A 55,319-nucleotide genomic window follows, 5' to 3' on the forward strand; every position below is an offset into this window, starting at 1 on the left:
GAGCGCGACGAGACCAAGCTTTCGGGCACGCTCGCCAAGCTCGCCGAGACCGACCGCGCACTCGCGGTCATGCAGGAGGAAGGCAGCGGCGCGCAGCTCGTCTGCGTGCAGGGGCCGATGCACCTGCGCGACCTCTGCAAGACGCTCGCCGACGTTTTCCATGTCGGCGTCACCGACCGGCCGCCGAGCCCGACCTATCGCGAGACGGTGCTGAAACCGTCTGATGTGCACTACCGCCACCGCAAGCAGACCGGTGGGGCCGGGCAGTTTGCCGACGTCAAGCTCAGCGTGCACCCGAATGAGCGCGGCGCCGGTTTCTCCTTCGCCGAGACGGTGAAGGGCGGGGCTGTGCCGCGCAACTTCATCCCGGCGATCGAGGCCGGCGCGCGCGAAGCGATGGAGAAGGGTCCGCTCGGCTTTCAGGTGATCGATGTCGGCGTGACCCTGACCGACGGCCAGCACCATGCGGTCGACAGCAACGACTTCGCCTTCCGCGCGGCCGCCAAGATGGGTGTGCGCCAGGCGCTGTCGCAGGCGTCCGCGGTTCTGATGCAGCCGGTCATCCGCGTCGAAATCCACATCCCGTCGATCTATTCCGGCAGCCTGGTGCCGATCGTCTCCACCTACAAGGGCCAGGTGCTCGGCTTCGACCGTGACGAGACCGCCAAGGGCTGGGACATCTTTCGCGCCCTGGTGCCGGGATCAGCCCTCGACGATCTCGCCCGGACGCTAAGGGCAGCGACGCAAGGGATCGGCTATTTCTCCAAGAGCTTCGATCATTTCGAGGAGCTCTACGGCAAGGAGGCGGATGCGGTGATCCACGCCCATGGGGCGCAGCAGGCGGGGTGAGGGGTGGCTCGTCCCAAGTAGCCCTCGGATATACTGGCTGTGACGGCGTGATTTCGCTTGCGCCGTCAACGTGCTGCCAGTCGACGAAGCGATCGTCGTTGTAAAATCCAAACAACATCTCTGCTCAGCGCGAAGCAATTCGTTTTGCGGTGCGTGGTATTCCATGCGCGCCTATGCGAACGCGTTTATCTCTTTACTCATTTTAATGTCCAAGGAAATTGGGTCGTCTCCAAGTATAAGCCCCCTTTGTCTAAGCTCAACAAGTGATGAATCAAATGTAGCTACGTTCTGACAGAAGTGATTCTTCAGGGTTGATATTTTAATAGAATTTTTTCCCCAATACTTTCGTCTTTTCATTGTGAATAGAATTCTTCGTGCTCCAACGTCGAGTTCACTTCGCTTTGCCCATCCTATAATGGACGCCTCCATCGATTCGAGAGCGATGTTGTGGTGCTCGATTCCGAAATAATGGCTATGGGTGTGGGGAACCGTTGTGATGTCGGATGTCCCAATTAATACAACCTCGTACTTGTCTTCTTCTGGAAACTGCGCTTCATATCGAGAGTATGCTGAAATCGCTTCGTCGGCATTTCTGCCGACCGCATCCCAGAGAACGAAATTTCCATCATTCCAATCGAAAATCAGTATCCAGTTGTTTAGTCTCTCTGATCGTTGTGCTTCGCTTTCTGCCATGGTTCTGACGATGTCAGAATTGACGTGTCCTCCCAGGTTCTTTCCGTCACTTGCCTCAGATATATAGTATTCTGCAACCTCTCTTTTTTGTTGCAGCTGTATTTCCTCAAAGCTGTCGATATGCTGATTTGTCTCTATTGAGTGAAGAGCGTTTGAAAATGATTTGAAATATTCTATTATTTCTGCTCTTCCTTCCTTCTCTTTCAGGCGCTTGCCGTAAATTACAGATGTTCTTTCAATGCTTTCTGACCAATAGTGTTGAATTCTACTACGCAACTGTAGCTCTGTTCGACAGCCGGATATTTCCAGTATGATATGATATGCTCTGTAACCGGTATCATCGCGTCCCAATTCTCTGTAATCTGTTTCACGGATTATAGCAGCAAAGCCTGAATCAGCTATTTTTGATCTTATGAATGTTATTAGGGAATCGACATCCGAGTTTTTATCGACAATTATTCTGCATCCACCGATATCTTGTAACTGAGTTAGTCGAACGCTGAGTCGTCGCAATTTTCTAAGTATTTGAGGGCGCCGTTTTAATCTCTGGGCAATATAGTATTTTTGATCGTAAGATTGGAGCCACTCCTGAATTTCTAGTGTAAGCCTCGTTAGGGGTTCCAAGTGTTTCTTTCGATAGTCTTCGAAAATATACTCCAACTCAAGCGAGCGTTCATCGTATTCGCGCGTTGCGTCGCTTAGAATTGTTCCTGCTTTATCAATCTGGGACTTCGATGCCATAGATCACCGATCATTGTGGATGTCGCAATATAGTGGTGAATATTCTAGGTTGTGGCTGTCGTCTAGTACATGAAGGACGAGGAAGAAAAAGTAAGGCGTTAAATTGTGATCAGCTTTGCCCGAACATGGAGGGGGATCTTCAGTCTCATCCAGACATTGGAACTGTCACGCACAAGGGTTCTGGTTCTACCCGATGCGACGAATACGTGAGCGTAACTCAGCTAACCCCTTCTGAGAGGGAGTCGGCCTAGTTGCAGCATCGGGGCTTGTTGTGTCCGCAACCGCAAGCTAGCGTGCACTATTCCATTTGGATGTGAGTGGCTGCCCCCATGACGCTTTCCTCGCCATCGCCTTCCGCGCCCACAATCCTCGTCACCAGCGCCGGCGGGGGGGAGGCGGCATCTTGCCGATTTCATCCATATTTCGCGTGGCCGCGTTCATGTGCTGGGCGATGAGATGCATCGGCTGGCCCTGCAATTCGGTCCGCCGGTCAAGGCCGATTGCCGGTGCGGCGGGCGGCGGTTGCGGCGGGTGCAGAAGGCTGGCCATATCGACATCGTTCTGGCGGGCATCGCGGGTTCCTAGGAGGATGACGCGGACTGCCGGATCCTGAGGATCAGACTCGACCCGGCGTTGATAACGCGTGTCGACGAAGAGCTGGGGCCGGGCTGCCGACAGCTAAGTGATTTCGGCCCCCCGCATCGCCACCACACTGCGCCGCTCGCGCTCCTCGATCTCGGCGATCAGCCAGTTGAGGAAGGCCTTCGTCACCGGTTTGGTGCGCAGGAGGTCTTCGTGGCAGACGAACTGGTAGGTTTCGGGCGGCTCGTAGAAATGATCGTGGGCGAGGCGGATCTGGCCGGATTTGAACTCGTGTTCCGCCATGGTGCGGTCGATCAGCGCCACGCCCTGGCCCTCCTTCACCGCTTCGAGGATGATGTGCTGGTCGTCGAAGATCAGGTCCTGGCGGCTGCGCGGCAGCGCCAGGCCCGAAGAGGCGATCCAGCTTTGCCATTCCTGAAGGCCGCGATAATGCAGCCGGTTGCCGGACAGCAGCGCTTGCCTGTCTTCTTGCCAAAGGTCGCGGCCGCAGACGGGCACCAGGCGTTCGCGCAGCAGCTTGCGGGTGAAGCGTCCGGCCGGCGGCTGCAGGCAGTAGGCGATGGTGACATCGGCCGGGCCGGTGCCGGCGGTGATCGTTTCGAGGTGGGAGAGGTGGATCTGCACGCCGGGATTGGCGGTGAGGAACTCCGAGATGCGCGGCGCGATCACCTTCATCGAAAAGAACGGCCCGACCCGGACCCGCAGGATCTTGTCGCTCGTGCGTGGGCGGATGTGCTGGACGACGCCTTCGAGATCGTCGAAGGCGCGCTGGCAGGAGGCGTAGAGCAGCCCGCCCTCCGGCGTCAGTTCGACACCGTGCTGTTTTCTCACGAAAACCCGAAGGCCGAGATTGAGCTCCAGGTTGCGGATCTGGTGGCTGATCGCGCCCTGGCCGATGCAGAGCTCGTCGGCCGCCGCCGTCAAGCTGCCGTTGCGCGCGGCCGCCTCGAAGGCGCGCAGGGATTTGAGGCTCGGCAGATCACGCATCCGCTTCTCCGGGTCTGGGTCGCCGGCAGCCTAGCATGAATTTTTTCGATGGCTGGAATGATTTCTTTCACATTGCGAAGGGCAGCTTGCTCCCGCATTGTCGAAGCATAATAAAGCAAAACGAAAACTGAAATCGACCGAAAACACAGGCAGTTCCGCGCATAGGGGCATGTCGGGTGCGACCCGAACGCCGCTGCGGCTGAGGCTGCCTGCCCGGTCGAAGGGAAGGACAGAGGGAGCGAGATGATAAAGAAGTTCATGACCATGTCTGCGCTTGCGGCGCTGCTTGCGACCGGCGCAGCCAAGGCCGAGACGCTGGCGATCGGCACCGAGGGCGACTACGCGCCGTTCAACTATGTGACCGCCGCCGGCGAGATCAAAGGCTTCGACTACGATATCGGCCAGGCCGTCTGCGCCGAGATCAAGGCGGATTGCGTCTGGAGCACCAACGAATGGGCGGGCATCATTCCCGCACTTCAGGCCAAGAAGTTCGACGTGATGATCGCCTCGATGGCGATCAATCCGGATCGCAAGACGCAGGTCGACTTCACCAAGCCATATTATTTCAATGCCATGCGCTTCGTCGCCCGCAAGGATCTGGGCCTCAAGGACATCTCGCCCGAGGCGCTGAAGGGCAAGGTGATCGGCACGCAGTCGGGCTCGGTCGCCGTCGAGGCGCTGCAGCAGTTCTTTCCCGAAAGCGAAGTGAAGCTCTATCCGACGATGAGCGAGGTGTTTCTCGACATGGAGAACGGCCGACTCGACCTGATCCTCGAAGGGCAGATGGCCTTTACCGAGTGGCTCGCCAAGGAAGAGAGCGGTTGCTGCGCCTTCATCGGCGACAGCTTCGTGCTCGATACGGCCGAGGGCAACGCCATGGCGGTGCGCAAGGGCGACGAAGCACTGCTCGCCAAGCTCAATGCCGGCCTGAAGACGATCATGGAAAACGGCACCTACGACAAGATCCGCAAGCAGTATTTCGACTTCGACATCATGGCGAAGCCGAAGACGACGAGCGAGTATTTCCGCTGAGGGTGACGCGCGCCCGCTGAGGTTTGCGGTCGCGCTTGCCGAGGTTTGTGGTTCTGCCCCTCATCCGGCCTGCCGGCCACCTTCTCCCCGCGCGCGGGGAGAAGGAACGGTGCGGCGCCCGCTCGCCCGAATCTGACACGTTTGCGGCTTTCTCCAGTGGGGCGTGATTGAGGTGATCGGTGGATGGCTCGCTCTCGTTCCCTCTCCCCGCCTGCGGGGAGAGGGTTAGGGTGAGGGGCAGCCTCCCTCCAAAGATGCGTGAGGGGCAGCCTCCCTCTCGAGATGCGTTGAAGGGCAGTCTCGCTCTCAGGATATGTATGAGGGGCGGTCTCCTCCTCAAGATGAGTAAGGGGCGATGCCGAACCTTAGGGGCAGCCCAGTCACACAGAATTCGCCTGCCGGCGCATCGCGCGGCCGGCGAACAGGCGGGCGCCGGGGTTTCGCGTTTTCCCCGGCGCCCGTCTCCTTCTCCAATCCGAAAATGAAAGTGCATGCGATGAGCTTCAGGGTCGCCGTTCTCGAATTCAACCAGGAAACCAATACGTTTTCGAAGCTCAAGACCGGGTTTCGGGATTTCGAGGCGTGCCACTATTTCGTCGGGGCCGAGATCGAGAGCCATTGCCGCGGCACCAATTCGGAGATCGGCGGCTTCATTGACTGCTGCGATCGCTATGGTTGGCAGCCGGTCTATACGGTGGCGGCGCGGGCCGAGCCCGGCGGCAGGATCGAGGAAGCGATGCGGCAGCGCTTCGTCGCCGATCTGACAAGCGCGCTTGATGGCGAAAAGCTCGACGGCGTGTTCATCGTCTTTCATGGCGCCATGTGCACGCAGACGGCCGACGACGCGCAGGTCCAGCTTCTGGAGGTGGTGCGCGGCCTCGTCGGGGCGGACCTGCCTATTGCCGCGACCTTCGACCTGCACGCCAATTCCGCACCCGAGATGGCAGGGCTGCTCGATATCGCCGTCTCCTTTCGCACCTATCCGCATGTTGACATGGCCGAATGCGCCCACAAGGCAGGCGGGCTCTTGAACCGCGCCATGCGCGGCGAAATCCGCCCGGCGCTTGCCATCCGCCAGCCGCCGATGCTGAACGGCTGCAATGACGGGCGCACGACGCATGCCTGCGCCATGACCGAGCTGCTCGAGATTGCCGACGGGATCGCGGCCCGCGACGGCATGCTCGCGACCTCGATCAATGCCGGCTTCTACGATGCCGATATCTTCAACACCGGCCCTTCGGCCGTCATCTGCTACGACCTCAAGCGGGTGGCGCCCGAAGAGGCGGAAGCGGAGGCCGAGAGGCTTTGCCGCGAGATCTGGGACCGGCGCGAGCATCAGGATGTGCAGCTGCCGCTCGACGCGCTGCCCGGCATCGTCGCCGCGCATTCAGCGAAAGATAGGGCCGGGCCACTGGTGATCGCCGACTTCTCCGACAATCCCGGCTGCGGCGCCTACAGCGATTCCACCTGCGTGCTCGCCCGGCTGCTGGAGATCGGCGTCGGAAACGCGGCTTTCGGCGCGCTCTGCGATCCGGAAGTCGTGGCCGAGCTGATCGCCGCCGGCATCGGCGCGACACGCGAAGTGACGCTTGGCTGCAAGATCGATCCGCAAGTCGGCGGCGGGCCGATCAAGGTCAAGGGCAGGGTGGAGGCGATTTCGGACGGCAGGATCGTCTTCGAGGGGCCGATGTTTCAGGGCCTGCCGGCGACCATGGGGGCGAGCGTGCGCTTTCACGTCGAAGGCATCGACATCCTCATCTGCAGCGAGCGCCAGCAGATGCTCGACCGCAACCTCTTCCGCGCCGTCGGCATCGAACCGTCCGACTACCAGATCGTCGTCGTCAAGTCGCAGCAGCATTTCCGCGCCGCTTTCGGCCCGATCGCAGCCAACATCGTCGAGATCGACGGCACCGGCCTCAGCAGCGCCAATATCGGCGCGCGCAATTTCCAGCGCGTGCGGCGACCGGTCTATCCGTTGGACCGGGGTGAATTCGGCTGAGGCTGTGTTCCTTCGCTCGAGGTGACTGGGCGCACGCGGTAACTGTTACGTACTTCCGCGCACCCGAGGTCCGGGTCTAGCCTCCGGTCAAGAACGGAGCGGAACCTCATGAGCTTCATCGATCTCTTCGCCTGGATCGTGCTGATCGTGCTGATCGTCAGCACGGTCGCGGTCCTGATCTTTCTCGCCATGCTGCCGGGCTCGATCGCGAAAAGGCGCAATCATCCCTGGAGCGAGGCAGTCAATGTCGCGGGCTGGGTGACGCTGTTCCTCGGCTTCGCGCTGTGGCCGATCGCGCTCATCTGGGCCTATGTGGATGTGCCGCGTCCGATCGGGCCGCATCCGGCTGCTGTCCCCGCCGGTGACGTTCATGCGAGCGAGGCCCCCCAGCCATGATCGTCTTTCTCTTCAACGTCTATCTGGCGATCCTCTTCCTCCTGGTGAAGCTCAGGATCGTCACTTTCAATCTCTTCTGGAAGGTATCGCCGGCGATCGTGTTCCTGTTGCTCCTCGTCGGCCTGTTCATTCCGATGAACTGGGGCGCGCCGCAGGGCGAGGCGCTGGTGGTGCGCAATTCGGTCGCGATCGTGCCCGATGTCTCAGGCGAGGTGCTGGAGGTGCCGGTCGTTTCCAACGTTCCGCTCAAGGCCGGCGACGTGCTCTTCCGCATCGATCCCGTGCCCTACCAGGCGAAGGTGGATGCGCTGCAGGCACAGTTGTCGCTGCAGGAGCTCCGGCTTTCGCAGATGACGACGCTGCAGTCGCGCGATGCGGCGACCGAATTCGACGTCCAGCAGCGCCAGGCGGAGGTCGACAATCTGAAGGCGCAGATCAGCAGCGCCGAATGGGACCTCGGCAAGACGACGGTTCGGGCGCCGGCCGATGGCTACGTGACCAACCTTGCACTGCGCAAGGGCGCGCGCGTGACGACGCTGCCGCTGTCGCCGGCCATGGCCTTCATCGACACGTCCGAGACGATCATCGGGGTCGAGATCAACCAGATCGACGCGCGCTACATCAAGCCCGGCCAGATGGTGGAGGCGACCTTCAAGTTCGCGCCCGGCGAGACCTACACCGGCACGGTCGAAAGCGTGCTGCAGGCGATCGCCTCCGGGCAGGCGCGGGTGTCCGGCACGGCGGTGACGCCGGAGGCGCTTTCGGCCGCGCCGTTCATCGTCCGGGTGAAGCTCGACGACCAGGCTTTCGCCGCACGGCTGCCGGCCGGCGCCACGGGCGATGCGGCGATCTTTACCGAGCGGGTGAAGGCGGCGCACGTGATCCGCCGGGTGCTCTTGCGCCAGATCGCGATCACCAACTACGTCAATCCGTTCTGATCCCGTTCCGATCCTTTGTCGTCCGCAGGTTTTTGCGCGTGGTTGTTCGGTGACCGCTTGGGACGTAGCATGGCGTCCGCAAACCCGGATGAGGACGGCGACAGATCATGACACTTTCCGCAATCCAGACGCCGCAGGTTCTGTTCACGAGCGCCGGACGGGCGTGGCGTGGGCTTTCGGCTGATTTCATCCATATTCCGCGTGGGCTGGTGCATGTGCCCGGCGGCGACATGCATCGGCTGGGCATGCATTTCGGCCCGCCGGTCAACGCCGATTGCCGCTGCGGCGGGCGGCGCATGCGACGGGTGCAGAAGCCGGGGGATATCGATATCGTGCCCGCTGGCGTCGACGGTTCATGGGAGGACGATGCGGACTGTCGGATCCTCAGGCTGAGTTTCTCGCGCGCGCTGCTCGATGGCGTGGCGGCGGATCTCGGGCGGGAAAGCGTCGAGCTGCTGCCGCAGATGCAGGTGCGCGATATCAGGCTCGAGGCGATCGGCTGGGCGATCAAGGCGGATCTCGAAGCAGAGACGCCGTCCGATCCGCTCTATGTCGATCTTCTCACCAATGCGCTTGCCGTCCGGCTGATCGAAAGCGCGACCGGCGGCGCGCGGGCGCAAGGGCGCAGCGAACCCAAGCTCTCGGCGCGGCAGTTGCGGGTGCTGACCGAGTACATCGAGACCCATCTAGACCAGCGGCTTCATCTGGCCGATCTCTCCGCGGTCGCGGGCCTGAGTGCCACGCGGCTGAAGATCCTCTTTCGCAACAGCACCGGCATGCCGGTGCATCAATATGTCATCCGTCGCCGTGTGGAATTTGCCCGCGCGCTTATGACCACGACGAGCCTGCCGGCGAGCGAAATCGCGGTCGCTGCGGGCTTTTCCCATCAAAGCCATATGGCCTCGACCATGCGCCGGCTGCTCGGCGAGACGCCGGGCGCAATCATGCGGCGCTCCGGCGAAATCTGACCGAAGCTGCAAAATCCTGGCCGATTCTGTGCGACCGGGTTCCGCGTGATCCCTATGCCTTGCCCGTCTTCAGCAAGGAAAAAAGATCATGTTCGTCATTCTCGGAGCGGCCGGAAAGGTCGGGACATCAACGGCGTCGGCCCTGCGCGCGGAGGGGCTGCCGGTGCGGGCAGTGCTGCGCGATCCGGCAAAGGCCGGTCCATTGCAGGCGATCGGCTGCGACGTCGCCTTTGCCGATTTGCGTGACACGGCAGCGCTCGGCGCGGCTCTGGCGGAAGCCGAGGCCGTGCAGATCATCCTGCCGCCGCCGCTCAGGGCCGAAGATGCCAGAGCGGAAATGCGTGCGCTCACCGAGAGCATGGTCGAGGCGCTGGCGCAGGCGCGGCCGAAACGGGTGCTGGCGATCTCCGACTATGGCGCCCATGTGCCCGAGGATATCGGCATGCCCACCGTCTTCCGTCTCTTCGAGGAGCAGCTTCGCCGGCTCGACATGCCCAAGGTCTTGCTGCGATCGGCCGAGCATATGGATGGCTGGGCGCGCAGCATCCCGGCGGCGATCGCGACCGGTGCCCTTCCGAGCCTGCATCATCCGGTGGAGCGGACCTTTGCCGCCGTTTCGACCGGAGACGTGGGGCGCATGGCTGCGGACCTGCTCCGCCGCCCGGGCGCGGAGACGTCGGAGCAGATCGTGCATGTCGAGGGACCGCGCCGCTATAGCCCCAGCGACGTGGCCGCGGCCCTGGGCCAGTTGCTCGGGCGTACGATCACGGCCCAGGCGGTGCCGCGCGGCGCGTGGCAGGGGGCGCTGGAACGGGCCTTGAGCGCAAGCACCGCCCGACTTCTGGTCGATCTCTACGACGCCCACAACAAGGGCGGTCTGATCGACGTCGAGCCGGGTGGCGAGGTTCGGTACGGAACGACAGGATTGGTCGAGGCTCTGAGGCCCCTCGTGCCGGCCTGATGGGTTTCAAGGTTTCGTACCGACGCAATTCCTGACGGACAACCGCTTTGCACTTTTCCTGGAATTGCTTGGCTAGACGATGCAATTCCTGACGGAAAACCGCTGTGCACTTTTCCTGGAATTGCTTAGCCGGCAATCGGCAGCGGCGCCTCCGGGTTGACGAGGCCGGCTGCGCGCAGGTCCCGCCAGAAGTCGGCCGGAACGGTCTCGTTGAGGGCGGCGCGGTCTTCGGCGATGCGGGAAGGCTGGCTGGCGCCCGGGATGACGGCGGCGACCGCGGGGTTGGCGAGCGAGAACTGCAGGCCGGCCGCCTTCATCGAGATGCCGTGACGGTCGGCGATCGCCTTAATGCGCGCGACTTTGTCGAGGATGGCGGGCGTCGCCGGCGCATATTCGAAGTTCGGGCCGCCGACGAGCGCGCCGGAGCTGTAGGGGCCGCCGACGACGATGCCGAGGCCGCGCTTGGTGACTTCGGGCATGACGCGCTGCAGCGCCCGGTCATGGTCCAGCAGGGTATAGCGGCCGGCAAGCAGGAAGCCGTCGGGGCGGGGGCCTTCGAGCGCCAGCAGCAGTTCGATCGGCTCGACCCGGTTGACGCCGAGCCCCCAAGCCTTGATCACGCCCTCGTCGCGCAACTTGTCGAGTGCCTTGAAGGCGCCCTTGCGTGCGGTCTCGAAGACGTCGAGCCATTCGTCGCCGTAGAAATCCTGAGCGACATCGTGGACGAAGGCGATCTCGATCCGGTCCGTCTTCAGGCGCTTGAGGCTGTCTTCGATCGAGCGCAGCGTCGCGTCATGGGTGTAGTCGTTGACGATCTTGTTGGGGCGGCCGTAGCGGAAGACGTCGCCCTTCTCGCCGAGGTCGCGGGCGCTGACATCCTCGATCTCGTCGAGGATCACGCGGCCGACCTTGGTGCTGATGACGTATTCGTCACGCGGGCGTCCGGCGAGCGCCTCGCCCATGCGGATCTCGGCAAGGCCGGCGCCGTAGAAGGGGGCGTTGTCGAAATAGCGGATGCCGTCGTTCCAGGCGGCCTCGACGGTGCCGAGCGCTTCCTGTTCGGGGATTTCGCGGAACATGTTGCCGAGCGGGGCTGCGCCGAAGCCGAGCTTGCCGGGCAGAATATCCTTGAGTGTCATGTGTCCTGTCCTTTGCTGTTGAATGCCAGGTGTTGATGTGCGGTGCTGCGATCGGTGAGGCATCGCTGTCGGGCAGAGAGATAGGTCGGGCTGTGGATCGGCATTAGGCAGGCGGATTTCGCAGGAATTGAGAAACGAATTCACAGATGGCTGGCTGGAAACCGCATCGGCGGCTATCCATCGCCGGTCGCCGGCTTTCGCCGCGATCGCCGATTTTTGTTGTTTCCGGCTGTCGGCAAACGCCGCCTTCGTTCGTCTTCATGAAGTGTAACAGGGAGCGACGCCGCATGAAGCTTTATTTCAGCCGAAACCCCAATCCGCGTCTGGCCGTTGCAACGGCGCGGTTTCTAAACGCCGAGGTCGCCTTCGAATTTGCCGAGCCGTTGGCGCCGGGGCAGGCGGACCGCTATCGGCCGCTCAATCCCAACCTGCTTCTGCCGATCCTGGAGCGTCCCGGTCGGGCGCTCTGGGAGGCGGATGCGATCGCCTGCTTTCTTTCCCGAGAGTTGGGTTCCAATTTCTGGCGAAGGGATGACGACGAGCCGGAGATGATCCGCTGGATCAGCTGGGGCAAGGAGAACTTCGTGAAGGCTTGCGACATGGTGCATTGGGAGCGCGGCACCAAGCTGCGCTACGGCATCGGCCCTTGCGAAGAGGCGATGGTGGAGGAGGGGTTGAGGGTCTTTCACAGGGCGGCGCGATTGTTGGAGGAAGAGCTTTCCGGCCGTGCCTGGCTGCTGGGCGATAGCATTTCCTATGCCGATTTCCGCATGGCGACGTTCCTGCCCTACAACGACGCGGCGCGGCTGCCGATCGCGGACTATCCGGCGCTTGCGCGCTGGGCCGGGCACCTGGGCGAGATCGAGACCTGGCGCGACCCTTTCCGCGGGCTCGCCGCGCCCGAGATGCCGCCGCTTCCGGCTTGACGGGCGGATCGTCGGGCAGCCTGCGCGGGTCGCCTTCGGCGGCAGTCGTGGGTGGCTTCGAAGGGGCCGCTTCCCAACCTGGCGGCAGGTGTCCGGACGCTGGATTTCGTCAGCGATCCCAGTATGATGGGTCTACAACCTTCCTTCCGGTCGGCCGCCATCCCGCGCGGTCGACCCTGCCGAAAACTCCAGATCATGTCGTTGTCCGTCGTTTCCGCCGCGGCGCTGTCGCCGCCCTATACTGCCGAAGATCTGGTCCGGATGGATCGTTTTCGCGACGGGCTCGATTCCGCTGCGCGCGAACTGCTGGAAACGCATCTCGCCTTGCCGCGGGAAGTGCACTACGTGGCGGATCTGCGGCGCTGGATGCTCAGCCAGATGACGATGGCCATGCATTTCGAGCATCTGCAGGATAGGGCATGCCTGCCGATTTCACCGGGCAATCTCGCCCGCACCATGAGCGCGATCGCAAGCCGTAACACGGTGCATGCCTTTCTCCTGGAAATGCGGAGATACCGTTTTGTCGAACCGCTGGAGCGTGGAGACGGCCGCCAGCGCGCGGTTCGCGCAACGCAGATGAGCGAGGCGCTCATCCGGCGCTACTTCGACATTCATCAGCGCGCGCTCGATCTCATCGATGGCGGCGGCCGATATGCGCTGTCGCGCCAGCAGCCCGGCCTCTTGCATGGTGCGCAGCCTCGTTTCGCGCGCCTGTTGCTGGCGCGTCGCGACTGGCACAAGCCACCACCAAGCATCGCCAAGTTCGTCCGTTCGGATTCCGGAAGCAGCGTGCTGCACGACCTGATCAAGAATGCGCCGGCGCTGCCTGACGAAAGTGCTGCGCCGATCTGGATCGGAAAAGTGTCTCCCAATGCCCTGTCGAGCCGGTACCGCATTTCCAGAACCCATACGGCGCGGCTCTTTGGCCTGGCGCGCGAGGCGGGGCTGATCGGCTGGGCGAAGACGAGCAATCGCGGCGCGTGCTGGATTTCGACGGCGCTGGTGCACGACTACCGCTATTGGCAGGCCATCAAGCTCTCGGCCGTTTCGATCGCCTTTGCCGAAACCTGTCGCGCAAGCGGCGCGTTGGAGGCCGCCTGAAGGCGCATGCGGCGGGGGTCCGCTGAGGCTCCCCGCCGGCGTTCATTACTCGTGGATCGTGTAGGAACCCATTTCGCAGAGGTCCTGCGTATCGGTCGTCGTGTCGAGATCGTCGCCCTGGAACTCGAAGCGCATGTCGTACCGGCAGACGCTGCGACCGTCGGCAATGGTGATTTCCATCTCTTCGCCGGGGCCAAGAGCCTGCCGGCCGAAGATGTCGTCTTCCCAGTTGTCGACGCCGGTCGGAGAGGCGTAGAAATTGTTCAGGACAGAATTGGTCCCGTTCTTCAGCGTGAAGACGAGATCCTCGGCTTTTGCTGTTGTCGATAGGCACATGACAACTGCCGACGCCAGAAGGGCGAAGTTAAACTTTTTCATGTTTTCAACCTGTTGGAATATGTTATTGCGAGAACTCGCGACAAATTCTTTAGCTGAACTCGGTGCCAAGCTGAAGATTGCTGCCGTACCATCTTTGGGTCTATCTGGACCCGCTTAACCGGGCTTTCGGGTGCCGCGGCCCGGTCGGAAGTCGACCTTGGACGCCGCTGCCAACCGGCCCGAATGGGCGTCGGAACGGCCGTTACCTATTCCCGCCCAAAACCCGAAAGGTGTTTCGCCTTTTTTAGGAAGACGAGATTTGTCCTCCTTCGGTTACCTTTTTGCTTGTCCCGCTGGAGACGGGGCAATCGCACAAGGTATGGAGGAGATACCCTTGGCAAGCATTGCAGAGGAAAATGCACTACCGGAAAATCCCGAAGACGAACGGCTGAGTGTCGGCGCCAATCTGGCCTACGGGCTGCAGCACGTCTTGACCATGTATGGCGGCATCGTCGCCGTTCCGTTGATCCTCGGCCAGGCGGCCGGGTTGAATTCCGCCGATGTCGGCCTGCTCGTTACCGCCTCGCTTTTTGCCGGCGGACTTGCGACCATCCTGCAGACGATCGGCGTGCCGTTCTTCGGCAGCCGCCTGCCGTTGGTGCAGGGCGTTTCGTTCTCCGGCGTCGCGACGATGATCGCGATTTCGGGCAATGGCGGCATTCCGGCGGTTCTCGGCGCGGTGATCGTGGCTTCGCTGATCGGTCTTCTGATCACGCCGGTGTTTTCGCGCATCACCCGTTTCTTTCCGCCGCTGGTGACCGGCATCGTGATCACCACCATCGGCCTGACGCTGATGCCGGTGGCGGCCTTCTGGGCCATGGGCGGAAACAAGGCGGCGCCGGACTTCGGCAGCACCGCCAATATCCAGCTTGCAGCGGTGACGCTGATCATCGTGCTGCTCTTGAGCAAGCTCGGCAATGCGTCGATTTCGCGGCTTTCGATCCTGCTTTCGATCGTCATCGGCACCGGGATCGCCTATGTGGCCGGCATGACCGATTTTTCGCAAGTTGCCAACGGACCGGTCTTCGCACTGCCGAAGGTCTTCCATTTCGGCTACCCGACCTTCGAACTTGCCGCAATCATCTCGATGCTGATCGTCATCATGGTGACGCTGGTCGAAACTTCGGCCGACATTCTCGCCGTCGGTGAGATCGTCGAGACCAAGGTGGATTCGCGCCGGCTCGGCGACGGCCTTCGCGCCGACATGCTGTCGAGCATTCTCGCGCCGATCGTTGGTTCCTTCACCCAGAGCGCCTTTGCCCAGAATGTCGGCCTCGTGGCGGTGACGGGCGTAAAGAGCCGTTATGTGGTGGCGACCGGCGGCATGTTCCTGGTGACCCTCGGTCTCTTGCCGGTCATGGGGCGGATCGTTGCCTCCGTTCCGACCTCGGTTCTCGGCGGCGCCGGCATCGTGCTCTTCGGCACGGTTGCAGCCAGCGGCATCCGCACGCTGTCCAAGGTCGAGTACAACAACAACATGAACCTGGTGATCGTTGCGACCTCGATCGGCTTCGGCATGATCCCGATCGCAGCGCCCGGTTTCTACGAGCACTTCCCGACCTGGGTCGCGACGATCTTCCATTCGGGCATCTCGTCGGCGGCGGTCATGGCAATCCTGCTCAACCTCCTGTTCAACCACTTCACCGTGGGCAATTCCGACCAGCAATCGGTGTTCGTGGCGGCGACGGAGCGCACGATCCGCTACCAGGATATCGCCCGCCTGCATGACGGCGACTACTTCCTCAACGGCAAGCTCTACGACGCCAAGGGCGTGGAGGTGCCGCTGATCGAGGCGCACTGAACAGGCGCGATCTCTGAATATGCCCAATCCCGGCGGGAGGTCGCTTCAGACTTCTCCCGGGATTTGTTCTGAAATACGCAATCCTGGGCGGAAAACCGCTTCGCATTTTTCCTAGGATTGCTCTGAATTACGCAATTCCGAACGAAAAACCGCTTCGCACTTTTTCTGGAATTGCTTTGAAATACCGCCATTCCGGGCAGGGGATCGTTTCCTGTTTTTCCTGGCGTTGCTTTGAACCCCAACGAAAGGACACTGGGAATGACACAGCAGACCGACAACTACGCGCTCCTCGATGCGCTGCTCGGCACGATGGAAAAGGGCATCATTCCGGCGACGGAAGCAGGCGTTGCCGCCGGCAACAAGATCTTCGGCGCCGCGCTGATGCGCAAATCCGATCTTTCGACCGTGCTCGTGGAAACCAACAACGAAACGGAAAACCCGCTCTGGCACGGCGAAGTGCACACGCTGAAGCGTTTCTACGAGATCGAGGGAACGGAGCGTCCGGACAGCCGCGACCTCATTTTCCTCTCCACGCACGAGCCGTGCTCGATGTGCCTTTCGGCGATCACCTGGGCGGGCTTCGACAACTTCTTCTACTTCTTCAGCCACGAGGATTCGCGCGACAGTTTCTCCATCCCGCATGACCTGAAGATCCTGAAGGAGGTCTTCACGCTGGAGCCCGGCGGCTACAACCGGACGAATGCGTTCTGGAAGGGCCAGTCGATCCACGCGCTGATCGACGCTCTGCCCGAGCCGCAGCGAAGCGGCCTGAAGGCCCGCGCCGAGGCGATCCGCGCGAAATATGACGAACTCTCCTCCGCCTATCAGGACAGCAAGGACGGCAACGCCATCCCGCTGAACTGAGGCAAAAAAGCCTTCACCTGAACCGGGCCATTTCATTCTCTCGTCAGAGCGTGAAATGGCCTATTTCTTTGAAAGAATATGCATTCCTCCTTATGAATGCAGGTGCTAGGGTCGCCGGCGTACAGTCGCGTTTCGGGGGAATTGCGTGAACTGGTCCAGGCCTCTCAGGGTGCATCTCAGCGTGCTCGTGGTCGCGCTGCTCGTCTTAACGGCAACGCCGATCATCTGGATGGCCTTCAGCCAGGGGCGGCAGGCGGCGATCCTTGCCGGCGAGAAGCACATGCGCGAGATGAGCCTTCGGCTGATCGAGGGCTACAGGAATGCGCTCGAAGGCGGCCACGAGGCGGTGGCGCTTGCGTCCACCGTGCCGCAGTTGGCCGTCGCGCCACCCGGCGACCTGGAGCCGAAGGAGCAATTCTTCCTGGAGGTGCTCAGAAGCGTTTCCAACGCGACGAGCATCTATGCCGGCTATCCCGACGGCTCCTACCTGCAGGTGATCAATACGGAGCGAGACTATGTGCGCCAGGCGCTCGAAGCGCCTGTGGGCACGGCCTTTGCGGTCCGCCTGCTGGCCCTTGGGCAGGACGCGGGCACAGTCTCGACGCTTCGCTTCCTCGACGCAGGCGCCAAGCAGATCGGGGAACGTCCGTTCGAGCGCACGAATTTCGACCCGCGTCAGAGCCCCTGGTATCAGGCGGCCCTTCGAACCGGCGGTCCGGTTTCCGTCGGGCCCTATGTCACGGGCACGCTCAAGGTGCCGACCCTGGCGCTGGCAGCGCCGCTGAAAGGGACCCGCGGCATCGTGGTCGGCACCAACATTCACCTGCAGACCGTCAGCCGCCTGCTCGATGCGCGCGAGATCTCGCCGCGGGCCCGGTCCTATGTCATCGGCAGCGACAACAACCTCGTCGCCCATTCCGATCCCGCGGTCATGAGCATGATCCTCGGGGCCTGGTCGGGCGGTCGCGGGGCCGATATGCACAGCCTCGATCCGAGCCTCGACATTGTTGCCGGGCTGCGCAAGGACCCCGCCTATGCGGGTGGGGGGCTTACCGAGGCCGAGTTTGCCGGCGAGCGCTACCTGGTGCAGATCGCGCCGGTCAGCGTTGCCGGCCTGTTCAAGGGCAGCTCGGTCGCGATCGTCGTGCCGCTGCAGGACCTGGTGGCGCAGGCAAACCGGCTGCTGGTGCGCAACCTGATGATTGCCGGGGGGCTGCTGGTGGCGGGTGTCATCGGCTCGCTGATGCTGTCACGCGTGATCAGCCGCAAGCTCTATCACCTTGCCGACGAGGCGCGGCGGATCGGCGACCTGAACTTTGCCGGCAACGACGCCCCGCATTCCTGGATCACCGAGATCAACACGCTTGGCGGCGCGCTTTCCGCCAGCCGGCGCGCCATCGTCCAGTTTGCGCTTTACGTTCCGCGCGAGGTGGTCCGCCGGATCATCGATCCCGAGGGCGGCGCGGCGGTTCGCGGCAGGCGGCAGGAGGTGACGGCGCTTTTCACCGACGTGCGCGACTTTACCACCATCTCCGAACAGCATTCGCCCGAGGAGGTCGTCGATATTCTTTCGGCCTATTTCGAGATGCTGAACACGGTGGCCGAGCAGTACCACGGAACGGTGATCCAGTATCTCGGCGACAGCATTTTCGTCATCTGGAACGCGCCGGTTGCCGATCCGCAGCATATCGAGAATGGCTGTCATTGCGCGCTGGCGATGAAGGCGGCGGTCGATCGCCTCAACGAGACCAACCGCAAAGGCGGTCGTCCGGAACTGTTCACGCGCTTCGGCGTGCATACAGGCCCGGCGGTCGTCGGCAGCTTCGGTGCGATTGCGCGCCAGCAATACACGGCCATGGGCGACACGATCAACGTCGCTTCGCGGCTCGAAGGGCTGAACAAGGAGTACAACACCTCGATCCTGGTGAGCGGAGCGGTGCATGCAGCCGTCGCCGATCTCTTCGACTTCCGCGCGATGGGCATGGTGCATGTGAAGGGGCGCTCGGGCGGCATCGATCTCTGGGAACTGGCCGGCACGCGCGGATAGTCTGCATCACGGCGGTCGTCGAGACCGGTTCGTTGGCGGATCAGCGATCCGCAAGCAGCCCGGTCGCCATGGCGCGGAAGGCGTCGATCGCTTTCGGCAGAACCATCTTTGGCTCGTCGCTGGCGGCAACCCAGAGGGCGGCGTTGAGCGCAGCCCCGCTGAGCAGCCGCGCGGCCGCTTCCGCATCGACCGGCTTCAACACGCCCTTGTCCAGCAGATGCTCCACCGACCGCTTGGTCGCCAGCAGGCAGCTGTTCTGGCTTGGCCATTTCGAGGGATCGCCGAGCACGGCCGGGCCATCGAGCAGCACGATGCGCTGCACCTCGGGATCGAGCGCCATCTCGATATAGGCGGCCCCTTCGGCAAGCATCGCCTGCCAGTGATCGCCGGCTGCGGCACCGGCGCCGATCTCCTTGGCGCGGGCGGCCATCTCGCCGTCGATCTGGGTGACGACCGCGGCCAGCAGCCCGCGCTTGTCGCCGAAATTGTGATAGAGCGCGCCGCGCGTCAGCCCGACATCGGCGGTCAGTTCATCCATCGAGGCGGCGGCATAGCCCTTTTCCGCGAAGGCCTTTCGGCCCGCCGAAATCAGCTTCGCGCGGTTTTCCTCCATCGTTTCCTGGCGGCTTCTGGCCATCATCGCCCTCAATTTCAGATACGGTACGTATATGGATTTGACATACGCGCCGTATTTCGCTATTTCAGATACGTGCCGTATATCAAATTGGAAGGCATTTGTGAAGGAGGGCCGGCATCCGGCTCGTCCGCCTTCGTGCCGATCCCGTAAACCAGAAAGGCAAGTCCCATGACGTTACGCGACGCAATCTTTCCCGCCGGCCGGCATGCGCTCTACGAGCAGCACCGTTACTCCGCCGCCATCCGCTCCGGTGATCTGCTGTTCGTTTCCGGCCAGGTCGGCAGCCGCGAGGACGGCACGCCGGAGCCGGACTTCGCCCGCCAGGTCGAACGCGCCTTCGACAATCTCGAAGCGACGTTGAAGGCGGCCGGCGCCACCTTCGACGACATCGTCGACGTGACGAGCTTCCACACCGATCCGGAGAACCAGTTCGAAACGATCCTGGCGGTCAAGGACCGCGTCTTTTCCGAAAAGCCCTATCCGAACTGGACCGCCATCGGCGTCAACTGGCTCGCCGGCTTCGATTTCGAGATCAAGGTGATCGCGCGGATACCCGAAGCGGGTGGTGCCGAGCGGGGGCGGGCGGCTTAGCGCCTGTTGGGCATTTGGAGCGTTGGAGGACGTCGTGTTCGATGCGGCGCCCTCCGGCACCGCACGCCTTGTCAAACAGACCGATCGCTCCTTGGGTGCCGATCCGCGGGCCTCTATCGAGGGCCAGCGCTCCGACAATTGAAACGCGCGGCGACAGGTCGCGACAGCTTGCGCCTAATGCAGATGCGCCAGTTTGTCCGGATTGCGCACCACATAGATCGCCGCGACCTTGCCGTCCTTGATCTCCAGCGCGGTCGTCTGCAGCTCGCCGTCGGCCTCGCGGGTGACGAAGCCGGGCAGGCCATTGATGAAGCCGGCGCGTATCAGCGTCGAGCCGTGCTTGGCAAAGAGGGCGGCCAGTTGCTCGTGCACCTTTATCACGGCATCGAAGCCGAGGATCGGCTGCATTGCGGCGGGGCGTTTGCCGCCGCCGTCGGCATGCACGCTGACATCGGCTGCGAGCATCGCGCCGAGCGTCTTCATGTCGCCATGGCGGGAGGCTGCAAAGAAGGCGTTGGCAAGTTCGAGGCCGCGCTGCTGCTCTATCTCAAAGCGGGGGCGTTCCGCGCGCACATGGGTGCGGGCGCGCGCTGCCAGCTGGCGGCAGGCGGCGGCGTCGCGCTCGATCGTCACGGCCACCTCGTCAAAACTCTGGCCGAAGACGTCGTGCAGCAGGAAGGCGGCGCGCTCCAAGGGCGATAGGCGTTCGAGCGCCAGCATCAGGGGCAGGGTGACGTCGTCCTCCGGCTCCTCCTCGACGACAGGTTCGGGAAGCCAGGGGCCGACATAGGTTTCGCGCTTCATCCGCGCGGATTTCAACTGGTCGAGGCAGAGCCGCGTGACCGTGCGGCGCAGGAAGGCTTCCGGCTCGCGCACGGACGTGCGGTCGGCCCCCATCCAGCGGATGAAGGCCTCCTGCACCATGTCCTCCGCATCGGCGACCGAGCCGAGCATGCGGTAGGCGACGCGGACGAGTTTTGGACGCAGCGGATCGAAGACCGCCGCTGCGTCTTCATGGGCGCTCACCGCCATCAGGCGGCAGCCTGCGCGGCGGCCTTGGCGGCTGCCGGGTCGACCCAGAGGCCGAAGCCGACGGCGAGACGGTTCCAGCCGTTGATGACGTTGATCATCAGCGTGAGTTTCACCTGTTCCTCCTCGGTGAAATGGTCCTTCAGCGCCTGATAGGCCGCTTCGTGGCCGTGGCCCTCGGACAGGCGAGTCAGCGCTTCCGTCCAGCCTAGCGCGGCGCGCTCGCGATCGGAATAGCAGGGTGCTTCGCGCCAGGCGGAAAGCAGGTAGATGCGCTGTTCCGTCTCGCCCTTTTCGCGGGCTTCCTGGGTGTGCATGTTGATGCAGTTGGCGCAGCCGTTGATCTGCGAGGCGCGAATTTTCACGAGTTCGATAATGGTGGTGTCAAGGCTCGCGGCAACGGCCATCGAGACGCTGGTCCAGCTCTTCATCAGGGCGGGGGCGGCGGCGAAAAGGTCGAGCTTGGCAGTCATGGTTCCGTTTCCTTTCGTTGGTTCCGATACCATGACGAGCGAGCAACGGCTGGTGTGACATGGCCGCGAATTTTTCTGAAAAAAACTTCGGTGCGCATCGTTTCAGTGAGGCCGGCCTATGCCGCACCGCACTAACCCCTATGGATGACTATGACGCCCTCGGTCGATATGTGAGTGTAGGCTGGGGGGACCACTCTATTTCAGGTGGCGGTGCCGAGTGCTTCGGGAGGTACTCAATGGCAGACGAATTCAATGCCGCACTCGATATTCCGTACGTCTTCGAGATCACCATCAACGACTTTGCGGCGCTGTGGCGGAAGCTGGAGCGGCGAAGCTTTGCGCTGAAGGCGCTTTTGCCCAACTGGTACGGCCAGCTGCAGGGGGAATTCGGAGCGACCTTCGGCGCGCTCGATGCCTATGTCGGCCACGGCACGGCGGTCATTCCCAGAAACGGCATGGAGAAGGCCGCCGTGGAGGCTGTGATCGCGACGATGCTGATGGGCCGGCTCGGCATGGCCATTCGCGAACTGGCCGTCGAGGCGGGGCAGGCTTCCGGCAAAAAGGGTGAGTACATCAAGGGGCGGCTTCACTATGGCGAGGACAACCGGATCACCGGGGTCGACGACGAGTACCTGCGCCGGGTGCTCGATCCGGCCGAGGACTATGAGGCCGACGGATGCGTCTTCGAGGTGCTGGGCTACTCGCCGAGCAGTCCTTTTTCCATGACGTCGCGTATCGCCTCGATGATGCTGTTCTTCAACCGCGGCATGGCGCCGTTGAGCGGGAGGCCTGTCGATTACAACGTCATCCTGAAAACGATGCACGCATTCATCGCTGCGGAAAACCTCGGCTATGTCGTGACCTTCGAGTACCGCAACACCAATGACGATCTGTCGATCTTCACCACCAACGAGTTCAACAAGCTGACCCTCCAGTCGGAGGAGGGCGACCTTCGCCTTATCCAGAAATACCTGAAGGCCATCGGCTTTTATTTCGGCGATGTCGACAATGCGTTCGGACCGGAGTTCGAGGTCGCCGCCCGGAACTTCGCGCGGGTCTACAGGCTGGACGACTATGCGCACTACAGCGACCGCGAGTTTCTCTATACGCTGGCCAATGCCTATGTGCGCCACCGCAGCCAGATGTCGACCGGGCCACGCTAGGTCCGTCGCGTGAATCCGCCGCGCATATTTGCGCGAGACGCATCGGGGATCGCCGACTACGCTTCCCCCGGTTCTGTCATACCCCTGTAAAAGGGTGGCCCTATCCCTCGGCGCCAGTTTCAACACGAGGGTATATCCATGAAATCGTTTGTCTCCGTCCTTGCCGGCGCTGTTGTCGCAGGCCTGCTTTCGACCGCGGCCTATGCCGAAAGCCTGGTGCTCTATACCAGCCAGCCGAACGAGGATGCACAGGCGACGGTCGATGCGTTCCAGGCCGCCAATCCCGGTATCGAGGTGGAATGGGTGCGCGAGGGCACGACCAAGATCATGGCCAAGCTGATGGCCGAGATCGAGGCCGGCAATCCGGTCGCCGACGTGCTGCTCATCGCCGACACCGTGACGATGCAGCGGCTGAAGGAAGCCGGCCATCTCGCCGACTACAAGTCGCCGGAAGCGGCAAACTACGACGCGGCACTCTATGATGCCGACGGCGCCTATTACTCGACCAAGATGATCACGACCGGCATCGTCTACAACACCTCGGCCGCGATCAAACCTGAAGGCTGGCAGGATCTCGCTAAGCCGGAGGCCAAGGGCCTCGTCACCATGCCGAGCCCGCTGACCTCGGGTGCGGCCCTGATCCACGCGCAGACCTTGACCGGCATCGATGGCCTCGGCTGGGACTACTACAAGGCGCTCGCCGCAAACGGCGCCACGGCTGCCGGCGGCAATGGCGGCGTCTTGAAGGCGGTTGCGACCGGTGAGAAGGCCTATGGCATGCTCGTCGATTTCATGGCGATCCGCGAGAAGGCCAAGGGCGCCCCGGTGGAATTCGTCTTCCCGGCCGAGGGCGTGTCTGCCGTGACCGAGCCGGTCGGCATCCTGAAGACCGCTAAGAACGTCGAGGCTTCCAAGAAGTTCGTCGACTTCCTCCTGTCCGAGGAAGGCCAGAAGACGGCGGTGAAGATGGGTTATATCCCGGCTCGCAACGGCGTGGCATTGCCTGCGGGCTACCCGGCGCGCGAGACGATCAAGGTGCTGCCGGTCAATGCGGCCGAGGCCGTGAAGAATTCCGACGCGGACCTCAAAACCTTCTCCGGCATCTTCGGTACGAACTGATCGGTTCAATGCTGAAACGTAACGATGCGCGCAGCCGGCCCCGCTGGCTGCGCTTTCCCATTCAAGGCCGGACGATGGGCGCGACCAAGCTAAGGGCAGGCGCCAGCCCCGCTGCCGAGCCGCGCTGGCTGGCGCCCTTCGTTCTCGCCTGCTTGTTTGTCCTCTGCCTGCTGCCGCTCTTCAGCCTGGCGAAGGCCGGTTTTTCCGGGCTCGTCTCCGGCCGGTCGATCGGCGTGCTCGCGGAGCCCGCGACCTTTGCGGCGATCCGCAACACGCTGATTACGGCGACCGGCGGCATGGTCGTCTCCGTCGTCATCGGCGCGCTCTTTGCGTTCTCGGCGGCGCTGACGGATGTGCGCGGCAAGCTTACGCTCAGCTTCGCCTTCATGCTGCCGATGATGATCCCGCCGCAGGTGACGGCCCTTGCCTGGGTGGAAATGACCGGCCCGGCAAGCCCGCTGTTAAAGACGCTCGGCATCGCGCCGCCGCTCGGCAGCCCGCAGCCGCTCTATTCGCTGGCTGGCATCTCGCTGCTTCTCGGCGTCCAGCACGCGCCGCTCGTCTTCCTGGCGCTGAAAGCGGGCCTATCGGCCGCGCCGCGCGACGGGGTGGAGGCGGCACGGCTTGCCGGCGCCACGCCGTTTCGCGTCTTTCGCGACATCGTCGCGCCGCTGTCGCTGCCGGGGTTGATTGCCGGAGCGGCGATCGCCTTCGTTTCCGGCGTCGGCAATTTCGGCATTCCGGCAATCCTCGGAATTCCCGCAGGGATCGAGGTGCTGCCGACGCTGATCTATACGCGGCTTGCAAGCTTCGGCGCCGGCACCTTCGGCGAGATCGCGTTGCTCTCCAGCCTGATCGCCGTCATTGCCGCGGCCGGCTTGATGCTGCAGCAGAAGGCGCTTGTCGGCCGGGACTACCGCATCATCGGCCTCTCGGGGGCGAATGCCGCCTTTTCGCTCGGTCGCTTCCGCCTGGTCGTCGAACTTGTCCTCGTGGCGATCCTGCTTCTCGTGCTGGTGGCGCCGCTCGCCGCTCTTGTGGCGAGCTCGCTGGTGCCGGCCTATGGCGTGCCGCTCAACCTTCAGACCGTGTCGCTACGCGCTTACGAAGAAATCCTCTTTCGCCAGTCGATGACACTGAAGGCGCTCGGCAATTCCACGTTCCTTGCCATCAGTGCCGCGCTCGGCCTGCTCGCGGTCGCGGTGCCTGCGGCCTATCTCATGACCCGGCGCAAGGGATGGCTGGCGAACACGCTCGGCATCCTGATCGAGATCCCCTATGCGCTGCCGGGCATCGTGCTTGCGGTCGCCTTCATCCTCACCTTTGCCGCACCTCTGCCGATCCTCAAGGTCTCGCTCTACGGCACCATCTGGATCATCCTGATCGCCTATTTCTCCTCGTTCCTCGCCGTCAGCCTCAAGCCGGTGATGAGTGCCTTCCTGCAGATGGATCCGTCGCTGGAGGAGGCGGCGCGTCTCGCAGGTGCCGGTTTCTTCAGGCGGATGCGCGATGTGATCCTGCCCTTGGTGGCGCCGGCGGCGGGGGCTGCGATCATCCTCGTCTTCCTGATTGCCGCCAGCGAGCTGACGGTCTCGGCGCTGCTCTGGTCGGCCGGCACCCAGACGCTCGGCGTTGCCATCTTCAATCTCGACGACAGCGGCTCGTCGGACCTCGCCGCAGCCCTTTCGGTGCTCGTGGTCGTCATGGTCGTGGTGCTGATGGCGGCACTCGAGGCGCTCGCAAACTATCTCCCGGAGGGCGTACTGCCGTGGCGCAACTGATCCTCAATCACCTCACCAAGGATTTCGGCGGCGGCCGGCCGGCGGTGTCAGATGTGTCGCTGACGGTGCGCGAAGGCGGCTTCCTGGCGCTGCTCGGGCCGTCCGGCTGCGGCAAGACGACGGTGCTCAGGATGATCGCCGGTTTCGAGCAGCCGAGTGATGGCTCGATCGATTTCGGCGAAAGGCGGCTCTCGGATGCCGCGCGGGCGCTGCCGCCGGAGCGGCGCAACATGGCGATGGTGTTCCAGTCCTATGCGCTCTGGCCGCATATGACGGTGGCCGAAAATGTCGGCTATCCGCTGAAGGTGCGCGGCATTTCGGGCTCGGCGTGGCAACGGAGCGTCGCCGATGCTCTGGCGCTGGTGAAGCTCACCGACTATGCCGACCGCCGACCCGCAGCCCTTTCCGGCGGTCAGCGCCAGCGCGTGGCGCTTGCCCGCTGCCTGGTGACTTCGCCTGACGTGGTGCTGCTCGACGAACCGCTTGCCAATCTCGACCAGCATCTGCGCAAGTCGATGGAGGAGACCTTCCGTATCTTCCACGAGCGCTCGGGCGCAACGATGATCTATGTGACGCACGATCAGGCGGAAGCGATGGCGCTTGCGACCGATGTCGCCGTGATGTCCGAGGGGCGGCTGATGCAGATGGCGCCGCCGGCCGAGATCTACGCCAGACCCGAAGGCGCCATCGTCGGCGGCCTCATCGGCCGCGGCTCGGTGCTCAAGCTCGCGTTACCGGAGGGCGCGCCGCGCGCGCTCGAATGGTCGCTGCTGCGGACAGCGCTTGCCGGCGTCGGCATGGAAGGTGCTGGCGATGGCGCCGTTCGTGACGTCCTCGTGCGCCCGGAACATGTACGCCACGACGGCGAGGGCATGGCGCTCCGCGTCGTCTCCTGCGTCTTTGAGGGCGAGCGTTTTGCCCTGACCTTGGCTTTGCCGGATGGCCAGTCGTTGAAAGCCTTTGGCGACAGGGCGATCATGCCGGGAGACACGGCGCGCTTCGTGATGAGCCAGGGATGGCGGCTCTAGGCCCGGTTGGCGTCAGTCGCAATCGGGCTTGTCGAGTTCGACCTCGAACTGGCGTGGGCCGACGAAGCCTGGCTTTGCAGGCAGGCCGACGATCCTTGCGATGACCGTGCATTTGCCGGCGACGACGGCATAACGGTCGCGGCCCTGGCTGATAACCTTGTCGATCGGGTGTTTGGGTACGGCGACGGCGACCGCGTTGATGACCGCGTTCAGCTCGCGGGCCCGCTGAAAATTCGGTGCAAGGGCAGCCGTGGCCTGACCGGCAGCAAGGAGGAGGGCGAGGCAGGCGACGGCGGATCGGACAAACATGGCAAGCTCCTGTTTTCAAGTGAAGGAAGCATGACGCCCTGACCGCTTCAAGTGGCTGGGCTCGGTCGCCTGTGACGACTGACGGGATTCCGCCATTTGCCGCGCCTGTCCACAAAATTCATCGCACCTTGAAATAAACCTTTGAGTTAAATGAAACCGGTTGTTATAAACAATCAGTACCCCGCTTAAAACGCGGCTCAGGAGGAACGGGGCGGTCGCCTCATCGACAGGAGGATAAGATGAAGCTTTATCAGGGCATGGGACCGAATTCGTATCGCGTGCGCATCTTCATGGCGGAGAAGGGGATCTCGCTGCCGATGGTGGATGTCGATTTCGCCAAGGGCGAGCACAAGGCGCCGGAGTTTCTCGCGGTCAACTCGCTCGGCCAGATCCCGGTGCTGGAGCTCGACGACGGTACCATCATCACCGAGAGCGTCGCGATCTGCCGCTATCTCGAGGAGACCAAGCGCGAGCCGCAGCTCTTCGGCCATGATGCCGTCAGCCGCGCCAAGATCGAGATGTGGAACCGTCGCGCCGAACTGGTGATCCTCGGCACGGTCGGCAATGTGGCGCTGCACTCGGATGCCTTCTTTGCCGAGCGACTGACGCAGTTTCCGGCCTTTGCCGAGACCGAGCGGGTGGCGGTGCCGAAGAAATGGGGCTGGCTCGACGACGAGCTTTCCGACGGTCGGCCGTATCTGGCCGGCGATCAGTTCTCGATCGCCGACATCACCGCCGGCGTCACCGCCTGGCTCTGCGACGTCTTCGATCTGGAGATCCCGGCCTCGGCGAAAAACGTCCAGGGCTGGCTGGAGCGGGTGCGCTCGCGGCCGAGTTTCGAGGCTTGAGGGTTGGTCAGGTGAGGGGCATTCCTGGCCCGTATTCGGGAGGCAGGATCAGCCCCTCATCCGGCCTGCCGGCCACCTTCTCCCCGTTTTGACGGGGAGAAGGAGACTCGCGGCGGCCGCTCGCCACAAATGTCCGCCCGTGGTCGCTGCGGCTTGCGCTGATGGCGGAACGTCGTGACGCGGCTGTGGTCCTCGTCCCCTCTCCCCGCATGCGGGGAGAGGGTTAGGGTGAGGGGCAGATCCGCACTAAGACTCTGATTGTCTGGTGGATTTGGCCATTCCTTCGACGAAGCGTGAAGGCCGATTTCTCGCCTTTGCGCCCCCGCTAAAATTCATATGTGGATAGGCGCGTCGCCCTTTTTGCTTGCCTTCTCCATGGCTTTTTTCAATTCCTAAAATACAAGCTGCCCGATTCGCCGCTGCCGGGCGCCCGCAAGGCGCTGGCTCTAGGAGACAAGCCATGACCGATTTCAAGAAGCCCACGATCACCGAAATGCGCCCGAAGATCACCGTGATCGGGGTCGGCGGCGGTGGCGGCAACGCCATCAACAACATGATCAACGAAGGGCTTCAGGGCGTCGATTTCGTGGTCGCCAACACCGACGCGCAGGCGCTTGCGATGTCGAAGTCGTCGCGCATCATCCAGCTGGGTGCAGCCGTCACCGAAGGTCTCGGCGCCGGCTCGCTGCCGGATGTCGGCCGGGCGGCGGCGGAAGAATCGATCGACGAGATCATGGATCACCTCGGCGGCACGCATATGTGCTTCGTCACCGCCGGCATGGGCGGCGGCACCGGCACGGGCGCAGCCCCGGTGATTGCGGCAGCCGCCCGCAAGGCGGGCATCCTCACCGTCGGCGTCGTTACCAAGCCCTTCAGCTTCGAGGGCAAGCGCCGCATGGAGACGGCCGAGCAGGGCATCGAGCGGCTGCGCGAGGCGGCCGATACCGTCATCGTCATCCCCAACCAGAACCTCTTCCGCATCGCTGACGCCAAGACCACCTTTGCCGATGCCTTCGTGATCGCCGACCGGGTGCTCTATTCGGGCGTCGGCTGCATCACCGACCTGATCGTCAAGGAAGGCCTGATCAACCTCGACTTCGCCGACGTGAAGTCGGTCATGAAGGGCATGGGCCGGGCGATGATGGGCACCGGCGAGGCGACCGGCGAGGGCCGGGCGCTGAAGGCCGCCGAAGCGGCGATCGCCAACCCGCTGCTCGACGAAGTGTCGATGCGCGGCGCCCGCGGCGTGCTGATCTCGATTTCCGGCGGCATGGACATGACGCTGTTCGAGGTGGACGAAGCCGCGACCCGCATTCGCGAAGAGGTCTATGACGAGGCCGACATCGTCGTCGGCTCGATCTTTGACCGCTCGCTCGACGGCACCTTCCGCGTTTCCGTCGTCGCGACCGGCCTCGATGGCGCACGCTCAGCCGCCAACCCGGCAGGGGCCGCCGTCGGCCAGCCGGCGTCAGAACCTGTTCCGACCCGCACGCTGCAATAGCATACGCATCCATCGCCTGCTTCAAGGACCCTCCCGATGTGATGACGCCATATCGGGAGGGTCCTTGCGTTTGGAGGCTTGAATGAGCGACGAGGGTGTACCCGCCGATGCGGCGGCAAAGCGCGCGCCAGCGGCCGCGGGCCGTGCGGCGAGGGCGATGATGGCGGCCGAGGCAGTGCTTGCGGAACGCTTTCCGCAGGCAATCTTTGCGATCGTTGCGGGCTCGATCCTGCGCGGCGAGGGTACGGAAAGCTCGGACATCGACCTGGTGGTGCTGCACGAGGCCCTGCCGGCCGCCTGGCGGGAAAGCTTTCATTTCGACGGCTTTCCGGTCGAAGCCTTCGTGCACGATTTCGAGACGCTCAACTGGTTTGCCGACCAGGACATGGCGGGCGGCTGCCCGGTGCTTACGGACATGGTGGCGGGCGGCGTTGCGATCGGGCCTGAGCGCGCGCGTGCCGAGGCGCTCCAGGCCGAGGCGCGACAACGCCTGGAACGGGGCCCGGCGCCGTTGACACCGGAAATCCGCAACGGACTGCGCTACCAGATCACCGACCTGGTGGACGACCTGCGCGATCCACGCCCGGCCGCCGAAATCCGCGCCATTGCCGCCGAACTGATGCGGCCGCTCGCCGATCTGATGTTGCTTGGCCGCGGGCGCTGGTCCGGGCGTGGCAAATGGCTGCCGCGGCTGCTGCTGCGGGCCGACGCGGCTCTTGCCGAGCGTTTCGACGCGGCCGTCCGCAACGCCTGTGCAGGACAGGCGGCCGATTTGATCCGGCTGGCCGAAGATGAGCTGGCGCCGCATGGCGGGCCGCTGTTTGCCGGGGATCGGCGGACGGCGCCGGCCGGCGCCCGGCGTCCTGGTCGTCTCGTGGAGTGAATGCGCGTCCGGGACGTTCTCAGGCGAGCGCTGACAGAACTGACCGCGGCGAAGCGCTGGATGAGGCAGCAGCGACGGTGCGTACAGAGGCGAGACCTTTGGCCTTCACTCACTGCGCGAAGGGCGTGGCTCTCGGCGCTCTGCTTCCTCGACCACCGAAAACGGAAGGGGCTCGAACATCGAGCGGTTGAACTCGGAAAAGGTCAGCCTGCCGTCGACGATAACGTCGAAGTAGCGCCGACAGAGGTCCTCCGCCATCTCCTGCCGGCTGGAATAGGGCGTTCCCTCAAGCTGGCTGTCCCTGAATTCGGCCACTGATTGCGGCACGCACTCCTCGACATATTCCTGCCGGGCTGCCGGGCGCTTGCGCAGCGCCGAGATCGCCCACTCATATTGGGAATAGCTCATGGATTGCTCGGTTCGCGGCGCGAACAGGACGATGGCGATTGCGCTCAGGAGGGCGGCAAACATGCCGGCGGCGACGAGACGAAGGTTCATTTATTCAATCGTATAAATTGTTGCCCATGCCTATGTAAGACAACTTTAGCGGTTAGCAAGATGCACGCTTTCGCCTTGGGTGGTTTCACGAAATGTTCCTCCCCCAAATGGGGGAGGAGGCTACGAAAAAACCACTTTCGTGCTCGGACCGTTCTCCGATCGTTCGGCGTCTATTAGAGGTTGCGAAATTGGGCGCTCCCAATTGCACCGCTCGACCGAAGCGGGGTGGGGAGGCAGGGCGCGATGTGGCGGCGGCGTGCCTATGTCGGTCCGCCTGCGGGGCAGCGGCCAAAGACGTTTGGGATGGAAGCGGTGGCGGTTTGCGGGCCATGCCGACAGTGACCGATGTCCTTCGCGCCGACTGGACAAAGACAATCCCTGTGGTGGCACTTCGAGTGCGGGTGCCGCCTTCAGTCAGAGATGGGGGGCGTGGGCGGCACCGGGCCGAAGCATCGTTCCGCTTCCGGCGCGATCAAAGAGCGAAACCTTCGATCAAAGGGGGAAACCTTAAAGGGCGGCCAGCTGTTCGGCTGTTGCAACGATCTGCGTGTTGCCGAGCGAATGGTCGGCATATTTGAACACCAGGATGCTCATGACTGAGGCGACAAGGGCTACCAGGATGATGCGCATGGTGTTGCTCCGACTTCCTTCTTGCCCGGCCTTGATCCTTCGTTTCGCCGGGCGTTGATCGATCCGGAAGCCTTCAGCTTGCCGGTCAAAGGCCTTTCGGCCTTTCGTTGAACCTGTTCTAGCAAATGGCCGGGGCCGACTATTGTTCCCGCGGGGACAGCGGGAATCTGCGGGCGCATGCAGCTTTGCGGTGTGCTGCGGGCTGGTCCTTTTGAGAAACGAAAGGGCGCCGTCTGCGCGTCATGGGAAGGCGGTTGCGGCATGTATGAGTTGAACCGATTGCAACTTATCGTTAACCTTCTCGCATCGGGCTTGAGGGGGCTACATGAAGATCGTTTTTGTGCACGGGCGCGCGCAAGAGGGGCGCTCGGAGAGGGAAATTCGGGATGAGTGGCTGAAGGCGCTCAATGCGGGTCTGACCAGCATTCAACAGCCGACTGTCGATCCAAGCGATGTCATCGTGCCCTATTACGGCGATGCGCTTCTGGATATGACGGAGACCTGGGGCGCCAGCGTCAACGATAGCAAGCGCTCGTCGGACGAGGCTGCGTTTCTGGCCGAGGCAGCGACGGAAATCCTCGGGCGTGTCGGTGCCGGCGAAACAATCAAGGTAGCACCGGTGCCGGTCGATCCGAACGGGAAACGTGTGAAAGGCGAGATCGGCGGCGCCCGGACCGAAGTCGATATCGAACAGTTCAAACGTGGCATCCAGAACTGGTCCTGGGTGGTCGATGCGGTGCGCTTCCTCGACGAGCGGTTTCCGGAGCTTTCCACTTGGACCATCAGCAAGATCCTGCGCGACGTGCACATCTATCTGAAGGATGAAAAGATCCGCACGAAGATCGACGCGATCGTCGAGGCGGCTATTCCCGACGCGCCATTTGTCATGGTTGCCCATTCGCTCGGCACGGTTGTCGCCTACAATGTGCTGAGGCGATCCAAGCGAAACTTCAACGGGTTGATCACGCTCGGTTCGCCGCTCGGTATAGGTGCCGTTAGGAGCAGACTCGACCCGCAGCCGGTGACGCGTCCTGCTGTCACCACCTGGACCAACCTGTTCGATCCAGCCGATATCGTCGCGCTCAACCCACTCAACAGTGAGAGTTTTGCACGGTTCGACGACACTAAGGCCATCCTGGACGTGGCGATCTACAACACCTCCGACAACCGTCACAACATCACGCCCTACCTCAGCCATGCGGCTTCCGCCGGGCGCATCTTCGATGCGCTCAACGAAGGGAAGACGATATGAAGGTTCTCTATATCTCGTCCAACCATGAGAAAAACAGCACGCTGATGGCTGAGGAGGAGATCACCGAGCTGCAGATGAACTCGACCTCGGGGGTCGGACGAAAGCTAGATTTCATCTTTCTGCCGGCCTTGGCGATCGAGGATATCGAGGCGCAGCTTGCCATCCACAAACCTGCGATCGTTCACATTTCGGCGCATGGAGAGAAGGATTCGCTCGAGTTCATCGACGCAAGAGGGGTGCCGCGCAAGGCGACTGCCGAGGTGCTGAGGGCACTGTTTGCCGCCAATCCGCCGCGGCTGGTCTACCTAAACGCCTGCGATTCCGACGTACTGTCGCAAAGCCTTGCCGGCGTCGTTCCCTATGCGATCGGGACGACCGCGCCGATCTCCAACTACGCGGCGCGAAAAGGCGCGGTTGCCTTCTACCGGGCGATCGCGCAGGGACGGACACTCGGTTCGGCCTTCGCGTCCTCGTTGTCGATCGTCAATGTGCTCGACCAGGATGTGAAAACCGTTCTCTCGCGCGATCCGGCCGCGCTTGAGCCCGACCCGGTGCTCTATGAGCCTCTGCGGCTGGTGGCACACCTGTCCAAACACGAGTTCACCTTCAAGAGAGACAGTGTCTCGTTCGAGTTGGGGTTGATTGGGTGTCCGCCGAGCACCGTCCAGGTCGTCTTTTGCACCAGCGACAAGAGCTATCTGACCGATGGTGACGACAATGCCGAAGAAGACCTTTGCTCCGTGGTGCTCGACATGCCGGCCAATGGCGAGATGTGGGTGGGCTATGACTGGACCAGCTGGGGCGACTTCAGGCTCTTCGCGCTGGCGATCACTGCCGAAGGGGAGCACGTTTCGGTATCGACGACCCTGATCAAGGCGCTTACCGATTTCTACCGGGTATATCTGTCGTGCGAACCCGGAGATTTTCCGGGCGAGCTACAGGCCGTGTTGAAGCGGTTGCGTGAGAACGACGGATCGAAGATGCGGCCGGCGACCGAGAAATTCAGCGGGCGGCTGAAGGGGCGCAGCCATGCGCCTTCGGACGCCTGAGCATCCGCTCGGTTTCTTCTGCACGCTCGATGTCGGCTTGGGGGATGGAGGTCGGACGGCCCTAGAGGCCGAGGAGCCAGAAGAGGATGCCGAAGAGCACGATGAATGCGCCGACGGCGAGCAGGAAGCGGGCCATGCCGGTGTTGGTATCCTTCGTGCCGACGAGACAGTACCAGAGGTGATCGTTATCCATTCCTGACGCTCCATCGAAAGGCGCCCCTGTCGCGCCTGCGCGACCCACCATACACGCAAAGGTCGTCGCGGCATCTGGAATGATTGCGTGTCCTTGTCGCCGGATCACGGTTGGCGGGGATGACGTCTTGGCGGCGGATGTTGTTGCGCCCAGGCTGCGAGAGCAGGGTGGGCGCTTTCGTCTCTCCACAGCACCGGCCTGTCCCCACCGCTGCCGCCAGCGTATGCCTGCTTAACCCTCCGCGTCCGCCGTTTCGGCCGCCACCGGCTTTCGCGCCAGTGCCAGGTTTGCCGCGGCCGCCTCCGCCTCGGCTGCGCCGGCGGCCCCGGAGCGCACGGTGACCGCGTTGGAGGCGAGGTCGAGGCCGGCTTCGCGCAGCGCCGGCAGCAGGCGCTTCATCGACTCGCGCTGCAGGATGCTGGGGTTGCCGGGGCGGGCGGTGAATTTCAGCCGCACGACGAGCGAGTTTTCGGTGACGTCCTGGATGCCCTGCATCTTCAGGGGCACGAGGAACTCGCCGCCGATCTCGGGGTCTTCGAGCATAGCAAGGCCGACCTTCTTGATGGTCTTGCGGATTTTCTCGGGGTCGGCATCGCGCTCGAATTTCAGCTCGAACTTCACCGTGCTCCAGTCGCGGCTGAAATTGGTGACCGCCTGCAGCTGGCCATAGGGGATCGTGTGGATCTGGCCGTTCTGGTGGCGCAGCCGAAGCGAGCGCAGCGAAATGCGCTCGACCGTGCCCTTGAGTTTGCCGGTATCGACATATTCGCCGACGCGGAAGGCATCGTCGGCGATGAAGAAGATGCCGGAGACGACATCCTTCACCAGCGTCTGCGAGCCGAAGGAAAGGGCGAGGCCGAGCACGCCGAAGCCGGCGATCAGCGGTGCGATGTTGATGCCGAGTGCAGAGAGGATGACGAGGCTGGTGACGGCGAAGATGCCACCGAAGATGAGGTTGCGCACGAGCGGCAATATGGTCGAGAGACGGCTTGTCTGCTGGACCACCGTGTCGTCTTCGCTGTCGCCGGGCAAAGCGAGGCGGGCGGTGGGCGCGAAGGCTTCGAAGCTGCGCCAGAGGAAGCTGCAGATCACCCAGGCGGCGACGACCGCAAGGCTGATGCGCTCGAGAACGACGATCCAGCCGACGGCGGCGGCGGTGTCGTGCTGGACCATGACCGAGCGCCAGAGCTGGATGATGATATGCAGGCCGATCAGCCAGGTGGCGCCGGCAAGCGCCGTCTGGATGCTGCCGGAGATCGCCGCATGAAGCCTCGATGAGGCGGGCGTACGGCGGCGCTCGGCGGCGGCGCCTACCAGCGAATGGATGCCGAAGGCGAGGATCGGAAGAGCGAGCAGGATGATCTGCGTCATGCCGCCGGCAAAGCTCCAGGCCGCGCTGTTGGGGCTGCCGGCGACAATCACGCTCATCAGCCAGAGCACGATGGCGCTCAAGGCATAGAACTCCGGCACGCCGAAGGCGATCGCGCGACGTACCGGGCCGGGGTTTTCGCCGGCAAAGAGCGCGCGGATATCGCTGGCGCCGGCGATGAACCAGTGGAGCTTGACGAGCGTCAGGATCGTGACGCCAATCAGTAGCCAGCCATCGGTTGCGGCAATGTCCAGCCCGCGCTGGTGGGCGAAGCGCAGGCTGGCGCCGACCACGGCGCCGAGCGCGCCATAGGCGAACAGCATGTTGGCGTGAAAGCGCGGATGGGCGATAGCGAGCAGGCGGATCTCGGGCCGCGTCGGGGCAAAGAGAAAGCGCGCGCCGACGGCATAGGCGGCGGACGCGACGGCAATGGTGATCAGCGCATGGGCAAGCTCGGTCGAGGCGGTGCCGCGCGCCAGGAGCAGATGCGCAAATCCGTGGGCGACGGCGGCGAAGATCACGAGATAGGCGATGTCGAAGCCCAGCCGGATGATCGAGGCGCGCATGCGATGCAACAGATCGACCACCTCGAAGGAGGCGCCGAACAGGCGATGGATGACGAGGCGGCAGGCAAAAGCGGCGGCAAGCCCGGCGGCAACGGCGAGCGCTGCCACGGCCGCGACCGAGGCCACCGACCAGCCTTCGGCGCGAATGCCTGCCGCAACGTCAGCCATGACCCCGGCGATGCCGGACATGCCGGCAAGACCCATCTGCAAGCCGTTGAGAAAGCGGGCGGAAAGCGTATCGAGCGTGTCTTCCGGCTCGGCCGCCGGTGTGGTTGCAGCGGTGCCTGTGGGGGGGTGCGTGCTTGCCGGGACGCGAGCGTCTGCCGCACTTGACGTGGCCGCTGGCGTTCCCGCATCGGCTGGTGCCGCCACGCTGTCAGCCTTTGCTGCGCCATCGGGCACCGTGGCCTTGTCTGCCGCCTCGCGCCATTCGACGATGACCGGACCGCCAGCTTTTGCCGCGGCGCGCAAGGTCTCCTCGATGTCGGCCGCACTCTGGCCGGGCGTGAGGATGACGGTGATCGGTGCCGGTGACGTCTGGGCGAGGGCAGGCAGGGTGACTGCCAAGAGCAGCGTCAGGCTCGCCAGCAGGCGACGGCAGAGGAAGAAGACACGAACCATGAAATTCATCCATCGAGATCGGTTATGCGCCGGGCGGCCGTGCGCATTAGATGTGCATCACATTACATAACGTTCTAAAATTCCAATCGTATTTTGGGCGGCAGCGTGAGGGGCCGGACCAGTCGACATTGCCCCTCACTGTCCTGCCGGACATCTCTCCCCGCGGGCGGGGAGAGAGCCGCTGGGAGCGCCTTTGGGTGCCAAGCCCACCGTCTCATTGTCCTCGCTCGAATTTCGCGAGGCCGGCGCCGCCCGCTTCCTTGTCTCCGCCTGCGGGGAGACGGTGTCGGCAGGCGGATGAGGGCTACGGCATCTTGCCCCCTTGCAAGGGCGTGTTGTCGCGAACCGTGTCGAACTCCTGTAAGCTTATCCGCGCGCGTCATGTCACCTGCGATCCGAGAAACGGGGGCAAAAATGTCCACTCAAGCTCTGCTCATCGTGCACGCCGAGGTTCCCGATGAAGCGGACCGAGCCTCCTTCGACCAATGGTATGACCGCCATATGCCAGACGCGCTCAGCGCCTTTGGGGCGGTTCGGGGCTGGCGCACCTGGAGCCGAACCGATCCTTCGAAGCACACTGCCTTTTACGAGTTCTCCAGTCTGGCGGCTGCGAACGCTGCCAATCAATCGCCGGGCACGGAATTCGATGCCACCTGGCGCGGGCGGGCGACACGCACGCGGGACGTGGTCGAGGTTGTTCAGCGGCTACCGGGGCCGGAATGAGGCGCAATCGAGAATTGGTTCGCTTGCGTCTGTCTGAGCCGTAGGCGGCATGGGTCAGCGACTTCATAGCTTCTCACCTGCGTTGATGGCGGAGCGGCAACATCGCTGCCTATCGGCAGCGGGCTTGCTCGCGGTGTCAGTCTGCCCGCGCTGTCCTGTGGACCTCTCTTCCCTTGGGCGGGGAGAGAGGCGCCGGGCGCGCGCTCGGATGCACTCCTCGCCGCTTCACGACCAGCCTCAGGTTTGGCAAATCCGGTGCCGCTTGTCCCTTCTCCCCGTCAGCACGGGGAGAAGGTGCCGGCAGGCGGATGAGGGGCAGGTCGCCCGCGTTGCAAGTTCCCCTCAGTGTCCCGCAGGCGGATGTGCGGTCAGGCGTCTACTTCGTCGTGTAGCCGCCATTGACGAGGATCGTCTGGCCGGTCATCCACCAGCCGTCGGAGACGAGGAAGCGGATATAGGGGACGATGTCCTCGATGTCGGTGAGGCCGGTCTTGGAGAAGGCCGAGAGGGCTGAGGCGGTCTTGTGATAGGCGACGGCGTCGGCGCCTTCGGCCGGATAGAAGAAAGGCGTATCCATCGGGCCGGGTCCGATTGCCGTGACCGAGATGCCGCGTGCGCCGAACTCCTTGGCGGCGGCCCGGGTGAAATGCTCGACCGGCGCCTTGGTGCCGGCATAGGCCGCATAGAAGGGCGTGAAGGCGCCGAGCAGCGAGGTGACGAGGGTGCAGACCTTGCCGTTGTCGCTGACATGCCGGCCCGCCTCGCGCAGGAAGAAGAAGGCGGACTTGGAGTTGACCGCGCTCATCTCGTCATATTCTGCCTCGGTGATCTCGACGAACGGCTTCTTCAGGACCTTGCCGACGGTGTTGACGGCGATGTCGATGCTGCCGAGCGCCGCCTTGGCGTCGGCAAAGAGCTTTTCGACATTGGCGGCGCTGGTGAGATCGCCGGCAAAGGCGTGGGCGGCGGCACCGGTCGCCTTGACCGCGGCCACGGTCTCGTCGGCTGCCGCCTTCGTCGCCGCGCTGTTGTAATGGATCACGACGCCACGGGCGCCGTTTTCAGCGAAATCGCGCGCCAAGAGGCCGCCGAGGTTCTTCGCGCCGCCGGCGATGAGGACGGTTTTGCCGTTGATGCTGTGGTCTGCCATGGTCGTCTCCTTTTGTCGGCCGCTTGCTGCGGCCGGTTTGCGGCGAGCGGGAATGCCGGCGTCAACGCACTGTCCGGGGACTGCTCCGGTGCTGACGGCCGGTCGCGGGCCTGTTGATCGTGCCGAACGCCGCACGCCGCGTTTCGAAATAGCGCGGGCCGGGCCGCCGCCAACGTGAGGGCGGACTGCGACGGGCATCGCAAGGGTGAGAATATCGTCGGCGTGGCTGGCATAAAGCGTCCGCCCGTGACATGACTTGTCAGAAATGACGAACAATGGACGTGGCCGGCATGGACAGGATCGAGCTTTTCCGCATCTTCACCCGCGTCGTCGAAAGCGCCAGTTTTACCCGCGCGGCCGACACGCTGGGCCTGCCGCGCTCCTCGGTCTCGGCGGCGGTGCAGACGCTTGAAACCAGGCTTGGAACGCGGCTTTTGCATCGCACGACCCGCAAGGTGGCGCCGACCCAGGATGGCGCGGCCTTCTACGAGCGCTGCCTGCGGCTGATTTCCGATATGGACGAGGCGGAGAACCTGTTTCGCCGCGATACGAGCGGCCCGACCGGACGGCTGCGCGTCGACCTGCCGAGCCGCATCGGTCGGCTGATCGTGGCGCCGGCGCTGCCGGAGTTCCTCGCGCGCTACCCCGGCATCGACATCGATCTCGGCATGACCGACCGGGCGGTGCATCTGATCGAGGAAAGCGTCGACTGTGCGCTGCGCGTCGGGCCGCTTGCCGATTCCGGCCTGATCGCCCGGCCGTTCGGCACGCTCCGGCTGATCAATGTCGCAAGCGCCGACTATCTCGCGCGCCATGGCACGCCGAAAATACCCGCCGATCTCGTCGAACATTTCGCGGTCAACTATGCCTCGCCCTCGAACGGCCGGGTCGAGGACTGGGAGTGGATCGAGGCGGGCGAGGCGCGCACGGTAACCGTTGCCGGCCGGGTCAGCGTCAACAGCGCGGAAGGCAGCATCGCCTGCTGCCTCGCCGGCCTCGGCCTCATCCAGATCCCGGCCTTCGATGTGATCGACCACATCCGCGAAGGCCGGCTTGTCGAGGTGATGCCGGATCACGTGGCCGCGCCGATGCCGATGGCTTTGCTCTACCCGCACCGCCAGCATCTTTCGCGCCGGCTCAAGGTGTTTGCCGACTGGCTGGAGGGGCTGATGCGGGGTGTGGTTGCGGCGTGAGGGGGCTGGCCCCGCTTTTTTTGCGAAAGACGGGCTTGTTTGTGCGCGCTAGCTGATCGCCTGGTGGCAGCGGTGGCCGTTCCACGGCAGAAACTCTGATCCGCCGGCATTCCAATGGCCGACGAATTCGGAAAAATCCGATGTGAAGGTGACGAGCAACTGGCCGTAGCCGTATTTGTCGCGCCACATGAAGCTTCGGGTGAGATCGTTGCCGTCGCCATCGTCGCCGGTTTCGGCGAGTTCACCGTCGACGGACTGGCCCTGATCGGAAAACACGTATTTGCCGACGACCGTGCCATCGGCGGCGGCTTCGAAATGCGTCTCGGCATCCGAGAGCACGCCGGCGGAGGAAAGCTGGCCGCAATAGGTGCCCGAGGGCGCGGTGCTTGTCTTCCCGGCCATCGCCGCAGAGGCGGATGCGGCCGCAAGCAGCAGCGCGGCGGTGAAGGAAAGGCTTGCTGTCAACGCGGCACCTTTGGCGTTTCGGAATATCGCGGTCTTCTTGTGATCGCCGGGCAGCGGCGAGTCGCGACGGTTGTCGCCATGGGCGGTCATTCGGGAGGCAAAATCAAGGTGCTCATGCGTCCAGCGCCGGCGCCGTGCTGACGCTGCCGTCGCCGAACAGGCGGCCCTTCTCGGCAACGAGGAAGCAGGCGAGCACGCAGGCGCCGAAGAGGCAGAGGCTCGCCATCACCGGCACGAGCGTGCCATCGAAGGACTGCGCCACCGCCCAGCCGAGGATGGCGCCGCCGACGGTCTGGATGGCGCCGAAGATGGCAGAGGCGGTGCCGGCGACCTCGCCAAGCGGCTCCATGGCGAGCGCGCCGGTGTTTGGAAAGCCGAAGGTGACCATGGGCGTGACGAGCACGACCATCAGCAGGAACAGCCAGAGCGGTGGGGTCGCGACCGCGACCATGGCGAGCCAGAGGATGCTGCCGGTAAGGAAGGTGAGCATGGCGCCGTGCGCCAGCCGCCGCATGCCGAAGCGTGCGACCAGGCGCGAATTGGTGAGGAAGCCGATGATGGCGGCGGCCGGCATGGCGGCGAAGGCGAGCGGGTAATAGGGGCCGAGGCGATAGATATCGACATAGACCTGCTGCGACGTGTTGATCAGCGCCAGGATGATGCCGAGCAGGAAGGCGCCTGACAGGCCGTAGCTGAAGGCGGCGCGGTTGCGGATTACGCGGGAAAAGCCATCGGCGATACTTGCGAAATCGAGCGGGCGGCGGCTGGCAAGGGCCAGGGTTTCGGGCAGGCGCAGCAGTGTCCACAGCCCGACGATCGCCGCAAGCCCGCCCATGACGACGAAGATGAGCTGCCAGGGACCGAAAAGCAGGATGATCTGCCCGACACCGGGCATCAGCAGCGGCACGAGCAGGAAAATCGACATGGCGACGGACATCACCTCGGACATGGCCGCGCCATGATAGCGGTCGCGCACGGCCGAAAGGATGCCGACGCGGATGGCGGCCGCAGCCACCCCTTGGGCAAGGCGCAGCGACAGCAGTGCTGCGAAGTTGCCCATGGCGGGTGAGGCGAGTGCGCAGGCGAGGTAGACGGCAAGGCCGATGAGAACGGGCGGGCGGCGGCCGAAGCGATCGGAGAGCGGCCCGAAAGCCACCTGCGGCAGGCCGAAGCCGATCAGGAAGACGGTGAGGACGAGCGAGCGGTCGTTCGGATCGCTGACCTGAAAGGCAGTGCCGATCTCCGGCAAGGCCGGCAGCATGATATCGAGCGCCAGCGCCTCGATGGCCATCAGCGCGGCCACGAGCGCGACGAACTCCCTTCGGGAAAGGCCCTTGCGTTCCACCTTGCGTCCCCGCAGCAGCAGAAGCGCGAGTATACCCGGTCTTGGCGGCCGCGTCGAAACGGTGCGTGGCAACTCGCTGGCGTTGACGAATTATCGTCCTTGCGCCCGGAGCAGCCACCGGCGGACGTCGGCGGGCGCGAGGTCGAAACCCGACGCTGCCGCGCCACTCCAGTTGATGCCGACCATGAGCTTGTCCGTCTCCAGGCCTGCCAGCCAGCGATCGACAAAGACGTCCAGTGGAAGCCGATGCGGCGTGAAGCGACGATAGGCAGGCACCCGTTCGATTATCAGTCGGGCTCTGGATAACGACGACCAAAAAGGCATCGCGGTTTCATTGGATCGGGTCGTCGAAGTCGGGAAACCGGATTCGTCACGGACCGTCCAGACGAAGCCGGTTTTCCGGATCTCGTCGAAGAAGGCATGGGTATGGAGGGGCGCGACGCTCATCGTACGACCTAAGCAGTGCCGGCCGCTCCGTGCAACCGATCGGCAGGCACCCCTTGGAGCGGGATGGGAGTCCGCATCCCGCTCCAAGGCATGTCGTCAGGTCAATCAGTTAGCATCAAAGCCCGCGTGGTAGTTGACGCGCCCTGACGGTACCGGGCCTTCAAATGCCTTTGCCATAAAATATTCGGCCGGGAGGCCTTCCAGGCGCAAGGCGGCGTGGTGCTCGAAGCCGAAGCGTTTGTAGTAGTCGGGCTCGCCGAGGACGACGCAGCCCTTGGCGCCGGTCTTTACAAGGCGCGCGAGGCCTTCGCGGATCAGCCTGCCGCCGGTGCCGCTCTTCTGGCGGTCGGGCCTGACGGAGACGGGGCCGAGACCGAACCAGCCCTTGTCTTCGCCATCGATCGTGACGGGGGAGAAGGCGACGTGTCCGATGACTTCGCCTCCCTCGATGGCGACCAGCGAGAGCGTCAAGGCGCCGGCGTCGCGCAGTGCGTCGATGATTTCGGCCTCGGTCTGGCTGCTGTATTGCATCGGCGCAAAGGCGGCCTTGGTGATGTGCCGGATGGTAGCGATGTCAGTCGCTCGCTCGGAGCGGATGTCGATGTTGGTCATTGTCAAAAACCTGCTGTTGAAACCCTTCAGTCACGCGCCATCGGCCGCGAACGATGGATATCGTTCGCCGGTGGCGCGGTTTCGCGTCTCGACCGATCGAGACGCTCAGTGGGTGAGAACAAGCTCCAGCATCGACAATTCCTCTGCTCAGTTCAGGCGAGCAGGTTCGGTATAGGGCCAGGCCCTTGCCATGGTCAACAGGCGGCTCTGGCAGCGCAAGGGGTTAACGCAGGCGACGATGAAGTCCGTTCCGCTTCATCGTTCGCGCCTGTTGCCCACGTCCTAGTTTTCCTGAACCGAAACGCCGTCCTGGCCGATCTTGATCTCGACGCCCGGCTTCGTCTCTTCCTGGTAGACATAAATACCGAGGCCGACGACGGCGACGGCAAGCAGGGCGATGACGAGATAGAGGCCGTTTCGGTTCATGCGGAGCTCCTTTTTCGGTGGTTCGTCTGGGAAATAGGAGCTTCTCAAGGAAAGACAATGGGATAGCGGCGAAGATGCGCGCAGAGGGCAATGCGGCGTGGGAGGCCGACCTAACCCACTATGCTGGCTTCCTTAAGACCGCGCAGGGAACCTCCTGCGCGTTCGCAGCGCCCTCCATTCCCAAGGCGTACAAAGGTTGATTTGCCTGCATTGGTTGATTTTCGCTAATTGAGGCAAATAGATTGAACGACACGAACGAGCGAATGCGGATGGTAGCCAGAATGATGGCACTGGGAACTCTCTACCGAAAAACCTTCGATCTGGACCACTCGGACACGAGCGCCGCCGCGTTCCTGAACAGGGTCGTCAAGCTCGTGGTCGGGTTCTGGACGGCCGAGTTTTTCATGACCACCACGCTCTGGCTTCTGGTCGGCGTCAATCCCGCAGAGTATGTTCCCGTCAAGCTTGCGGCGTCGCTTGCCTCCGTGCTTCTCACGCTCGTCATGTCGCATATCCTGGCGATGATCCGGGCGTTGAACATTGCGGCTCAGGTCTTTGTCTCGGCCGTTCTGTCGGTGCTGGCATCGTTGATCGTCACGGCGATCGACTACCGGCTTTACACCTATATCAATCCATCCATCGGCATCGAATACGATCTCCAGAACTTCTGCTACATGCTGTTTTTCGGGATATCGCTGTTCTTCGGATGGTCCTGCTTCTTCATCGCCTATTTGTACAATCTGGATGCGCGCGCGCAGGAGCGCCGGCTGGCGATCACGCGCGAAGAGGCGCTGACCGCGAAGATGCAGGCGCTCTACTACCAGATCAATCCGCACTTCCTGTTCAACACGCTGAACTCGATCGTCGGCCTGATCGAGGAGGGCGCGTCGTCGCAGGCGAGCCGGGTCGTGATGTCGCTGTCGTCGTTTCTGCGAAAGACGCTGGAGATGGATCCGCTGCGGGATCTGGCGCTTTCGGAAGAACTGGCGCTGCAATCGGAATATCTGGCGATCGAGAAGGAGCGCTTCTCCGATCGCATCAGCGTCACGCTCGACATTCCGCAGGAGTTGAGGACGGCGCTGGTGCCGAGCCTGATCCTGCAGCCGCTCGTCGAGAATGCCGTGAAGCATGGGCTCGGGTGCTCGTCCGGCGACCTGAAGATCACGATCAGCGCATCGCAGGCGGAAGACCGGCTGCAGCTTTCGGTCGACAACGTGTCGGATGCCGGCGAGGTCTTGCCGATGGTCAAACGGTCCGGGCTCGGCGTAGGGCTCGCCAATGTCGAAGAGCGCGTCAAGGCACGTTTTCCCGAGGGCGGTTCGCTGGTCGCCGGACCGGTCTCCCCGGCGCATTTCCGCGTGACCGTGACCATGCCTTTGAGAGCACCCGTTGCCGACCGGCTTGCCGATGCGGCCATCGACACCGCGCCGGTCGTGACGGCCTGAGCGAGGTGCGACAATGGCTGGCGCGCGCCCGGTGAGGCGCGCGACGGGGCAACAAGGGAGGCTCGCGCTCAGACCGAGCGCGTCAGGCCGCCATCTACCTTCAGGTTCTGGCCGGTGATGTAGGCGGCACCATCCGAGGCGAGGAAGGCGACGGTGGCGGCGATCTCGGCGCTGGTGCCGTAGCGCTTCATCGGCACGGCATCGCGGCGCTCTTCGGTCCCCGGCAGGCTGTCGATCCAGCCGGGCAGAACGTTGTTCATGCGCACGTTGTCGGCCGCATAGGTGTCGGCGAAGATCTTGGTATAGGAGGCAAGACCGGCGCGAAAGACGGCCGAGGTCGGGAACATCGGCGAGGGCTCGAAGGCCCAGGCGGTGGAGATGTTGATGATCGCGCCGGCCTTCTGCTTCTGCATGATCGGCGTGACGAGCCGGACCGGGCGGATCACGTTCATCAGATAGACATCGAGGCCGGTGTGCCACTGCTCGTCGGTGATTTCGAGGATCTGGGCGCGCGGGCCATGGCCGGCGCTGTTGACCAGCACGTCGATCCGGCCCCATTTTTCCACGGCCGTATCGACAAGGCGCTTCAGGTCGTCGTTCGACTGGTTGGAGCCGGTGATGCCGATGCCGCCGAGCTCGGCGGCGAGCGCCTCGCCCTTGCCGGAGGAGGAGAGGATCGCGACCTTGTAGCCGTCGGCTGCCAGGCGCCGCGCGCTCTCGGCGCCCATACCGCTGCCGCCGGCGGTGACTACGGCCACTTTTTCTACTGCCATTTTATCGATCTCCTCATCCGTATCCGTGGAATGCCGCTTTCGCGGGTGCTGCCATTGAAATACCATCTCCTTCATGCAACCGCGAAACAGTTTCGCTTTCATATGGCCGTAGAAAAACTATTCGATGAGTGACGCACCGGGAAAGCTCCCTTCGCTGAATGGCGTGAAAGTGTTCGAGGTGGCGGCGCGCCACCTGAACTTTCGCCTCGCCGCCGAGGAACTGGGCGTGACGCAGGGCGCCGTTGCCCAGCAGATCCGCGGGCTCGAGGCGGAGCTTGGGGTGAAGCTCTTCGAGCGGCTGCCGCGTGCGCTGGCGCTGACGGGCGAGGGACGCGCCTATATCGCCGATGTCAGGCGGGCGCTCGAAATCATTGCGCGGGCAACCGATGGGCTGAAGCCGCAGCCGGTGCGGCTGACGATCAGCACCACGCCGTCCTTCGCGTCGCGATGGCTGATCCCGCGCCTGCCGGATTTCACCGCCCGGCATCCGGATCTCGACCTGCATATTCTGGCGACTGACCGCATGTCGAACTTCCAGGCCGACGGCGTCGATCTCGCCGTGCGCTACGGGCGGCCGCCCTTCGGGCCGGGGCTTGCGGTGGAACTGCTGTTCGAGCAGGAGATCGTCGCGGTCTGCAGCCCGATGCTGCTTGCCGGGCGGCCGGCGCCGAAAACCGCCGAGGAACTGGCCGGCTATACGCTGCTGCACGACGCCCATAATTTCTGGCCGGAATTCACCGAGCGGCATTTCGGCGGCAGCCGGCAGGCCTCGTTCAAAGGCATCAGCTTCAACCAGACCTCCCACGCGATCGAGGCGGCGACGGCGGGCCAGGGCATCGTGCTCGCCAACCGCGATTTCGTCGCGCGCGATCTCGCCGAAGGGCGGCTCATCCGCCTGTTCGAGGCATCGATGACCGGGCCTTCGGACTTCTATCTGGTCTGGCCGCGTTACCGAAAGTCGCTCAGCCTGCAGACCGTGATCGCCTGGCTCAGCGACGAGGCGAAAAAGGAGCGGGGAGGCTCGGCGGACCCGAACCTTGCAGATGGAGCGCAGAGCGCGAGTTCTTGATCCGCGATCAGCGACGCAGGGCCGTGTCGAGCCGGTATAGGAGCGCGTGAAACGCGCCCTTGCTGGGCTTTCGTCCCGGCAACTTGCCGACGATGCGCCGGATTTCCGGCGATGCGAGCGCGATCAGCTGCCGGAGTTCCATTTCGGTGGCGGCTGCCTCGTCGGCTGTTCCGATCGAGAGTGCCTGGATGGCGTAGGCAGCGGGGCCGAGCACATGGTTGATCTGGTGCGGCGTCTCGATCGGATGGGTGTAGGGCGCACCGGCCGCCGCAATGGCGGCGCGGGCGGCAGCCTTGGCGGCGGGATCGCCAACCGCGCGCGCCGCTGCCTGGGCGCCCCAGGCGGCCTTGCGCAAGACGCCCGTGCGCGGACCGCCCTCGGCAAAGGCGATAGCCGCGGCAATCGCCTCTCGCGGTCGTGGATCACCCGGCACGACGGCCTCGAAGACCGGCAGCGCGCGGGCGGCGCAGAGGATTGCCCAGCGGGTGATCTGGCGCAGGTCGTCTTCGGTCAGGAGCGGTGCCCGGGCTTTGTCGGTCATGGGGTGCTCGTTTTGAAACGGGCCGATTGCATATCATGCGGTCGCCACGTGACAACCCTATCGGTTGTGTAAAGGACACAGGTTGCATCCCTTGATAAACGCCATATCTTTCACCGCCGAGCCATTTGCAGTCGCAAGCTCAGGAAAAGGGAGGCTCTATGCCGGCCGTTGGTTCCGATTATGGCGATGTCGTTGCCTGGCGGCGCGACATTCATGCCCATCCGGAGTTGCAATTCGACGTCCACAGGACGGCGGAGTTCGTGCGTTCCAAACTGGCCGCGTTCGGATGCGACGAGGTCGTGACCGGCATCGGTCGGACGGGCGTCGTGGGCGTTATCCACGGCCGGAAGCGGTCGAGTGGCAGGGTCATCGGCCTGCGGGCGGATATGGATGCCTTGCCAATCGAGGAGGCGACCGGGGCCGCCTGGGCATCAAGGACAACGGGCGTCATGCACGCCTGCGGTCATGACGGCCACACAGCGATGTTGCTGGGGTGCGCGCGGGAATTGGCCGAGGCGCGGGCGTTTGACGGCACGGCAGTGGTCGTCTTTCAACCGGCCGAAGAGGGCGGCGGCGGTGGCAAGGCCATGGTCGATGATGGCCTTATGGAGCGTTTCGGAATCAACGAGATCTATGCCATGCACACGGAGCCCGGTTTGCCGATCGGGCAGTTTGCCACCGTTCGTGGACCTCTGGCCGCTTCGGCCGATGGCTTCAGGATCCGGATCGACGGCAAGGGCGCGCATGGCGCTTCCCCGCACGTCAGCGTCGATCCGCTGGTGGTCGGCGCCAATATTCTTCTGGCCCTGCAGACGATCGTTTCCCGCAACGTCCATCCGCGTCAGTGCGCCGTGGTCACGGTCGGCTGGATGGCAGGAGGCAAGGCCGGCAACGTCATCCCCCAATCGGCCGAGATGGGCGGGACATCAAGGACCTACGATCCCGGCACGAGAGACCTGATAGAGGCGCGCGTTACCTCCATCGCGCAACGGATTGCTGAGGCCTACGGAGCCAGCGCCACGGTCACCTACAAACGCATGTTTCCGCCGACCGTGAACCATGGCAGCGAGACCGCCTTTGCCGTCAGCGTGGCGCGATCTCTGGTCGGAGACGCGCACGTCAACGACGCTCTGGAGCCGCTGATGGGCTCGGAGGACTTCGCCTTCATGCTCGAAGCGCGCCCCGGCAACATCATGCTGATCGGCAATGGCGACAGCGCGTCGGTGCATGACGCGCGGTTCGATTTCAATGACGATGCCATTCCTTTCGGCGTGGCCTATTTCAGGGCCATCGTGGAGGGCAGAATGCCGCTCTGAGCGGTCGCGGCCGGACGTGGGCCGGTTATTGTCTTGGCGTAACAGCTACGAGACCCGGTTTCCTGGCCTCAGCGCTCCCAGCCCTGCGTAAACGGAAAGCGCTCCGCCCAGAGGGGGGCCAGCCTCGGGTCGGCATCGACGCGGCGGATGACGTCTGCGAGCGTCGGGGCGACCTCGTAGAAGCGGCGGCGGCCGGGTGACCAGCGCGAGGCGGTGGCGACATAGAGGTCGAGGACCGAGAGTTCGTCGCCGAGAAGATATTTTCCCGGTTGCAGCTCCGCGCCCATTCGCTGCCAGCAATGGGCGACGCGGTCGAACACGCGTGCCTTGACGGCTGCGTGGTCCTCTTCCCGCTCCGCAATGCGGGACGGGTCGTCGGCGATCCAATAGAGGGCGTAGATGGCGGCGGATACGAAGGTCATCCACCGGAGAAAAGCCGGCCGTTTTGCGTCGCTCACGGCCGGGGCTAGGCGGCGCTCGGGGTAGGCGTCGGCGAGCCAGATCAGGATCGCGGCACTTTCGGTCATGAGTTCGCCGTTCGGGAGCACGAGCGCCGGAACCTGGCGCAGGGGATTGATGCGGGCCAGCCTGTCCGCCTCCTGCTTTCCGTCCCAGGGCGCGTGATCCTCGACGCGATAGGGCGCGCTGAGCAGGCTGAGGGCCGCCTCGATCGGCACGGAGCCGGAGCCTGACGCTCCATAGACGACAAAGGGTTCGGCCAACGATCATTCTCCCCGCATCAAAGAGCCGGCGCGCATACCCGCAGGCTCGTTCATACCCGGGGTTGTCGCATGGATCGCGGCTTTCGCGCTATAGTGAGCGTTCCGGTATCCCGCGGGAAATCGGGCACAGTTCGTCGGCGGCTGCCATTCTTCGCATACGGGCCGGGCGGAAATGCGTATAGTGTTGATCGGCCGGCGCGGGGACGCTATTGCACCCGCCGCGCCTATCCTGCCCACAAGCCATACGGAGTCCTAAAGATTGAGCGTTGCCTTCACCAAGGAAGAAAGTGCCGAAACCGCCGCCGAGACATTGCTGCCGGACCGGGCGATTTCGCCGCATCCGAACCTGGTGACGGAGGCCGGGCTGAAGGCGCTGGAGGCGCTGCTTCAGGAGGCGCGCGCGGCCTATGAGGCGGCGGCTGCGGTGGACGACGTTAATGAAAAGCGGCGCCAGCAGGCGGGGCCGCTGCGCGATCTGCGCTATCTCAACGAACGGCTGCGTACCGCGCAGCTGATGCCGGAACCTGCATCGAACGAGATCGTTGCCTTCGGCAGCACGGTGACCTTCAGCCGTGACGACGGGCGGGTGCAAAAGTACCGGATCGTCGGCGAGGACGAGGCGGATCCCAAGGCGGGGTCAATCTCCTATGTGGCGCCGGTGGCGCGCATCCTGATGGGCAAGGCGGTGGGCGACGTCGTCACTGTCGGCGACCAGGAGCTCGAGGTCGTGGCAATTGCCTGATCCCTGACGCGCCGGCGTGATGACGCCGGTTTGTAGCAATAATAATCGTATCCGATTTAATAGTGCAATCTTGACATTCCGCCGTTCGTCGGTATTTATGTCGCATCCGATCTAATTTGGCGCGTGCCGGATGATCGGAAGCGTCTGCCGGAGGCAGGCGGCCAAGACGGTTTGCTCGGGCTCGACGGTACGGAGAATGGACATGCACAACACTGGTGACGCTACGCCCATTCGCGCCTATCGCGAGTTTTCCCGCGTGCTCGATCCCGATGTCTACGAGCCTCTGCCGGACGACTGGCTGATCGGCATCACCGACGTGGTGAATTCCACCGGCGCGATCCGGGCCGGGCGCTATGAGGACGTCAACTATGTCGGCGCCTCGGCGATTGCGGCCATCGGCAATGCGCGCGGCGATTTCGACTTTCCCTTCGTGTTTCGCGGCGATGGCGCAGCCTTTGCGCTGGCGCCGGGCGGGGAGGCCATGGCGCGTTCGGCGCTGCGGCAGCTCGCGGCCTTCGCGAAGGGCCGGTTCGATCTCGATTTGCGCGTCGGCCTGCTGACGGTCCGGGATATCAGGGACCATGGCCAGGATGTGCGGATCGCCCGCTATGCCGCATCGGAGCATGCGACCTATGCGATGTTTGCCGGCGGTGGCCTCAAATGGGCGGAGCGGCAGTTGAAAGAGGGGCGCTACCTGCTGTCGCCGGAAAGCCACGGCAGCGAGCCGGATCTGACCGGCCTTGCCTGCGAGTGGCGGCCGTTTCCAAGCCGGCAGGGGCAGATCCTGTCGCTGCTGGCCGAACCCGCCGCCGACGTGACGCCCGAGCGCTTTGCCGCCGTGGCGCGGGCGGTGATCGCTGTCTTCGATCAAGGGCCGCGGCAGTCGCATCCTCTGCCGGAGCAAATGGGTGTGCCGAAGGACGCGCGGGTGCGGGTTGCGCCCGAGCGCTGGGCGGGCGTGGCTGCCAGTTCCGATTTCCGCAAGTATGACGACGGCCTGCGCCTGACGGTGGATTGCACTGCGGAGCAGATCGACTGCATCGAGGCGATCCTTGTGGCCGCCAAGGCGCGCGGCGAGGTCATCTTCGGGCTGCATCGGCAGAGCCACGCGCTGATGACCTGCCTTGTGCCGTCGGCACGGCCGGATGCGCACTTGCATTTTCTCGACGGCATGGATGGCGGCTACGCCAAGGCAGCGGAAATGATGGCGCCGCGTGAACGCTTGAGCGCCTGATCGTGCCAAGCGGCAAGGGCGGCGGAGAACCGCCCTTAAGCGTGATGTTGGCCGCTCCAATCGCTGTGCCGGCCCTTCGCGAGCGATAGTCGCGGTGGCGGGCGTTTCAGCGGCTATTTCCTGGCTTACCAGCGTTCAGCAGGTTGTCGCGCAGTTTTGCCACCGACTGCTGCACCGTCGCAAAGTCGTCGCCGAGGCCGATCGCGTCGGTCAGCGCGGCACCCGGGTCGGCATCCACCACTGCCTGGCCGGCCGGCGTCAGCGTCAGCCGCACCTGGCGTTCGTCCGTGGGATCGCGGCGACGCTGAAGATAACCGTCAGCCTCGAGCTTCTTCAGGATCGGTGTCAGCGTGTTCGATTCCAGAAAGAGCTTTTCGCCAAGCGCGCTCACCGTCTGGTCGTCCTCCTCCGACAGAGCCACCAGGGTCACGTATTGGGTATAGGTCAGGCCGAGCTTGTCGAGCAGGGGCTTATAGGCACGGCCGAAGGCAAGATTTGCCGAGTAGATGGCAAAGCACAGGAAGTTCGAGAGCTTCTTGCCGCCCTTGGCCGATGCAGTGCCAGGGTCCTTGGCAGTCTTGGACGTGGACATGGGAATCTTTTTTCCTTTTCGTTGTCTGCACTTAATATAAATCGCATCCGATTAAATCGCAATGGTGTTGACGGTGTCTCACGCTTCATCTATAAACGTCGCATCCGATTAAAGCGGATCCGATATAAAAATCAAACAGAGAGGAAATGACATGACCGAGAAGCTTCTTTTCACTGGCAAGACCCACAACACCAGCGGCCGCGACGGCGGCACCGTCAGCCAAGACGGCACTTTGGAACTGAAGCTCACCCAGCCGCATCCGGCCGCGGAAAACCTGTTCGGCGCCGCCTGGTCGGCCTGTTACCTGGGCGCGATCGAGCTTGCAGCGCTGCAGCGCAAGGTGAAGCTTCCCGCCGGGCCGCAGGTCGATACCGAGATCGACCTCAACGTCAACGACGGCTCCTATTTCCTGCGTGCCCGTCTCAACGTTCGCCTTGACGGTCTCGACCGTGACGTGGCGCATGACATCATCCACGCCGCCCATGACATCTGCCCTTACTCCAAGGCAGTGCGCGGCAACATCGACGTCGAGACCAATCTCCTCTGATTTCGGCCTAAATAAACTCAAAGATATCATCGGGATGTGCCGGAGCTGATCACCAGCTGCGGCGCATCCCGATTTCGTTTCGGCAGCGCTCGTGCCTTCACGCATGTCGCCCGGCGGCCGGGGCGTAGGGATTTTCCCGACGACACCTCACAAGAATGTAATTTGGCCGACCGTCCCCCTTGTTGGTATTTTCGCGCCTTCGCATGGACAGGGGACGGCTCCGGCCGATGGTGTCATGCCTTACAATCTCACCGTGAATGGAAAGAACTATGCCGTTGATGTGGACGGCGATATCCCGTTGCTCTGGGTCCTGCGCGACACGATAGGGCTCACCGGAACCAAATTCGGTTGCGGCATCGCCATGTGCGGCGCCTGCACGGTGCATGTCGACGGGCAGGCGGCGCGCTCCTGCGTGATGCCGGTGTCCGAGGCGGCGGGGAAGCCAATCACCACGATCGAGGCGATCGGCGACACGCCAGAGGGCAAGAAGATACAGCAGGCCTGGCTCGACATCGACGTGGTGCAGTGCGGCTACTGTCAGTCCGGACAGATCATGTCTGCGACGGCGCTCATTGCCGCCAATCCGACGCCTGATGACAGCGACATCGATGCGGTCATGGCCGGAAACATCTGTCGATGCGGCACCTATCCGCGCATTCGTGCAGCCATCAAGCTTGCGGCGCGGGGGTGATGCCATGTCCATCTTCGACAGAACGAACCTTTCCTTATCGCGCCGCCAGCTTCTGATCGGCGCATCGCTGACCGGCGCCGGGCTGGTGATCGGCTTCAGGCCGCAGGCGGCAGCAGCGGCAGGCGATCCCTTCGCGCCGAACGCCTTCATCCGCATTCCGCAGGAAGGCAAGATCACCTTCGTCATGCCCTCGGTGGAAATGGGGCAGGGCATCTATACGGCGGTCGCGATGATGCTCGCCGAAGAGCTGGAGGTCGGGCTCGACCAGGTGGTGCTGGAGCATGCGCCGGCCGATCCCAAGCAATATGCCAATCCGCTGCTCGGCGACCAGATCACCGGCGGCTCCTTTGCGATCCGCGGTGTCTACGAGCAGATGCGCAAGGCGGGTGCCACGGCGCGCATCATGCTGGTCAGTGCTGCGGCGCGCGACTGGGGCGTTTCGCCCGACGCCTGCAGGGCCGAGGCCGGAAATGTGGTCGAGACCGCCGGCAGCCGGCGCGCTGCCTACGGCAGCCTGATTGCGGCAGCCGCCTCCGCGCCGGTGCCGCAGGAGGTGCCGCTGAAGCCGGCCTCCAGCTACCGGGTGATCGGCAAGCCGGTGCATCGCCTCGACAGCCCGGAGAAGGTCAACGGCACGGCGAAATTCGGTATCGATGCCCGTCCGGACGGCGTCTCCTACGCGGCGATCGCGATCTGTCCGCACTTCAACGGCAAGCTGCGCGCGGTCGACGAGGCCCCGGCGATGGCGGTCAAGGGCGTCAGCCAGGTGGTGCGCATCGAGGAGGCTGTCGCGGTTGTCGCCAACAATACCGGCGCTGCGCGAAAGGGGCTCGCGGCCCTTTCGATCGAATGGGATCCGGGGCCGAGCGCCTCGGTTTCGCAAGCCGAGCTCGAGCGCCTCATGGATGCGGCGATCGACGGCAAGGCCCTACCGCATTTGCATGAAGGCGACGTCGCCAGGGCCGAGGCCGAGCATGGGCCGGTGCACGAATTCGTCTATCGCATGCCGATCCTCACCCATTCCGCCATGGAGCCGATGAATTGCACCGTGCATGTGCGCCCCGATGGTTGCGAAATCTGGGTGGGAACGCAGATCATGAGCCGGGCGCGACAGGCGGCAGCCGACGTGACCGGCCTGCCGGTCGAAAAGGTGGTGGTGCACAACCACTTGCTCGGCGGCGGCTTTGGCCGCAGGCTCGACGTCGACGGCGTGATCCTCGCGACGAAGATCGCCAAGCAGGTGAAGGGCCCGGTGAAAGTGACCTGGAGCCGGGAGGAGGACATCCGTCACGACTGCTATCGCTACCTCAACTACAGCAAGGTGACGGCGACACTTGGAGCCGACGGCATGCCGGTCTCCTGGCGGCACCGGGTCATCGGGCCGTCGGTCATGGCGCGCTGGTTCCCGGGCTTTACCAAGGACGGCGTCGACCTCGACCAGATGGCGGGGGCCGAAACGCCCTATGCGATCGAACACAGGCAGACCGATTTTGCCCGCCAAGAGGCGCCGGATGGCATGCTCACCGGCAACTGGCGCGGCGTCGGCGCCACCCGCAACATTCCCCCGGTCGAATGCGGCATCGACGAACTGGCGGAACTCGCGGGCATCGATCCGCTCGAATACCGGCGGCGGCTGCTGCAGCACAAGCCGCGGCTGCTCGGCGCGCTCGATCTCGCGGCCGAAAAGGCCGGCTGGTCGACGCCGCTTGCCAAGGGCAGGGGGCGGGGTATCGCGATTGCCGAGGATTTCGGCAGCTTCGCGGCGATGGTCGCCGAAGTCAGCCTCGACGGGAACGGCAGGTTCAAGGCCGAGCGTATCGTCTGCGCGGTCGATTGCGGCCAGGTGATCAACCCGGACACGGTGGAGGCGCAGATCCAGAGCGGCGTCGTCTATGGCCTGAGTGCGGCGCTCTACGGGCGCATCACCGTCGAAAACGGCGCGGTGGTCGAAGGCAATTTCGACGACGCGCCTGTCCTGCGCATCCACGAGACGCCGCCGATCGAGGTGCATATCGTACCGAGCGCCGAGGCGCCCGGCGGCATCGGCGAAGTCGGCACGCCTGGCGTGGCGCCGGCGCTTCTGAACGCGATCTTCATGGCGACCGGCAAGCGGCTCAGAACCCTGCCGATCGACCAGGGCGACCTGAGGAGGGTGTGACCATGAACAGGCCAGCCCTTGCTCTCTCGCTTGCATCCGCGCTCGTGGTGGCAGGCCTCATCGCCACTTTCGAGCCGGTCAGCGGTTTTGCCGAAACCGCCAGTGGCGGCGCCTTGAAAGGTGCAGCCGACTTTGCCTCGATCACCGATGCGCGCCAGCGCTCGAAGGCGATCTTTGCCGAGGCGAGCCGGGTGCTCACCCATCCGCGCTGCATCAACTGCCACCCGGCAACGCGCAGCCCGACGCAGGGCGAGGACATGCACCCGCATGTGCCACTGATGATCGCCGCCGACAGTTCGATGGGGCCGGCCGGCCTTGCCTGCAGCACCTGCCACGGTGCGGAGAACCGGGCGATCGTCGGCAGCCGGCTGAAGTCCATCCCCGGCAACGCTCATTGGCAGCTGGCGCCCGAAAGCATGGCCTGGCAGGGCCTCACCGTTCGCGAGATCTGCGAACAGGTGAAGGACACGGAGCGTAACGGCAACCGCTCCCATGCCGATCTCATCAAGCACATGGGCGAGGATCACCTGGTCGGCTGGGCCTGGCATCCGGGTGAGGGCCGCAGCGCGCCGCCCGGTTCGCAGGCCGAACTCGCCAGCCTTATTACCGCCTGGGTGGATACGGGTGCGGAATGTCCGGACTGAGCGGAAGCGCCTGTCGGGACTGAGCGGGGCGGCCTCCCGGCAGGGCCTGTATCGCGGCCCTCGCAAGCGCATGCCTTATCGAGGCGACCGCGACGAGGTCCCGGAGCGGCCACGCGTCGCAGCGCCGGCGCCGGCCTACCTTGACAATGCGGCTGGACTGTTCGACCTTCGCGCCCATGACCTGCCGCCTCGCCAAACTGACGACTGCGAAAAAAGCCCCGTACCCGGGGCTGTCGGTCGTTGCGCGCAGAGCATAGCAAGCACAAGGATCAGATCGACCCCGCCGGTTCGGACGGGGTTTTCGCTTGCGCTCTCCGTCTCCGGTTTTTCAAAGGAGATGGAATTTCATGGAAAGCACAGCTTCAACAAGATCGCCGGGCCTTAGCGGTCTCTGGCTGCCGCTGATCACGCCCTTTCGAGATGGGGAGCTGGACGAGCGTTCACTCCGCCGGTTGGTCGTCCACTATGCGGCCGAGCCGATCGATGGCTTCATTCTCGGCGCGACCACGGGCGAGGGCATG

56 protein-coding genes and 1 pseudogene (2 of these 57 running past the window's edge) are annotated in these 55,319 nt (G+C 63.7%); 34 read left to right on the top strand and 23 right to left on the bottom strand.

Translation table 11 applies throughout. The features are described from left to right. Positions 1-849: the end of an elongation factor G gene (locus OKW20_RS19700; RefSeq protein WP_429174402.1), read on the top strand. The gene continues 1,110 nt to the left of window position 1, outside the view; 849 of the gene's 1,959 nt are visible here — the last part of the coding sequence; its start codon lies beyond the left edge, outside the window; it ends in the stop codon at positions 847-849. Between the two features lie 171 nt (positions 850-1,020). On the opposite strand, the gene OKW20_RS19705 is transcribed toward OKW20_RS19700, so the two are convergent. The 3 genes from OKW20_RS19705 to OKW20_RS19715 all read right to left on the bottom strand — a co-directional run bounded on the left by OKW20_RS19705 (position 1,021) and on the right by OKW20_RS19715 (position 3,873). Next, positions 1,021-2,283 carry a RelA/SpoT domain-containing protein gene (locus OKW20_RS19705; RefSeq protein ID WP_429174404.1) on the bottom strand — a complete coding sequence of 421 codons (1,263 nt, stop codon included), beginning with the start codon at positions 2,281-2,283 and terminating at the stop codon, positions 1,021-1,023. A gap of 372 nt (positions 2,284-2,655) precedes the next feature. After that, positions 2,656-2,832, bottom strand: coding sequence for a hypothetical protein (locus tag OKW20_RS19710; protein ID WP_429174405.1), 177 nt, complete (start codon positions 2,830-2,832; stop codon positions 2,656-2,658). A 129-nt stretch (positions 2,833-2,961) separates the two neighbouring features. Further along, entirely contained in the window at positions 2,962-3,873 is a 912-nt protein-coding gene (locus OKW20_RS19715; protein WP_429174407.1) for a LysR family transcriptional regulator, read from the bottom strand. A 258-nt stretch (positions 3,874-4,131) separates the two neighbouring features. On the opposite strand from OKW20_RS19715, the gene OKW20_RS19720 reads away from it, so the two are divergent. The 6 genes from OKW20_RS19720 (at position 4,132) to OKW20_RS19745 (ending at position 10,167) form a co-directional block, all read left to right on the top strand. Beyond that, complete coding sequence (locus OKW20_RS19720) at positions 4,132-4,905, top strand: transporter substrate-binding domain-containing protein (protein WP_429174409.1); 774 nt, start codon at positions 4,132-4,134, stop codon at positions 4,903-4,905. A gap of 496 nt (positions 4,906-5,401) precedes the next feature. Continuing rightward, a complete protein-coding gene (locus tag OKW20_RS19725; RefSeq protein WP_429174411.1) occupies positions 5,402-6,904 on the top strand; it encodes a M81 family metallopeptidase in 1,503 nt (500 codons plus the stop codon). Positions 6,905-7,012: 108 nt separating this feature from the next. After that, complete coding sequence (locus OKW20_RS19730; protein ID WP_429174413.1) at positions 7,013-7,300, top strand: DUF3302 domain-containing protein; 288 nt, start codon at positions 7,013-7,015, stop codon at positions 7,298-7,300. Continuing rightward, the gene (locus OKW20_RS19735; protein ID WP_429174414.1) at positions 7,297-8,238 is read left to right on the top strand and encodes an HlyD family secretion protein; all 942 of its coding nucleotides are present in this window, start codon (positions 7,297-7,299) and stop codon (positions 8,236-8,238) included. Before OKW20_RS19730 ends, OKW20_RS19735 begins: the two co-directional genes overlap by 4 nt. A gap of 107 nt (positions 8,239-8,345) precedes the next feature. Then, positions 8,346-9,206, top strand: a complete 861-nt coding sequence (locus tag OKW20_RS19740) for a helix-turn-helix transcriptional regulator (protein WP_429174416.1) — start codon at positions 8,346-8,348, stop codon at positions 9,204-9,206. An 88-nt stretch (positions 9,207-9,294) separates the two neighbouring features. Next, positions 9,295-10,167 carry an NAD(P)H-binding protein gene (locus tag OKW20_RS19745; RefSeq protein WP_429174418.1) on the top strand — a complete coding sequence of 291 codons (873 nt, stop codon included), beginning with the start codon at positions 9,295-9,297 and terminating at the stop codon, positions 10,165-10,167. Between the two features lie 125 nt (positions 10,168-10,292). Here the strand turns inward: OKW20_RS19745 and OKW20_RS19750 are convergent, their stop codons facing one another. Next, on the bottom strand, positions 10,293-11,306 hold the full coding sequence (locus OKW20_RS19750) for an aldo/keto reductase (RefSeq protein WP_429174420.1): 1,014 nt from the start codon (positions 11,304-11,306) through the stop codon (positions 10,293-10,295). Positions 11,307-11,593: 287 nt separating this feature from the next. Here OKW20_RS19750 and OKW20_RS19755 point away from each other — a divergent pair, with 287 nt between their 5' ends. Both OKW20_RS19755 and OKW20_RS19760 read left to right on the top strand, forming a co-directional pair. After that, the gene (locus OKW20_RS19755) at positions 11,594-12,232 is read left to right on the top strand and encodes a glutathione S-transferase family protein (protein WP_429174421.1); all 639 of its coding nucleotides are present in this window, start codon (positions 11,594-11,596) and stop codon (positions 12,230-12,232) included. A 195-nt stretch (positions 12,233-12,427) separates the two neighbouring features. Beyond that, complete coding sequence (locus OKW20_RS19760) at positions 12,428-13,333, top strand: hypothetical protein (protein ID WP_429174423.1); 906 nt, start codon at positions 12,428-12,430, stop codon at positions 13,331-13,333. A 45-nt stretch (positions 13,334-13,378) separates the two neighbouring features. On the opposite strand, the gene OKW20_RS19765 is transcribed toward OKW20_RS19760, so the two are convergent. Beyond that, positions 13,379-13,669 (bottom strand): hypothetical protein, encoded by a 291-nt coding sequence (locus OKW20_RS19765; protein WP_371258892.1) that lies wholly within the window; start codon positions 13,667-13,669, stop codon positions 13,379-13,381. A gap of 376 nt (positions 13,670-14,045) precedes the next feature. On the opposite strand from OKW20_RS19765, the gene OKW20_RS19770 reads away from it, so the two are divergent. From OKW20_RS19770 to OKW20_RS19780, 3 genes are all read left to right on the top strand, one after another. Beyond that, complete coding sequence (locus tag OKW20_RS19770) at positions 14,046-15,512, top strand: nucleobase:cation symporter-2 family protein (protein ID WP_043619576.1); 1,467 nt, start codon at positions 14,046-14,048, stop codon at positions 15,510-15,512. Between the two features lie 258 nt (positions 15,513-15,770). Then, complete coding sequence (locus OKW20_RS19775; RefSeq protein ID WP_192446550.1) at positions 15,771-16,376, top strand: deaminase; 606 nt, start codon at positions 15,771-15,773, stop codon at positions 16,374-16,376. A gap of 145 nt (positions 16,377-16,521) precedes the next feature. After that, a complete protein-coding gene (locus OKW20_RS19780; protein ID WP_429174425.1) occupies positions 16,522-18,423 on the top strand; it encodes an adenylate/guanylate cyclase domain-containing protein in 1,902 nt (633 codons plus the stop codon). Between the two features lie 40 nt (positions 18,424-18,463). Here the strand turns inward: OKW20_RS19780 and OKW20_RS19785 are convergent, their stop codons facing one another. Further along, entirely contained in the window at positions 18,464-19,060 is a 597-nt protein-coding gene (locus OKW20_RS19785) for a TetR/AcrR family transcriptional regulator (RefSeq protein ID WP_429174557.1), read from the bottom strand. A gap of 168 nt (positions 19,061-19,228) precedes the next feature. Here OKW20_RS19785 and OKW20_RS19790 point away from each other — a divergent pair, with 168 nt between their 5' ends. Continuing rightward, on the top strand, positions 19,229-19,651 hold the full coding sequence (locus OKW20_RS19790) for a RidA family protein (RefSeq protein ID WP_205238481.1): 423 nt from the start codon (positions 19,229-19,231) through the stop codon (positions 19,649-19,651). A 174-nt stretch (positions 19,652-19,825) separates the two neighbouring features. Here OKW20_RS19790 and OKW20_RS19795 read toward each other — a convergent pair whose 3' ends face one another. Together OKW20_RS19795 and OKW20_RS19800 are read right to left on the bottom strand one after the other, a co-directional pair. Beyond that, positions 19,826-20,683 carry a sigma-70 family RNA polymerase sigma factor gene (locus OKW20_RS19795; protein WP_429174427.1) on the bottom strand — a complete coding sequence of 286 codons (858 nt, stop codon included), beginning with the start codon at positions 20,681-20,683 and terminating at the stop codon, positions 19,826-19,828. Then, positions 20,683-21,153: a carboxymuconolactone decarboxylase family protein gene (locus OKW20_RS19800; protein ID WP_429174429.1), complete on the bottom strand. Its 471-nt coding sequence runs from the start codon at positions 21,151-21,153 to the stop codon at positions 20,683-20,685. Before OKW20_RS19800 ends, OKW20_RS19795 begins: the two co-directional genes overlap by 1 nt. Before the next feature lie 236 nt (positions 21,154-21,389). On the opposite strand from OKW20_RS19800, the gene OKW20_RS19805 reads away from it, so the two are divergent. From OKW20_RS19805 to OKW20_RS19820, 4 genes are all read left to right on the top strand, one after another. Then, a complete protein-coding gene (locus tag OKW20_RS19805) occupies positions 21,390-22,316 on the top strand; it encodes a peptidoglycan-binding domain-containing protein (protein ID WP_429174430.1) in 927 nt (308 codons plus the stop codon). A gap of 138 nt (positions 22,317-22,454) precedes the next feature. Beyond that, the gene (locus OKW20_RS19810; protein ID WP_429174432.1) at positions 22,455-23,435 is read left to right on the top strand and encodes an ABC transporter substrate-binding protein; all 981 of its coding nucleotides are present in this window, start codon (positions 22,455-22,457) and stop codon (positions 23,433-23,435) included. A gap of 74 nt (positions 23,436-23,509) precedes the next feature. After that, a complete protein-coding gene (locus OKW20_RS19815; protein WP_429174560.1) occupies positions 23,510-25,216 on the top strand; it encodes an ABC transporter permease in 1,707 nt (568 codons plus the stop codon). Continuing rightward, entirely contained in the window at positions 25,204-26,244 is a 1,041-nt protein-coding gene (locus OKW20_RS19820) for an ABC transporter ATP-binding protein (protein ID WP_429174434.1), read from the top strand. The genes OKW20_RS19815 and OKW20_RS19820 overlap by 13 nt, the downstream gene beginning before the upstream one ends. A 12-nt stretch (positions 26,245-26,256) precedes the next feature. Here the strand turns inward: OKW20_RS19820 and OKW20_RS19825 are convergent, their stop codons facing one another. Next, the gene (locus OKW20_RS19825; protein WP_429174436.1) at positions 26,257-26,553 is read right to left on the bottom strand and encodes a hypothetical protein; all 297 of its coding nucleotides are present in this window, start codon (positions 26,551-26,553) and stop codon (positions 26,257-26,259) included. A gap of 239 nt (positions 26,554-26,792) precedes the next feature. Here OKW20_RS19825 and OKW20_RS19830 point away from each other — a divergent pair, with 239 nt between their 5' ends. The 3 genes from OKW20_RS19830 to OKW20_RS19840 all read left to right on the top strand — a co-directional run bounded on the left by OKW20_RS19830 (position 26,793) and on the right by OKW20_RS19840 (position 29,785). Beyond that, positions 26,793-27,401 (top strand): glutathione S-transferase family protein, encoded by a 609-nt coding sequence (locus OKW20_RS19830; protein ID WP_043620851.1) that lies wholly within the window; start codon positions 26,793-26,795, stop codon positions 27,399-27,401. A 460-nt stretch (positions 27,402-27,861) separates the two neighbouring features. Continuing rightward, on the top strand, positions 27,862-28,902 hold the full coding sequence (gene ftsZ / locus OKW20_RS19835; protein ID WP_192446540.1) for a cell division protein FtsZ: 1,041 nt from the start codon (positions 27,862-27,864) through the stop codon (positions 28,900-28,902). Between the two features lie 157 nt (positions 28,903-29,059). Next, positions 29,060-29,785 carry a nucleotidyltransferase domain-containing protein gene (locus tag OKW20_RS19840; protein WP_429174439.1) on the top strand — a complete coding sequence of 242 codons (726 nt, stop codon included), beginning with the start codon at positions 29,060-29,062 and terminating at the stop codon, positions 29,783-29,785. Between the two features lie 105 nt (positions 29,786-29,890). Here OKW20_RS19840 and OKW20_RS19845 read toward each other — a convergent pair whose 3' ends face one another. Both OKW20_RS19845 and OKW20_RS19850 read right to left on the bottom strand, forming a co-directional pair. Beyond that, positions 29,891-30,283 carry a hypothetical protein gene (locus OKW20_RS19845; protein ID WP_429174442.1) on the bottom strand — a complete coding sequence of 131 codons (393 nt, stop codon included), beginning with the start codon at positions 30,281-30,283 and terminating at the stop codon, positions 29,891-29,893. A 507-nt stretch (positions 30,284-30,790) separates the two neighbouring features. Beyond that, positions 30,791-30,913, bottom strand: a complete 123-nt coding sequence (locus OKW20_RS19850) for a hypothetical protein (protein ID WP_255380501.1) — start codon at positions 30,911-30,913, stop codon at positions 30,791-30,793. A 325-nt stretch (positions 30,914-31,238) separates the two neighbouring features. On the opposite strand from OKW20_RS19850, the gene OKW20_RS19855 reads away from it, so the two are divergent. After that, entirely contained in the window at positions 31,239-32,165 is a 927-nt protein-coding gene (locus tag OKW20_RS19855; protein ID WP_429174444.1) for a hypothetical protein, read from the top strand. After that, positions 32,132-33,214, top strand: a pseudogene (locus OKW20_RS19860) (hypothetical protein); the annotation flags it as partial. The gene OKW20_RS19855 and the pseudogene OKW20_RS19860, both read left to right, overlap by 34 nt. 61 nt (positions 33,215-33,275) lie before the next feature. Here the strand turns inward: OKW20_RS19860 and OKW20_RS19865 are convergent. Continuing rightward, positions 33,276-33,407, bottom strand: a complete 132-nt coding sequence (locus tag OKW20_RS19865; protein ID WP_256364289.1) for a hypothetical protein — start codon at positions 33,405-33,407, stop codon at positions 33,276-33,278. A 231-nt stretch (positions 33,408-33,638) separates the two neighbouring features. Beyond that, positions 33,639-35,963, bottom strand: coding sequence for a mechanosensitive ion channel family protein (locus OKW20_RS19870; RefSeq protein WP_429174446.1), 2,325 nt, complete (start codon positions 35,961-35,963; stop codon positions 33,639-33,641). A 414-nt stretch (positions 35,964-36,377) separates the two neighbouring features. Between OKW20_RS19870 and OKW20_RS19875 the strand changes: the two genes are divergently transcribed. Continuing rightward, the gene (locus OKW20_RS19875) at positions 36,378-36,686 is read left to right on the top strand and encodes a hypothetical protein (RefSeq protein ID WP_429174447.1); all 309 of its coding nucleotides are present in this window, start codon (positions 36,378-36,380) and stop codon (positions 36,684-36,686) included. 376 nt (positions 36,687-37,062) lie between these two features. On the opposite strand, the gene OKW20_RS19880 is transcribed toward OKW20_RS19875, so the two are convergent. Then, complete coding sequence (locus tag OKW20_RS19880) at positions 37,063-37,836, bottom strand: SDR family oxidoreductase (RefSeq protein ID WP_429174455.1); 774 nt, start codon at positions 37,834-37,836, stop codon at positions 37,063-37,065. 290 nt (positions 37,837-38,126) lie between these two features. Between OKW20_RS19880 and OKW20_RS19885 the strand changes: the two genes are divergently transcribed. Continuing rightward, positions 38,127-39,029, top strand: coding sequence for a LysR family transcriptional regulator (locus OKW20_RS19885; protein WP_429174464.1), 903 nt, complete (start codon positions 38,127-38,129; stop codon positions 39,027-39,029). 48 nt (positions 39,030-39,077) lie between these two features. Here the strand turns inward: OKW20_RS19885 and OKW20_RS19890 are convergent, their stop codons facing one another. The 5 genes from OKW20_RS19890 to OKW20_RS19910 form a co-directional block, all read right to left on the bottom strand. Next, the gene (locus OKW20_RS19890) at positions 39,078-39,494 is read right to left on the bottom strand and encodes a hypothetical protein (RefSeq protein WP_429174466.1); all 417 of its coding nucleotides are present in this window, start codon (positions 39,492-39,494) and stop codon (positions 39,078-39,080) included. Between the two features lie 112 nt (positions 39,495-39,606). Further along, complete coding sequence (locus OKW20_RS19895; RefSeq protein ID WP_429174467.1) at positions 39,607-40,839, bottom strand: multidrug effflux MFS transporter; 1,233 nt, start codon at positions 40,837-40,839, stop codon at positions 39,607-39,609. A gap of 90 nt (positions 40,840-40,929) precedes the next feature. Beyond that, on the bottom strand, positions 40,930-41,286 hold the full coding sequence (locus tag OKW20_RS19900; protein WP_429174468.1) for a DUF2750 domain-containing protein: 357 nt from the start codon (positions 41,284-41,286) through the stop codon (positions 40,930-40,932). A 105-nt stretch (positions 41,287-41,391) separates the two neighbouring features. Then, entirely contained in the window at positions 41,392-41,889 is a 498-nt protein-coding gene (locus OKW20_RS19905; RefSeq protein ID WP_429174562.1) for a GNAT family N-acetyltransferase, read from the bottom strand. 291 nt (positions 41,890-42,180) lie between these two features. After that, positions 42,181-42,324 carry a hypothetical protein gene (locus tag OKW20_RS19910; protein WP_034793319.1) on the bottom strand — a complete coding sequence of 48 codons (144 nt, stop codon included), beginning with the start codon at positions 42,322-42,324 and terminating at the stop codon, positions 42,181-42,183. 281 nt (positions 42,325-42,605) lie between these two features. Between OKW20_RS19910 and OKW20_RS19915 the strand changes: the two genes are divergently transcribed. Next, positions 42,606-43,769, top strand: coding sequence for a sensor histidine kinase (locus OKW20_RS19915; RefSeq protein ID WP_429174470.1), 1,164 nt, complete (start codon positions 42,606-42,608; stop codon positions 43,767-43,769). 68 nt (positions 43,770-43,837) lie between these two features. On the opposite strand, the gene OKW20_RS19920 is transcribed toward OKW20_RS19915, so the two are convergent. Then, positions 43,838-44,542 carry an SDR family oxidoreductase gene (locus OKW20_RS19920; protein WP_429174472.1) on the bottom strand — a complete coding sequence of 235 codons (705 nt, stop codon included), beginning with the start codon at positions 44,540-44,542 and terminating at the stop codon, positions 43,838-43,840. A gap of 124 nt (positions 44,543-44,666) precedes the next feature. Between OKW20_RS19920 and gcvA the strand changes: the two genes are divergently transcribed. Next, positions 44,667-45,611, top strand: a complete 945-nt coding sequence (gcvA, locus tag OKW20_RS19925) for a transcriptional regulator GcvA (RefSeq protein WP_429174476.1) — start codon at positions 44,667-44,669, stop codon at positions 45,609-45,611. A gap of 7 nt (positions 45,612-45,618) precedes the next feature. On the opposite strand, the gene OKW20_RS19930 is transcribed toward gcvA, so the two are convergent. Further along, the gene (locus tag OKW20_RS19930; protein ID WP_429174478.1) at positions 45,619-46,152 is read right to left on the bottom strand and encodes a putative immunity protein; all 534 of its coding nucleotides are present in this window, start codon (positions 46,150-46,152) and stop codon (positions 45,619-45,621) included. Positions 46,153-46,310: 158 nt separating this feature from the next. Here OKW20_RS19930 and OKW20_RS19935 point away from each other — a divergent pair, with 158 nt between their 5' ends. Further along, a complete protein-coding gene (locus tag OKW20_RS19935) occupies positions 46,311-47,468 on the top strand; it encodes a M20 aminoacylase family protein (RefSeq protein WP_429174480.1) in 1,158 nt (385 codons plus the stop codon). 68 nt (positions 47,469-47,536) lie between these two features. Here the strand turns inward: OKW20_RS19935 and OKW20_RS19940 are convergent, their stop codons facing one another. Beyond that, positions 47,537-48,190: a glutathione S-transferase family protein gene (locus OKW20_RS19940; RefSeq protein ID WP_429174481.1), complete on the bottom strand. Its 654-nt coding sequence runs from the start codon at positions 48,188-48,190 to the stop codon at positions 47,537-47,539. Positions 48,191-48,449: 259 nt separating this feature from the next. On the opposite strand from OKW20_RS19940, the gene greA reads away from it, so the two are divergent. After that, positions 48,450-48,932 carry a transcription elongation factor GreA gene (gene greA, locus OKW20_RS19945; RefSeq protein WP_429174483.1) on the top strand — a complete coding sequence of 161 codons (483 nt, stop codon included), beginning with the start codon at positions 48,450-48,452 and terminating at the stop codon, positions 48,930-48,932. A 202-nt stretch (positions 48,933-49,134) separates the two neighbouring features. Next, positions 49,135-50,166, top strand: coding sequence for a DUF3095 family protein (locus OKW20_RS19950; protein ID WP_429174484.1), 1,032 nt, complete (start codon positions 49,135-49,137; stop codon positions 50,164-50,166). 106 nt (positions 50,167-50,272) lie between these two features. Here the strand turns inward: OKW20_RS19950 and OKW20_RS19955 are convergent, their stop codons facing one another. Next, entirely contained in the window at positions 50,273-50,758 is a 486-nt protein-coding gene (locus OKW20_RS19955; protein WP_429113712.1) for a MarR family winged helix-turn-helix transcriptional regulator, read from the bottom strand. A 151-nt stretch (positions 50,759-50,909) separates the two neighbouring features. Between OKW20_RS19955 and OKW20_RS19960 the strand changes: the two genes are divergently transcribed. The 5 genes from OKW20_RS19960 to dapA all read left to right on the top strand — a co-directional run. Continuing rightward, on the top strand, positions 50,910-51,305 hold the full coding sequence (locus OKW20_RS19960) for an Ohr family peroxiredoxin (RefSeq protein ID WP_043620812.1): 396 nt from the start codon (positions 50,910-50,912) through the stop codon (positions 51,303-51,305). 235 nt (positions 51,306-51,540) lie between these two features. Then, complete coding sequence (locus tag OKW20_RS19965) at positions 51,541-51,996, top strand: (2Fe-2S)-binding protein (RefSeq protein ID WP_043620807.1); 456 nt, start codon at positions 51,541-51,543, stop codon at positions 51,994-51,996. A gap of 4 nt (positions 51,997-52,000) precedes the next feature. Continuing rightward, the gene (locus OKW20_RS19970; RefSeq protein ID WP_429174486.1) at positions 52,001-54,154 is read left to right on the top strand and encodes a molybdopterin cofactor-binding domain-containing protein; all 2,154 of its coding nucleotides are present in this window, start codon (positions 52,001-52,003) and stop codon (positions 54,152-54,154) included. A gap of 2 nt (positions 54,155-54,156) precedes the next feature. Then, positions 54,157-54,798 carry an Isoquinoline 1-oxidoreductase subunit gene (locus OKW20_RS19975; protein ID WP_429174488.1) on the top strand — a complete coding sequence of 214 codons (642 nt, stop codon included), beginning with the start codon at positions 54,157-54,159 and terminating at the stop codon, positions 54,796-54,798. Positions 54,799-55,145: 347 nt separating this feature from the next. Next, positions 55,146-55,319, top strand: partial view of a 4-hydroxy-tetrahydrodipicolinate synthase gene (dapA, locus tag OKW20_RS19980; protein WP_429174490.1) — the start only. Its footprint extends 744 nt past the window's final position; the window shows 174 of its 918 coding nt (coding positions 1-174); the start codon lies at positions 55,146-55,148; its stop codon lies off the right edge, out of view.

The organism is Ensifer sp. LBL (genome assembly GCF_050435225.1).
In the GTDB taxonomy this organism is placed as follows: domain Bacteria; phylum Pseudomonadota; class Alphaproteobacteria; order Rhizobiales; family Rhizobiaceae; genus Ensifer.

Excerpts from the sequence above, each read along its gene's own strand:
- OKW20_RS19800 (WP_429174429.1), bottom strand. The coding sequence starts at position 21,153 with ATGACTGCCAAGCTCGACCTTTTCGCCGCCGCCCCCGCCCTGATGAAG.
- OKW20_RS19785 (WP_429174557.1), bottom strand. The coding sequence starts at position 19,060 with ATGGCCAGAAGCCGCCAGGAAACGATGGAGGAAAACCGCGCGAAGCTG.
- OKW20_RS19775 (WP_192446550.1), top strand. The coding sequence starts at position 15,771 with ATGACACAGCAGACCGACAACTACGCGCTCCTCGATGCGCTGCTCGGC.
- OKW20_RS19795 (WP_429174427.1), bottom strand. The coding sequence starts at position 20,683 with ATGGCGGTGAGCGCCCATGAAGACGCAGCGGCGGTCTTCGATCCGCTG.
- OKW20_RS19825 (WP_429174436.1), bottom strand. The coding sequence starts at position 26,553 with ATGTTTGTCCGATCCGCCGTCGCCTGCCTCGCCCTCCTCCTTGCTGCC.
- OKW20_RS19840 (WP_429174439.1), top strand. The coding sequence starts at position 29,060 with ATGATGGCGGCCGAGGCAGTGCTTGCGGAACGCTTTCCGCAGGCAATC.
- OKW20_RS19805 (WP_429174430.1), top strand. The coding sequence starts at position 21,390 with ATGGCAGACGAATTCAATGCCGCACTCGATATTCCGTACGTCTTCGAG.
- OKW20_RS19855 (WP_429174444.1), top strand. The coding sequence starts at position 31,239 with ATGAAGATCGTTTTTGTGCACGGGCGCGCGCAAGAGGGGCGCTCGGAG.
- OKW20_RS19875 (WP_429174447.1), top strand. The coding sequence starts at position 36,378 with ATGTCCACTCAAGCTCTGCTCATCGTGCACGCCGAGGTTCCCGATGAA.
- OKW20_RS19760 (WP_429174423.1), top strand. The coding sequence starts at position 12,428 with ATGTCGTTGTCCGTCGTTTCCGCCGCGGCGCTGTCGCCGCCCTATACT.
- OKW20_RS19885 (WP_429174464.1), top strand. The coding sequence starts at position 38,127 with ATGGACAGGATCGAGCTTTTCCGCATCTTCACCCGCGTCGTCGAAAGC.
- OKW20_RS19970 (WP_429174486.1), top strand. The coding sequence starts at position 52,001 with ATGTCCATCTTCGACAGAACGAACCTTTCCTTATCGCGCCGCCAGCTT.
- OKW20_RS19975 (WP_429174488.1), top strand. The coding sequence starts at position 54,157 with ATGAACAGGCCAGCCCTTGCTCTCTCGCTTGCATCCGCGCTCGTGGTG.
- OKW20_RS19870 (WP_429174446.1), bottom strand. The coding sequence starts at position 35,963 with ATGGTTCGTGTCTTCTTCCTCTGCCGTCGCCTGCTGGCGAGCCTGACG.
- OKW20_RS19715 (WP_429174407.1), bottom strand. The coding sequence starts at position 3,873 with ATGCGTGATCTGCCGAGCCTCAAATCCCTGCGCGCCTTCGAGGCGGCC.
- gcvA (WP_429174476.1), top strand. The coding sequence starts at position 44,667 with ATGAGTGACGCACCGGGAAAGCTCCCTTCGCTGAATGGCGTGAAAGTG.
- OKW20_RS19955 (WP_429113712.1), bottom strand. The coding sequence starts at position 50,758 with ATGTCCACGTCCAAGACTGCCAAGGACCCTGGCACTGCATCGGCCAAG.
- OKW20_RS19880 (WP_429174455.1), bottom strand. The coding sequence starts at position 37,836 with ATGGCAGACCACAGCATCAACGGCAAAACCGTCCTCATCGCCGGCGGC.
- OKW20_RS19960 (WP_043620812.1), top strand. The coding sequence starts at position 50,910 with ATGACCGAGAAGCTTCTTTTCACTGGCAAGACCCACAACACCAGCGGC.
- OKW20_RS19830 (WP_043620851.1), top strand. The coding sequence starts at position 26,793 with ATGAAGCTTTATCAGGGCATGGGACCGAATTCGTATCGCGTGCGCATC.
- OKW20_RS19750 (WP_429174420.1), bottom strand. The coding sequence starts at position 11,306 with ATGACACTCAAGGATATTCTGCCCGGCAAGCTCGGCTTCGGCGCAGCC.
- OKW20_RS19720 (WP_429174409.1), top strand. The coding sequence starts at position 4,132 with ATGACCATGTCTGCGCTTGCGGCGCTGCTTGCGACCGGCGCAGCCAAG.
- OKW20_RS19745 (WP_429174418.1), top strand. The coding sequence starts at position 9,295 with ATGTTCGTCATTCTCGGAGCGGCCGGAAAGGTCGGGACATCAACGGCG.
- OKW20_RS19910 (WP_034793319.1), bottom strand. The coding sequence starts at position 42,324 with ATGAACCGAAACGGCCTCTATCTCGTCATCGCCCTGCTTGCCGTCGCC.
- OKW20_RS19950 (WP_429174484.1), top strand. The coding sequence starts at position 49,135 with ATGCACAACACTGGTGACGCTACGCCCATTCGCGCCTATCGCGAGTTT.
- OKW20_RS19815 (WP_429174560.1), top strand. The coding sequence starts at position 23,510 with ATGGGCGCGACCAAGCTAAGGGCAGGCGCCAGCCCCGCTGCCGAGCCG.
- OKW20_RS19740 (WP_429174416.1), top strand. The coding sequence starts at position 8,346 with ATGACACTTTCCGCAATCCAGACGCCGCAGGTTCTGTTCACGAGCGCC.
- OKW20_RS19755 (WP_429174421.1), top strand. The coding sequence starts at position 11,594 with ATGAAGCTTTATTTCAGCCGAAACCCCAATCCGCGTCTGGCCGTTGCA.
- OKW20_RS19710 (WP_429174405.1), bottom strand. The coding sequence starts at position 2,832 with ATGGCCAGCCTTCTGCACCCGCCGCAACCGCCGCCCGCCGCACCGGCA.
- OKW20_RS19845 (WP_429174442.1), bottom strand. The coding sequence starts at position 30,283 with ATGAACCTTCGTCTCGTCGCCGCCGGCATGTTTGCCGCCCTCCTGAGC.
- ftsZ (WP_192446540.1), top strand. The coding sequence starts at position 27,862 with ATGACCGATTTCAAGAAGCCCACGATCACCGAAATGCGCCCGAAGATC.
- OKW20_RS19705 (WP_429174404.1), bottom strand. The coding sequence starts at position 2,283 with ATGGCATCGAAGTCCCAGATTGATAAAGCAGGAACAATTCTAAGCGAC.
- OKW20_RS19765 (WP_371258892.1), bottom strand. The coding sequence starts at position 13,669 with ATGTGCCTATCGACAACAGCAAAAGCCGAGGATCTCGTCTTCACGCTG.
- OKW20_RS19865 (WP_256364289.1), bottom strand. The coding sequence starts at position 33,407 with ATGGATAACGATCACCTCTGGTACTGTCTCGTCGGCACGAAGGATACC.
- OKW20_RS19810 (WP_429174432.1), top strand. The coding sequence starts at position 22,455 with ATGAAATCGTTTGTCTCCGTCCTTGCCGGCGCTGTTGTCGCAGGCCTG.
- OKW20_RS19725 (WP_429174411.1), top strand. The coding sequence starts at position 5,402 with ATGAGCTTCAGGGTCGCCGTTCTCGAATTCAACCAGGAAACCAATACG.
- OKW20_RS19790 (WP_205238481.1), top strand. The coding sequence starts at position 19,229 with ATGACGTTACGCGACGCAATCTTTCCCGCCGGCCGGCATGCGCTCTAC.
- OKW20_RS19935 (WP_429174480.1), top strand. The coding sequence starts at position 46,311 with ATGCCGGCCGTTGGTTCCGATTATGGCGATGTCGTTGCCTGGCGGCGC.
- OKW20_RS19920 (WP_429174472.1), bottom strand. The coding sequence starts at position 44,542 with ATGGCAGTAGAAAAAGTGGCCGTAGTCACCGCCGGCGGCAGCGGTATG.
- OKW20_RS19850 (WP_255380501.1), bottom strand. The coding sequence starts at position 30,913 with ATGCGCATCATCCTGGTAGCCCTTGTCGCCTCAGTCATGAGCATCCTG.
- OKW20_RS19965 (WP_043620807.1), top strand. The coding sequence starts at position 51,541 with ATGCCTTACAATCTCACCGTGAATGGAAAGAACTATGCCGTTGATGTG.
- OKW20_RS19900 (WP_429174468.1), bottom strand. The coding sequence starts at position 41,286 with ATGAGCGTCGCGCCCCTCCATACCCATGCCTTCTTCGACGAGATCCGG.
- OKW20_RS19730 (WP_429174413.1), top strand. The coding sequence starts at position 7,013 with ATGAGCTTCATCGATCTCTTCGCCTGGATCGTGCTGATCGTGCTGATC.
- OKW20_RS19930 (WP_429174478.1), bottom strand. The coding sequence starts at position 46,152 with ATGACCGACAAAGCCCGGGCACCGCTCCTGACCGAAGACGACCTGCGC.
- OKW20_RS19915 (WP_429174470.1), top strand. The coding sequence starts at position 42,606 with ATGATGGCACTGGGAACTCTCTACCGAAAAACCTTCGATCTGGACCAC.
- OKW20_RS19735 (WP_429174414.1), top strand. The coding sequence starts at position 7,297 with ATGATCGTCTTTCTCTTCAACGTCTATCTGGCGATCCTCTTCCTCCTG.